Annotated in this window: 51 protein-coding genes, 1 tRNA gene and 1 pseudogene (1 of these 53 cut by a window edge); 5 read left to right on the forward strand and 48 right to left on the reverse strand. The window is 73.2% G+C overall.

Annotation, left to right across the window (positions count from 1 at the left end; genetic code table 11):
- The first annotated feature begins 35 nt into the window (after positions 1 to 35).
- Positions 36 to 671 carry a GntR family transcriptional regulator gene (locus ACP7BI_RS11005; RefSeq protein ID WP_425846154.1) on the forward strand — a complete coding sequence of 212 codons (636 nt, stop codon included), beginning with the start codon at positions 36 to 38 and terminating at the stop codon, positions 669 to 671.
- Between the two features lie 15 nt (positions 672 to 686).
- On the opposite strand, the gene uvrB is transcribed toward ACP7BI_RS11005, so the two are convergent.
- Positions 687 to 2738, reverse strand: coding sequence for an excinuclease ABC subunit UvrB (gene uvrB, locus ACP7BI_RS11010; RefSeq protein ID WP_425846157.1), 2052 nt, complete (start codon positions 2736 to 2738; stop codon positions 687 to 689).
- Positions 2739 to 2747: 9 nt separating this feature from the next.
- Entirely contained in the window at positions 2748 to 3392 is a 645-nt protein-coding gene (gene coaE / locus ACP7BI_RS11015) for a dephospho-CoA kinase (protein ID WP_425846159.1), read from the reverse strand.
- Between the two features lie 120 nt (positions 3393 to 3512).
- Here coaE and ACP7BI_RS11020 point away from each other — a divergent pair, with 120 nt between their 5' ends.
- On the forward strand, positions 3513 to 4316 hold the full coding sequence (locus tag ACP7BI_RS11020) for a response regulator transcription factor (protein ID WP_425846162.1): 804 nt from the start codon (positions 3513 to 3515) through the stop codon (positions 4314 to 4316).
- Here the strand turns inward: ACP7BI_RS11020 and ACP7BI_RS11025 are convergent.
- Together ACP7BI_RS11025 and ACP7BI_RS11030 are read right to left on the reverse strand one after the other, a co-directional pair.
- A complete protein-coding gene (locus ACP7BI_RS11025) occupies positions 4298 to 5506 on the reverse strand; it encodes a diguanylate cyclase domain-containing protein (RefSeq protein WP_425846164.1) in 1209 nt (402 codons plus the stop codon). The two genes, ACP7BI_RS11020 and ACP7BI_RS11025, sit on opposite strands and share 19 nt — an antisense overlap.
- Entirely contained in the window at positions 5503 to 7122 is a 1620-nt protein-coding gene (locus ACP7BI_RS11030) for a sensor histidine kinase (protein WP_425846166.1), read from the reverse strand. The genes ACP7BI_RS11025 and ACP7BI_RS11030 overlap by 4 nt, the downstream gene beginning before the upstream one ends.
- Positions 7123 to 7219: 97 nt before the next feature.
- Between ACP7BI_RS11030 and ACP7BI_RS11035 the strand changes: the two genes are divergently transcribed.
- On the forward strand, positions 7220 to 7843 hold the full coding sequence (locus ACP7BI_RS11035; RefSeq protein WP_425846169.1) for a DUF4126 domain-containing protein: 624 nt from the start codon (positions 7220 to 7222) through the stop codon (positions 7841 to 7843).
- On the opposite strand, the gene ACP7BI_RS11040 is transcribed toward ACP7BI_RS11035, so the two are convergent.
- The 5 genes from ACP7BI_RS11040 to polA all read right to left on the reverse strand — a co-directional run bounded on the left by ACP7BI_RS11040 (position 7840) and on the right by polA (position 16321).
- Positions 7840 to 9219: a serine hydrolase domain-containing protein gene (locus ACP7BI_RS11040; RefSeq protein ID WP_425846170.1), complete on the reverse strand. Its 1380-nt coding sequence runs from the start codon at positions 9217 to 9219 to the stop codon at positions 7840 to 7842. The two genes, ACP7BI_RS11035 and ACP7BI_RS11040, sit on opposite strands and share 4 nt — an antisense overlap.
- Before the next feature lie 97 nt (positions 9220 to 9316).
- Positions 9317 to 10777, reverse strand: coding sequence for a 30S ribosomal protein S1 (gene rpsA, locus ACP7BI_RS11045; protein WP_425846172.1), 1461 nt, complete (start codon positions 10775 to 10777; stop codon positions 9317 to 9319).
- A gap of 135 nt (positions 10778 to 10912) precedes the next feature.
- A complete protein-coding gene (locus ACP7BI_RS11050; protein ID WP_425846174.1) occupies positions 10913 to 12604 on the reverse strand; it encodes a DUF885 domain-containing protein in 1692 nt (563 codons plus the stop codon).
- Between the two features lie 16 nt (positions 12605 to 12620).
- The gene (locus ACP7BI_RS11055; protein WP_425846176.1) at positions 12621 to 13631 is read right to left on the reverse strand and encodes an LLM class F420-dependent oxidoreductase; all 1011 of its coding nucleotides are present in this window, start codon (positions 13629 to 13631) and stop codon (positions 12621 to 12623) included.
- A gap of 68 nt (positions 13632 to 13699) precedes the next feature.
- Positions 13700 to 16321 carry a DNA polymerase I gene (gene polA, locus ACP7BI_RS11060; RefSeq protein WP_425846331.1) on the reverse strand — a complete coding sequence of 874 codons (2622 nt, stop codon included), beginning with the start codon at positions 16319 to 16321 and terminating at the stop codon, positions 13700 to 13702.
- Positions 16322 to 16445: 124 nt separating this feature from the next.
- Between polA and ACP7BI_RS11065 the strand changes: the two genes are divergently transcribed.
- Complete coding sequence (locus ACP7BI_RS11065) at positions 16446 to 16838, forward strand: PaaI family thioesterase (protein ID WP_425846333.1); 393 nt, start codon at positions 16446 to 16448, stop codon at positions 16836 to 16838.
- A gap of 45 nt (positions 16839 to 16883) precedes the next feature.
- On the opposite strand, the gene ACP7BI_RS11070 is transcribed toward ACP7BI_RS11065, so the two are convergent.
- Both ACP7BI_RS11070 and ACP7BI_RS11075 read right to left on the reverse strand, forming a co-directional pair.
- Entirely contained in the window at positions 16884 to 17765 is an 882-nt protein-coding gene (locus ACP7BI_RS11070; RefSeq protein ID WP_425846179.1) for an endonuclease domain-containing protein, read from the reverse strand.
- Positions 17766 to 18081: 316 nt separating this feature from the next.
- Entirely contained in the window at positions 18082 to 18720 is a 639-nt protein-coding gene (locus tag ACP7BI_RS11075; protein WP_425846182.1) for an ANTAR domain-containing response regulator, read from the reverse strand.
- 49 nt (positions 18721 to 18769) lie between these two features.
- Between ACP7BI_RS11075 and ACP7BI_RS11080 the strand changes: the two genes are divergently transcribed.
- A tRNA-Leu gene (locus tag ACP7BI_RS11080) sits at positions 18770 to 18851 on the forward strand.
- Between the two features lie 54 nt (positions 18852 to 18905).
- Here the strand turns inward: ACP7BI_RS11080 and pyk are convergent.
- The 37 genes and pseudogenes from pyk to aroB all read right to left on the reverse strand — a co-directional run.
- Positions 18906 to 20399, reverse strand: a complete 1494-nt coding sequence (gene pyk, locus ACP7BI_RS11085) for a pyruvate kinase (RefSeq protein WP_425846184.1) — start codon at positions 20397 to 20399, stop codon at positions 18906 to 18908.
- 85 nt (positions 20400 to 20484) lie between these two features.
- Positions 20485 to 21939, reverse strand: coding sequence for a glutamate synthase subunit beta (locus tag ACP7BI_RS11090; RefSeq protein WP_425846186.1), 1455 nt, complete (start codon positions 21937 to 21939; stop codon positions 20485 to 20487).
- Positions 21932 to 26488 carry a glutamate synthase large subunit gene (gene gltB, locus ACP7BI_RS11095; protein WP_425846189.1) on the reverse strand — a complete coding sequence of 1519 codons (4557 nt, stop codon included), beginning with the start codon at positions 26486 to 26488 and terminating at the stop codon, positions 21932 to 21934. The genes ACP7BI_RS11090 and gltB overlap by 8 nt, the downstream gene beginning before the upstream one ends.
- A gap of 67 nt (positions 26489 to 26555) precedes the next feature.
- A complete protein-coding gene (gene lgt, locus ACP7BI_RS11100; protein ID WP_425846335.1) occupies positions 26556 to 27461 on the reverse strand; it encodes a prolipoprotein diacylglyceryl transferase in 906 nt (301 codons plus the stop codon).
- A gap of 260 nt (positions 27462 to 27721) precedes the next feature.
- A complete protein-coding gene (trpA, locus tag ACP7BI_RS11105) occupies positions 27722 to 28543 on the reverse strand; it encodes a tryptophan synthase subunit alpha (protein WP_425846191.1) in 822 nt (273 codons plus the stop codon).
- Complete coding sequence (gene trpB / locus ACP7BI_RS11110) at positions 28540 to 29760, reverse strand: tryptophan synthase subunit beta (protein ID WP_425846194.1); 1221 nt, start codon at positions 29758 to 29760, stop codon at positions 28540 to 28542. Before trpB ends, trpA begins: the two co-directional genes overlap by 4 nt.
- Positions 29757 to 30545, reverse strand: coding sequence for an indole-3-glycerol phosphate synthase TrpC (gene trpC, locus ACP7BI_RS11115; protein ID WP_425846195.1), 789 nt, complete (start codon positions 30543 to 30545; stop codon positions 29757 to 29759). Before trpC ends, trpB begins: the two co-directional genes overlap by 4 nt.
- Positions 30546 to 30547: 2 nt before the next feature.
- Positions 30548 to 30766: a DUF6704 family protein gene (locus ACP7BI_RS11120; RefSeq protein ID WP_425846338.1), complete on the reverse strand. Its 219-nt coding sequence runs from the start codon at positions 30764 to 30766 to the stop codon at positions 30548 to 30550.
- Between the two features lie 101 nt (positions 30767 to 30867).
- A complete protein-coding gene (locus tag ACP7BI_RS11125) occupies positions 30868 to 31413 on the reverse strand; it encodes a Trp biosynthesis-associated membrane protein (protein ID WP_425846197.1) in 546 nt (181 codons plus the stop codon).
- Positions 31410 to 32933 (reverse strand): anthranilate synthase component I, encoded by a 1524-nt coding sequence (locus ACP7BI_RS11130; protein WP_425846198.1) that lies wholly within the window; start codon positions 32931 to 32933, stop codon positions 31410 to 31412. Before ACP7BI_RS11130 ends, ACP7BI_RS11125 begins: the two co-directional genes overlap by 4 nt.
- Entirely contained in the window at positions 32930 to 33271 is a 342-nt protein-coding gene (gene hisI / locus ACP7BI_RS11135; RefSeq protein ID WP_425846200.1) for a phosphoribosyl-AMP cyclohydrolase, read from the reverse strand. Before hisI ends, ACP7BI_RS11130 begins: the two co-directional genes overlap by 4 nt.
- Positions 33272 to 33282: 11 nt before the next feature.
- The gene (gene hisF, locus ACP7BI_RS11140) at positions 33283 to 34041 is read right to left on the reverse strand and encodes an imidazole glycerol phosphate synthase subunit HisF (protein ID WP_425846202.1); all 759 of its coding nucleotides are present in this window, start codon (positions 34039 to 34041) and stop codon (positions 33283 to 33285) included.
- A 10-nt stretch (positions 34042 to 34051) separates the two neighbouring features.
- Entirely contained in the window at positions 34052 to 34906 is an 855-nt protein-coding gene (gene hisG, locus ACP7BI_RS11145; protein ID WP_425846204.1) for an ATP phosphoribosyltransferase, read from the reverse strand.
- 40 nt (positions 34907 to 34946) lie between these two features.
- Positions 34947 to 35210 (reverse strand): phosphoribosyl-ATP diphosphatase, encoded by a 264-nt coding sequence (locus tag ACP7BI_RS11150; RefSeq protein ID WP_425846206.1) that lies wholly within the window; start codon positions 35208 to 35210, stop codon positions 34947 to 34949.
- Entirely contained in the window at positions 35207 to 35863 is a 657-nt protein-coding gene (gene rpe, locus ACP7BI_RS11155; RefSeq protein ID WP_425846207.1) for a ribulose-phosphate 3-epimerase, read from the reverse strand. Before rpe ends, ACP7BI_RS11150 begins: the two co-directional genes overlap by 4 nt.
- Before the next feature lie 50 nt (positions 35864 to 35913).
- Positions 35914 to 37251 carry an RsmB/NOP family class I SAM-dependent RNA methyltransferase gene (locus ACP7BI_RS11160; protein WP_425846209.1) on the reverse strand — a complete coding sequence of 446 codons (1338 nt, stop codon included), beginning with the start codon at positions 37249 to 37251 and terminating at the stop codon, positions 35914 to 35916.
- Positions 37248 to 38180: a methionyl-tRNA formyltransferase gene (locus ACP7BI_RS11165; protein ID WP_425846212.1), complete on the reverse strand. Its 933-nt coding sequence runs from the start codon at positions 38178 to 38180 to the stop codon at positions 37248 to 37250. Before ACP7BI_RS11165 ends, ACP7BI_RS11160 begins: the two co-directional genes overlap by 4 nt.
- A 25-nt stretch (positions 38181 to 38205) precedes the next feature.
- On the reverse strand, positions 38206 to 40161 hold the full coding sequence (locus tag ACP7BI_RS11170; RefSeq protein ID WP_425846215.1) for a primosomal protein N': 1956 nt from the start codon (positions 40159 to 40161) through the stop codon (positions 38206 to 38208).
- 4 nt (positions 40162 to 40165) lie between these two features.
- Entirely contained in the window at positions 40166 to 41368 is a 1203-nt protein-coding gene (metK, locus tag ACP7BI_RS11175) for a methionine adenosyltransferase (protein ID WP_425846217.1), read from the reverse strand.
- Positions 41365 to 42573, reverse strand: coding sequence for a bifunctional phosphopantothenoylcysteine decarboxylase/phosphopantothenate--cysteine ligase CoaBC (gene coaBC, locus ACP7BI_RS11180; protein ID WP_425846219.1), 1209 nt, complete (start codon positions 42571 to 42573; stop codon positions 41365 to 41367). Before coaBC ends, metK begins: the two co-directional genes overlap by 4 nt.
- A complete protein-coding gene (rpoZ, locus tag ACP7BI_RS11185) occupies positions 42573 to 42833 on the reverse strand; it encodes a DNA-directed RNA polymerase subunit omega (protein ID WP_211449073.1) in 261 nt (86 codons plus the stop codon). Before rpoZ ends, coaBC begins: the two co-directional genes overlap by 1 nt.
- A 113-nt stretch (positions 42834 to 42946) precedes the next feature.
- A complete protein-coding gene (locus ACP7BI_RS11190; protein ID WP_425846222.1) occupies positions 42947 to 43135 on the reverse strand; it encodes a hypothetical protein in 189 nt (62 codons plus the stop codon).
- A 111-nt stretch (positions 43136 to 43246) separates the two neighbouring features.
- Complete coding sequence (locus tag ACP7BI_RS11195) at positions 43247 to 44011, reverse strand: GAF and ANTAR domain-containing protein (protein ID WP_425846224.1); 765 nt, start codon at positions 44009 to 44011, stop codon at positions 43247 to 43249.
- Positions 44012 to 44021: 10 nt separating this feature from the next.
- Positions 44022 to 44918, reverse strand: coding sequence for a guanylate kinase (gene gmk / locus ACP7BI_RS11200; RefSeq protein WP_425846341.1), 897 nt, complete (start codon positions 44916 to 44918; stop codon positions 44022 to 44024).
- A 5-nt stretch (positions 44919 to 44923) separates the two neighbouring features.
- Entirely contained in the window at positions 44924 to 45727 is an 804-nt protein-coding gene (gene pyrF, locus ACP7BI_RS11205) for an orotidine-5'-phosphate decarboxylase (protein ID WP_425846226.1), read from the reverse strand.
- Complete coding sequence (carB, locus tag ACP7BI_RS11210; RefSeq protein ID WP_425846229.1) at positions 45724 to 49011, reverse strand: carbamoyl-phosphate synthase large subunit; 3288 nt, start codon at positions 49009 to 49011, stop codon at positions 45724 to 45726. The genes pyrF and carB overlap by 4 nt, the downstream gene beginning before the upstream one ends.
- Positions 49011 to 50168 (reverse strand): glutamine-hydrolyzing carbamoyl-phosphate synthase small subunit, encoded by a 1158-nt coding sequence (gene carA / locus ACP7BI_RS11215; RefSeq protein ID WP_425846231.1) that lies wholly within the window; start codon positions 50166 to 50168, stop codon positions 49011 to 49013. The genes carB and carA overlap by 1 nt, the downstream gene beginning before the upstream one ends.
- Positions 50165 to 50647, reverse strand: a complete 483-nt coding sequence (locus ACP7BI_RS11220; protein WP_425846233.1) for a hypothetical protein — start codon at positions 50645 to 50647, stop codon at positions 50165 to 50167. Before ACP7BI_RS11220 ends, carA begins: the two co-directional genes overlap by 4 nt.
- Complete coding sequence (locus ACP7BI_RS11225; protein ID WP_425846235.1) at positions 50644 to 51984, reverse strand: dihydroorotase; 1341 nt, start codon at positions 51982 to 51984, stop codon at positions 50644 to 50646. Before ACP7BI_RS11225 ends, ACP7BI_RS11220 begins: the two co-directional genes overlap by 4 nt.
- Positions 51981 to 52961, reverse strand: a complete 981-nt coding sequence (locus tag ACP7BI_RS11230; protein ID WP_425846237.1) for an aspartate carbamoyltransferase catalytic subunit — start codon at positions 52959 to 52961, stop codon at positions 51981 to 51983. Before ACP7BI_RS11230 ends, ACP7BI_RS11225 begins: the two co-directional genes overlap by 4 nt.
- On the reverse strand, positions 52958 to 53515 hold the full coding sequence (gene pyrR / locus ACP7BI_RS11235; RefSeq protein WP_425846240.1) for a bifunctional pyr operon transcriptional regulator/uracil phosphoribosyltransferase PyrR: 558 nt from the start codon (positions 53513 to 53515) through the stop codon (positions 52958 to 52960). Before pyrR ends, ACP7BI_RS11230 begins: the two co-directional genes overlap by 4 nt.
- Before the next feature lie 69 nt (positions 53516 to 53584).
- On the reverse strand, positions 53585 to 53989 hold the full coding sequence (locus ACP7BI_RS11240; protein ID WP_425846242.1) for an FAD-dependent monooxygenase: 405 nt from the start codon (positions 53987 to 53989) through the stop codon (positions 53585 to 53587).
- A 209-nt stretch (positions 53990 to 54198) separates the two neighbouring features.
- Positions 54199 to 54552: pseudogene (locus ACP7BI_RS11245) on the reverse strand (FAD-dependent monooxygenase); the annotation flags it as partial.
- Between the two features lie 43 nt (positions 54553 to 54595).
- Positions 54596 to 55018, reverse strand: coding sequence for a transcription antitermination factor NusB (nusB, locus tag ACP7BI_RS11250; protein ID WP_211449058.1), 423 nt, complete (start codon positions 55016 to 55018; stop codon positions 54596 to 54598).
- 1 nt (position 55019) lies between these two features.
- Positions 55020 to 55580 (reverse strand): elongation factor P, encoded by a 561-nt coding sequence (gene efp / locus ACP7BI_RS11255; protein WP_425846245.1) that lies wholly within the window; start codon positions 55578 to 55580, stop codon positions 55020 to 55022.
- A gap of 53 nt (positions 55581 to 55633) precedes the next feature.
- The gene (aroQ, locus tag ACP7BI_RS11260) at positions 55634 to 56068 is read right to left on the reverse strand and encodes a type II 3-dehydroquinate dehydratase (protein ID WP_425846247.1); all 435 of its coding nucleotides are present in this window, start codon (positions 56066 to 56068) and stop codon (positions 55634 to 55636) included.
- Positions 56069 to 56453: 385 nt separating this feature from the next.
- A protein-coding gene (aroB, locus tag ACP7BI_RS11265) for a 3-dehydroquinate synthase (protein ID WP_425846249.1) crosses the window boundary here: on the reverse strand, positions 56454 to 57157 show its 3' portion. It continues 361 nt past the right edge of the window; the window shows 704 of its 1065 coding nt (coding positions 362-1065); its start codon lies beyond the right edge, outside the window — the gene reads right to left on this strand; the stop codon is at positions 56454 to 56456.

Genomic DNA, 57157 nt, shown 5'->3' on the forward strand with positions numbered 1-57157 from the left:
GACGATCCTCCGGCCGGCTCCCCTACGATCGAGCCATGAGCGACACGAGCCTCGCCGGTGACCTCCGCCGCCGGATCATCGCGGGTGAGTTCGCGCCCGGTGAGCGGCTGTCGGAGGCCGCGCTCGCGGCGCGCCTCGACGTCTCGCGCAACACGCTCCGCGAGGCGTTCCGCGCGCTCGCGCAGCACGGGCTCGTCGAGCACGTGCCGAACCGCGGCGTCTCGGTCGCCTCGCCCACCACGGCCGACGTCGTCGACATCTACCGCGCCAGACGCCAGATCGAGTGCGGCGTGCTCCGAGACGCCTCGCCGCTGCACCCGGGCGTCGCGGCCATGCGCCAGGAGGTCGAGCGGGCGGAGGCCGCGGTCGAGGAGGGCGACTGGGCGACGGTCGGCAGGGCGAACATGGCGTTCCACCGCGCGCTCGTCTCGCTCTCCGACAGCCCTCGCCTCGAGCGCGCCCACGAGCAGCTCTCGGCAGAGCTGCGCCTCGCGTTCCTCGCCATCGCCGACTTCGAGTCGCTCCACCGGCCCTTCGTCACCCGCAACCGCGCCGTGCTCGACGCGCTCGTCGACGAGGGGCCCGAGGCCGCCGCCGCCGAGCTCGAGCGCTACCTCACGGAGTCGGAGCGGCGCATCCTGGGCGCCTACGCGCGGCTCGGCAGGGCCTGAGCGGCCAGCGGGCGCTCAGCTCGCCTCGCGGATCTGCCGCAGGTCGCGCTTCAGGTCGTGCAGCTCGTCGCGGAGCCTCGCCGCGAGCTCGAACTTCAGCTCGGCGGCGGCCTCGGTCATCTGCGCCGTGAGGTCGGCGATGATCGACTCGAGCTGCGCCGGCCCGTCGAGGCTCGAGCGGTCCTTCGCGAGCCGCGGCGTCGGCGCGCCGCGCCGCCCGCCCGCGAGCAGCTCTGCCGTGTCGGCCTGCTCGCGCGCGAGCACGTCGGTGATGTCGGCGATGCGCTTGCGGAGCGGCGTCGGGTCGATGCCGTGCTCCTCGTTGTAGGCGATCTGGATCGCGCGGCGGCGCTCGGTCTCGTCGATCGCGTTCCGCATCGAGTCGGTGATGCGATCGGCGTACATGTGCACCTCGCCCGAGACGTTGCGCGCGGCGCGGCCGATCGTCTGGATGAGCGACGTCGACGAGCGCAGGAAGCCCTCCTTGTCGGCGTCGAGGATGGAGACGAGCGAGACCTCGGGCAGGTCGAGGCCCTCGCGCAGCAGGTTGATGCCCACGAGCACGTCGAAGACGCCCTGCCGCAGCTGCGTGAGCAGCTCGACGCGGCGCAGCGTGTCGACGTCGGAGTGCAGGTAGCGCACCCGCACGCCCGCCTCGGTGAAGTACTCGGTGAGCTCCTCCGCCATCTTCTTCGTGAGCGTCGTCACGAGCACGCGCTCGTCGCGCTCGGCGCGCACGCGGATCTCCTCGAGCAGGTCGTCGATCTGCCCCTTCGTCGCCTTGATGACGAGCTTCGGGTCGACGAGCCCCGTCGGGCGGATGATCTGCTCGACCACGGTGTCGGCGAGCGACATCTCGTACTTCGCGGGCGTCGCCGAGAGGTAGACCTTCTGCGGCGTGCGCTCGAGGAACTCGTCGAACTTGAGCGGCCGGTTGTCGAGCGCGCTCGGGAGCCGGAAGCCGTGCTCGACGAGCGTGCGCTTGCGGCTCGCGTCGCCCTCGTACATCGCGCCGATCTGCGGCACGGTCACGTGCGACTCGTCGATCACGACGAGGAAGTCGTCGGGGAAGTAGTCGAGCAGGCAGTGGGGCGGCTCGCCCTGCTCGCGGCCGTCGATGTGCCGGGAGTAGTTCTCGATGCCGGAGCAGAACCCGATCTGCTCCATCATCTCGAGGTCGAAGCTCGTGCGCATGCGCAGCCGCTGCGCCTCGAGCAGCTTGCCCTCGCGCTCGAGCACCTTCAGCCGCTCCTCGAGCTCGGTGCGGATGCGCTCCATGGCGTGGTGCATGCGCTCGGTGCCGGCGACGTAGTGGCTGCCGGGGAAGATCGAGACGGCGTCGTGCCGCGAGAGCACCTCGCCCGTGAGCGGGTGGAGGGTCGAGAGCGCCTCGATCTCGTCGCCGAAGAGCTCGATGCGGATCGCGTGCTCCTCGTACATCGGGATGATCTCGATCGTGTCGCCGCGCACGCGGAACGTGCCGCGCGTGAACGCGACGTCGTTGCGCTGGTACTGCATCGCGACGAACCGGCGCAGCAGCGCCTGCCGGTCGATGCGCATGCCGACCTGGAGCGCGACCATCGCCTCGAGGTACTCCTCGGGCGTGCCGAGGCCGTAGATGCACGAGACGGTCGAGACGACGACGACGTCGCGGCGCGACAGCAGCGCGTTCGTCGCCGAGTGCCGGAGCCGCTCGACCTCGGCGTTGAGCGACGAGTCCTTCTCGATGAAGGTGTCGGTCTGCGGGACGTACGCCTCTGGCTGGTAGTAGTCGTAGTACGAGACGAAGTACTCGACGGCGTTGTTCGGCATGAGCTCGCGGAACTCGTTCGCGAGCTGCGCGGCGAGGGTCTTGTTGTGCGCGAGCACGAGCGTCGGGCGCTGCACCTGCTCGACGAGCCACGCGGTCGTCGCGCTCTTGCCGGTGCCCGTCGCGCCGAGCAGCACGACATCGGTCTCGCCCCGGCCGAGGGCGGCTGCGAGCTCGCGGATGGCCTTCGGCTGATCGCCGGAGGGCTCGTACTCGCTCACGACCTCGAAGGGCCGCACGGCACGCGTGGGTTCCATGCCTCCAGCCTAGGAGCGGCCACCCACATCGGGGCTGTGGGCGCCGGCGCCGCGATCGTCGCCGCGCAGCCGCTCCCACAGGGCGTCGGCCTGCGCGAGCGTGTGCTCGAGGTCGCCCGCGGTGTCGATCACGACGTCGGCGATCGCGAGCCGCTGCTCGTCGCTCGCCTGCGACGCGACGCGAGCCCGCGCATCCGCCTCGTCCATGCCGCGGAGCGCCACGAGCCGGGCGACCCGCACGTCGGCGGGGGCGTGCGCGACGACGACGAGCTCCCACGGGTCGCTCGCGCGGGCCTCGACGAGGAGCGGCACGTCGTAGACGACGACTGCCTCGGGGTCGGCGTCGAGCGCAGCGCGGAAGCGGCGCGCGGACTCGCGGCCGACCGCCGGGTGGACGATGCCGTTGAGCTGCCGCCGCGCGGCGTCGTCGGCGAAGACGAGCGCGCCGAGCGCGGCTCGGTCGAGCGACCCGTCGGGCAGCAGGAGGTGCTCGCCGAACGCCTCCGCGATCTCGCGGAGCACCGGCTGGCCGGGGTGCTGGAGCTCGCGCACGAGCGCATCGGCGTCGACGACGACCGCTCCGCGCTCCGCGAGCCGGCCGGCGATCGTGGACTTGCCGGAGGCGATGCCGCCGGTGAGCGCGACGAGTGGCATGGCTCGAGTCTCGCACGCCCCGGGCGCCTGCTCGGCGGCGGTGCACCGGAGACGTCGGCGGTGCCCGCTAGCATGGGCGACATCGCACCGGGACGCGCGGTGCTGGATGCGGGAGAACCGATGCACGAAGACGTCGCGGTGGTCATCGAGGATGGCGAGGACATCCGTGAGCTGCTGGCGCAGGTGCTCACGCAGGGCGGCTTCACCGTGCACACGGCGGCCGACGGCCCGAGCGGCGTGGAGCTCGTCCGGCAGCACGACCCGATCGTCGTCACGATCGACGTGAACATGCCCGGCATGGACGGCTTCGAGACCGCTCGCCAGGTGCGCAGCCTCACGACCGCCTACATGGTCATGATCACGGCGCGAGGCGACGAGATCGACACGCTCGTCGGGCTGCAGGCCGGTGCCGACGACTACGTCGTCAAGCCCTTCCGGCCGCGCGAGCTGCGCGCTCGGATCGAGGCGATGATGCGCCGTCCGCGCGCGCTCGCGTCGACGCATCCGTCGGCACCGCGACCCCCGCAGACCGCTCCCGTCCCGCCTCGCGTGCCCTCGGCCCCGGGTCTGCAGCCCGCGCCGGTCGACGACGAGTCCGAGGAGTCGATGCTCGAGCACCGCGGGCTGCGGCTCGAGCCCGGGGCGCGGGTCGTCGAGCTCGACGGCCAGGAGATCGAGCTCACGCGCAGCGAGTTCGACATCCTGCGGATGCTGCTGGGCTCTGGCCGCCGGGTCGTGAGCAAGCTGCAGCTCGCGGGCATGCTGCGCGGCGAGCGCGGCGAGCCGGACCACTTCCTCAGCGAGCACGACGCTCGAGCGATCGAGGTGCACGTCGCGAACCTCCGCCGGAAGCTCGGCGAGTCGCCGTCGGAGCCGCGCTGGATCGAGACCGTCCGCGGCGTCGGCTACCGCCGCACCGCCTGACCGCGCTCGGCGTCCTCCCCCTCTCCGTCCTCCCCCGCGACGACGACCGAGACGTCGTCGCTGCGCATCGCGCGCCGCGCGGCGGAGCGCGCGGCCTCGACGAGCGCATCGCGGTCGTAGCCGATGATGCTCGTGAGCGCGACGCCCATGCCGATGGGCGGCACGACCGGCACCCCGGCGGTGCGGAGCTGGTCGAGCATCGCGCGGTGCATGCGCGCGGCGAGCTGCCGGGCGTCCGCCGGCGACGACGGCTGGAACGCGAGCAGCAGCAGGCCGCGCTCGTCGCTGCCGAGCGCGGCGGTCGTCGGCGCGAGCCGGCGGACGGCCGCGCGCGCGGCTTGCCGGACGTGCTCGGCCTCGTCGACGCCGAACGCGGTCGAGATGCGCGAGAGCGCGTCGATGCGCACCGCGAGCACCGCGAAGAGCTCGCCCCGGCGGTTCGCGCGCATGAGCCGACCGCCGAGCACGCGCGAGAACGACGGCGCGAGCAGCACGCCATCGGCCGCGATCGCCATGAGCGAGGAGTCCTCGGTGCCGCGCAGCCGCACCTGCTCTGCGCGCAGCACCGAGGTGACGACGACGACGACGATCGTGAGGGCGATCGTCGCGATGCCGGCGATCCCGGCATCCGCCCACACGCGCAGCGTGTCGCGGCCGCTCATCGTCGTCACGCCGGCGAGGAGCCGCGCGAGCTGGAAGACGGCGACCGCGGCGAGCACGCCGCCGAGCGCCACGCCCGTGCGCGTGCGCCGCAGCGACCCCCGGAGCGCCTCGGCGGCGCCGAGGCCCGAGAAGACGGCGTTCGCGGTGAACATCACCCAGCGCGCCGACCAGCCCTCCTCGCCCGTGCCGACGAGCAGCACCGCGAGGAAGGCGAGCAGCGCCGCGAGGGCGACGACGAGCGAGGCGCGGCCGCTGCGGCGGCCGTTGAAGACGCGGCACCCGATCCACAGCAGGCCCATGCTCGCGACCCACGCGCCCTGGCCGATGCCGACCGGCCACTCGCCCACGTCGATGACGGCCTCGACGACGAACGCCTCGGTCGCGATCATCGCGGCGAGGAAGCCGAGCGCCCAGACGCGGCCGGCGCGGTCGTCCTTGCGGACCATCGTCTCGAGCACGAAGAGCCCGCCGGCGACGTGGACGACGATCGCCGTGATGAGGATGACGGTGTCTGGATCGAGGGTCATGCGGTCGCTCCCGTGGTGCGGCGAGGCAGTCGGACGACGAACGTGGCGCCGCCGCCCGGCTCGCTCTGGACGGTGATCTCGCCGCCGTGCGCGCGCACGAGATCGCGGCTGATGGACAGGCCCAGGCCGGTGCCCGTCGCCCTGCCGGAGGGCTGGGCGCGATAGCGGCGCTCGAAGAGCCTCGGCAACGCGTCCTCTGCGATGCCCGGCCCGTCGTCGCGCACGACGAGCCACGCGTGCTTGTCGTCGGCCGTGACGCCGACCTCGATGAGGCCGTCGCCCGTGTGGTAGTTGACGGCATTGCCGACGAGGTTGTCGACCACCTGCCGGATGCGGTTGGGGTCGAACTCCGCCTCCGCCGGCTCGATGCCCGAGCTGTCGATGCGGATGTTGCGCTCGGCGGCGCGCGGCTCGAGTGCCTCGACCGACGCGAGCACGACGCGCGCGAGGTCCTCGCGCACGGGACGCACGTCGAAGCGGCCGGGCCCGTCGGCGGTCGCGGCGAGGATGTCGCCGATGATGACGAGCAGGCGCGACGCGTTGCGCTCGGCGATCTCGAGGCTGCGCCGCGCACCGGGCCCGACGTCGCCGGAGTCGAGGGCGAGGTCGAGGTGGCCCAGCACGCTCGTGAGCGGCGTGCGCAGCTCGTGGGAGACGGAGGCGACGAGCTCGTCGCGGATGTGCACCGCTTGCTGCTCGGCGGTCACGTCGCGGGTGACGAGGATCGCGCCCACGTCGGCGCCGTTGATGTCGAAGAGCCGGCGCGCGGTCGACACGAGCGCGCGGCGCTGGTCGCCTGGCGGCCCCTGCCAGTGCAGCAGGTTCTCGAAGGTCTCGCCTCGCCGGGCGCGCGCGACCGGCACGGCTCCCGGCTCGGTCGGCGTCACGCCGTCCGCCTGGAACAGCTGCGCGTCGTCGGCGGGCGTCATGAGCCGCGCGTGGGCGTCGTTCTCGACCGAGATGCTGCCGTCGGCGCCGATCCGCACGACGCCGAAGTCGACCGCGTCGAGCAGCTCGCTCACCGCGTCCTCCTGCCGCCTGGCGCGCTCGACCGCGTGGTCGAGGTAGTCGGCCTGCTCGTCGAGCAGCGACCGCTGCGCCGCGGAGCGGCGCGCGGCGATGAAGGCGACGACGGATGCGGTGGCGAACGCGAGCGGGCCGAGCACGTCGCGCATGCTCGCGCCGAGCTCGTCGGTGACGAGCCGCGCCGTCCAGAAGAGCACCGTCGAGCCGCCCGCGCCGAGCACGAGGCCGCGCCAGCCGAGCACGGTGGCGAGCCAGGTCGCCGGCACCGTCCACAGCAGCCACGCCTCGCCGTCCGGGTACGAGAGCTGCAGCAGCAGCACCGCGACGAGGTCGCCGACCGGCACGATCCCGATCCAGCGCACCGGGAGGCGGTTCCACGGCACGACGAGCGCGGCGATCGTGAGCGCGAACACGAGCAGCATGCCGCCGAAGAGCAGCTCGCCCTGGCGCACGTCGCCGACGACGACCATGAGCGCCCACGCCACGAGCGCGGCGCCGCTGAAGAGCAGCTGGTTGACGGCGGTCGCGCGCTCGCGGGTACGGTCAGGCCGCGCCCCGTCGGCGCGAGCAGTCGTGACCGCCGCCATCATGCTCCGACGCTACCGCGCACGGGGCGATTCCCCGCCTCGCAGTGCGGCAGCGGGCTACGATCGGCGCGAGCGGCCCCTCGCCGCGGGAGGAGGGATCGTGCTGGAGGCCCTGACGGGTGCCGGGCTCGCCGCGGCAGCGGGCATGAACGCGTACATCCCGCTGCTCGTCGTCGGGCTCGCCGACCGGCTCTTCCCCGGCCTGCTCGCGCTCCCCGAGGGCTGGGCGTGGCTCTCGAGCTGGTGGGTGATCGGCATCGTCGCGGTGCTGCTCGTCGTCGAGGTCGTCGCCGACAAGGTGCCGGCCGTCGACAGCCTGAACGACGTGCTGCAGTCGCTCGTGCGCCCGGCGGCGGGCGGCCTCGTGTTCGGCTCGTCCTCGACCGCCTCGACCGTCGCGGTCACCGACCCCGCCGAGTTCTTCGCCTCGAACCAGTGGGTGCCCATCCTCGTCGGCGCGGCCATCGCGCTCGCGGTGCACGTCGGCAAGACCGCGGTGCGCCCGGCGGCGAACGTCGCGACCGCGGGCGCGGCGGCACCGGTCATCTCGACGGTCGAGGACGTGAGCGCGATCGGGCTCTCGCTGCTCGCGATCGTCGCCCCGATCCTCGTCGTGCTCGGCCTGCTCCTGCTGTGGCTCTTCGGCTGGTCGCTGTGGCGCTCGGCCCGCCGGCGGCGGAACGCCGATCTGCGGCCGGCGACCGACAGGCACGGCGCCGGCTAAGCGGTCGTCGCCGCCTCGGCGGGCACGGGGTCGACCGCGTGCTGGTGCCACGCGCCGCGCCAGCGCACCACGCGCCCTGACTCGTCGCGCTCGGCGATCGCCTCCTCGTGACCGGAGCCCATGCCGGTCGCGGCGGCGATCACCACGCGATCGGTGCCGCGCGGCGTGAGCACGTCGACCGAGGCGAGCGGATCGGCCGCCGTCGGCGCGATGCCGAGCAGCCGTCCGCCGAGCTCGACGACGTCGAGCCGGCCCCAGATGCTCGCGAAGGACCCCTCGAACGAGCGCGCGAGCGCGAGCTCGTCGTCCGCGAGCTCGGCCGCGGGCTCGAGCGCAGCCTGCAGGATGCGGGCGACGCCGACGGCGAGCTCCTCGGCGGGCGCGTCGATCGCGTTCGCGAGCACGCTCACGACGACGTCGCGCTCCGCGTCGACGAGCGTGCGGGTCGCCTGCCCCGTCCACGCCCCGCCGTGGCCGTGCCACGTGCGCCCGTCGACCTCGCGCAGCTGGAGCCCGAGACCGTACCCCGCCACCGCGCCGTCGCGGCCCGACGTCGACCACTGGCGCTGCCGCATCCGCCGTCGTGCCGTGCCGCTCAGCAGCCGGTCGTCGGCGTCGACGACCGCGCGGAGCGCATCCGAGAGCTCCGCCGCGGTCGAGACGGCGCCCGTCGCGGCGGCGAGCGCGCGCGAGGAGGGGCTGCCGAGCGGCGCCCGCACGTCGCTCGAGTGCAGCGCGGAGTGCCCGGTCGCGAGCGGCTGCGAGGCGCCCTCGATGTCGGCGCTCGTGGCCTCGAGCCCGAGCGGCGCGAGCACGAGGCGCGCGAGCGCGTCGGCGTAGGGCTGCGCGGTCACCGCCTCGATCGCGAGGCCGAGCAGGCCGAAGCCGATGTTGGAGTACTTGAACTCGGCGGATGCGTCGAGCCGAGCGACGCCGGACGTCGCGATCGAGCGGAGCCGGTCGGCATCCGGGAAGTCGTCGGCGAGCTGCCAGAAGGCGACGTCGTCGCCATCGCGCGTCGCGCCGCTCCCGTGGGAGAGCAGCTCGCGCACCGTGAGCCCGGCGGCGTCGGTGCCGGTGAGCGCGGGCACGAGCGCGCCGAGCGGATCGTCGAGCCGGAGGACGCCGTCGTCGACGAGCCGCATCGCGGCGATCGCGGCGAGTGCCTTCGAGTGGGAGGCGATGCGGAAGCGGTGGTCGTTCGTGAGCGGCTCGCCCGTCGCCTCGTCGGCGATGCCGATCGCGCGCTCGAGCACGAGCTCGCCGCCGATGCGCACGGCGAGCTGCACGCCCGGCACCCGCAGCCGCCAGCGGCGGTAGGCGAGCCAGCGGTCGGCGTAGTCGAGGGCGTGCGTGATCGCGTCGTCGGCGGGCATGCCTCGATCCTGCCACTGGATCGCATCCCGGGCAGTCGCAACCGGGGAACGCAGCGCGGGCCGCGCCCGAAGGCACGGCCCGCACTGGTGGTGCTGACTACTCCGAGGAGCCGGTGAGCTTCTCGCGGAGCGCGGCGAGCGCCTCGTCGTCGGCGAGGGTGCCGGCGCCCGAGTCGTCGGAGCCGCCGCCGAAGGACGATGCGCCCGAGGGCACGTCGTTCGAGGTGAGCTCGGCGTCGCGGGCCGCGGCGACCTGCGCCTTGTGCGCCTCCCAGCGCGCCTGCGCGGCCGCGTACTCGGCCTCCCAGGCCTCGCGCTGCGACTCGAAGCCTTCCTTCCACTCGTTCGTCTCGGGGTCGAAGCCCTCCGGGAACTTGTAGTTGCCCTGCTCGTCGTACTCGGCGAGCATGCCGTAGAGCGCCGGGTCGAAGTCGGTGCCGTCGGGGTCGACGCCCTCGTTCGCCTGCTTGAGCGAGAGCGAGATGCGGCGGCGCTCGAGGTCGATGTCGATGATCTTCACGAAGACCTCGTCGCCGACCGCGACGACCTGGTCAGCCGTCTCGACGTGCTTCGCCGAGAGCTCCGAGATGTGCACGAGGCCCTCGATGCCGTCCGCGACGCGCACGAACGCGCCGAACGTGACGAGCTTCGTGACCTTGCCCGGTGCGACCTGGCCGATCGCGTGCGTGCGGGCGAAGATCTGCCACGGGTCCTCCTGCGTCGCCTTGAGCGACAGCGAGACGCGCTCGCGGTCGAGCTCGACGGTGAGGATCTCGACGGTGACCTCCTGGCCCACCTCCACGACCTCCGAGGCGTGCTCGATGTGCTTCCACGAGAGCTCGGAGACGTGCACGAGGCCGTCGACGCCGCCGAGGTCGACGAACGCGCCGAAGTTGACGATCGACGAGACGACGCCCTTGCGGACCTGCCCCTTCTGGAGCGACTGCAGGAACTGGCCGCGCGAGGCCGACTGCGTCTCCTCGAGGAGCGCGCGGCGCGAGAGCACGACGTTGTTGCGGTTCTTGTCGAGCTCGAGGATCTTCGCCTCGATCTCCTGGCCGAGGTACGGCGTGAGGTCGCGGACGCGGCGCAGCTCGATGAGCGAGGCCGGCAGGAAGCCGCGGAGGCCGATGTCGACGATGAGGCCGCCCTTGACCACCTCGATGACCGTGCCGGTGACGACGCCGTCCTCGTCCTTGATGCGCTCGACATCGCCCCAGGCGCGCTCGTACTGCGCGCGCTTCTTCGAGAGGATCAGGCGACCCTCCTTGTCCTCCTTCTGGAGGACGAGCGCCTCGACGGTGTCGCCGACCTCGACGACCTCGGAGGGGTCGACGTCGTGCTTGATGGAGAGCTCGCGCGAGGGGATGACGCCCTCGGTCTTGTAGCCGACGTCAAGGAGGACCTCGTCGCGGTCGATCTTGACGACGGTGCCCTCGATGAGGTCGCCGTCGTTGAAGAACTTCAGGGTCTTCTCAACGGCGGCCATGAAGTCATCGGCCGAGCCGATGTCGTTCACAGCGACCTGCTTGGGAGCCGTGGTCGTTGCAGTGGTCATAGAGTTCAAGGTGCCTTATGGGGGGATGTCGGGCTGCGGGCATGTGGATGCCCATCCAGCGGTTCGGATTGATTGGGCGCCACACGAGTGGCCCGGCAATCCTATACGCGGATGGGCATCCCGGACAACCAGCGCTCAGCTGCGGAGCACGGCCTCGCGCAGCGTGTCGAGCCCGACGCCGCCGATGTTGAGCACGCGGGTGTGGAAGCGCTTGAGGTCGAACGCGTCGCCCTCGGCCTCCTGCGCGGCATCCCGGATCTGCTCGAAGATGCGCTGGCCGATCTTGTAGGACGGCGCCTGGCCCGGCCAGCCGAAGTAGCGGTTGACCTCGAAGCGCACGAACGGCTCGTTCATGTTGACGTTCGACTTCATGAACTCGAAGGCGTAGTCGAAGTCCCACTCCCCCGTGCCGTCGAGGCGCGGCTTGCCGAGGTGCACGCCGATGTCGAGCACGACGCGCGCCGCGCGCATCCGCTGGCCGTCGAGCATCCCGAGCCGGTCGGCCGGGTCGTCGAGGTAGCCGAGCGACTCCATGAGCCGCTCTGCGTAGAGCGCCCAGCCCTCGGCGTGGCCGGAGGTGCCGGCGAACGCGCGGCGCCACAGGTTGAGCTGCGCGCGGTTGTACGTCGCCTGCGCGATCTGCAGGTGGTGGCCCGGCACCCCCTCGTGGTAGACGGTCGTGAGCTCGCGCCACGTGTCGAACTCGGTGACGCCCGCGGGCACCGACCACCACATCCGCCCCGGCCGCGAGAAGTCGTCGGCGGGACCGGTGTAGTAGATGCCGCCGGTCTGCGTCGGCGCGATCATGCACTCGAGCGCCTTGATGGGCTCGGCGATGTCGAAGTGGGTGCGGCCGAGCTCCTCGATCGCGCGATCGCTCGTCTCCTGCATCCACGCCTTGAGCGCGTCGGTGCCGTGGAGCTTGCGGCTCGCGTCCTGGTCGAGGTGCGCGATCGCCTCCTGCACGGTCGCGCCCGGCAGGATCTCGTTCGCGATCGCCTCCTGCTCGGTGCGCATCCGGTCGAGCTCCTCGATGCCCCACGCGTAGGTCTCGTCGAGGTCGACGGCGGCGCCGAGGAAGCGGCGCGACATGAGCGAGTAGAAGTCGCGGCCGACGGCGTCGACGGGGTTGGCGGATGCGGCGAGCTCGGTGCGCAGGAACTCCGCGAACCGCGCGTGCGCCTCGGTCGCCTCGCCTGCTGCCTTCGCGAGGTCGTCGCGGAGCGAGGCGGGCAGCTCCCGGTCCCCCGCCTTCGCGGAGGCGGCGAAGTCGTGGAAGAAGCCCTTGCCCGGCGCGTAGTCGGTGAACTGCTCGAGCACGTTGTCGATCTGGCGCGCCGCGGGCGTGTTGCCGGTGGCGATGCCGTTGCGAAGCGAGGCGATGTAGCCGTCGATCGCCGCGGGCACGTTGCGCATGCGCTGCGCGATCGTCGACCAGTCGTCCTCGCTGCCGGTCGACATGAGGTCGAAGATGTCGCGGATGCCCGAGGCGGGGCTCGCGAGGTTGTTGAGGTCGCGGTCGCCCCAGCCGGAGTCGTGCACGTCGAGCTCGAGCTGCAGCTCGCGCGAGAGGTCGGTCTTCGTCACCCAGTCGACGTCGTCGACGGGCTCGGCGGCCTGGAGGGCGGCGAGCACCTCGCGCGCGAGCGCGGCATCGGCGTCGCGGCCGCTCGGCGAGTAGTCGCCGTAGCCGGCCTTGTCGCCCTCGAGGCCCACGTACACGTTGATCTCGGGGTTCATGGCGGCGGCGCGGTGGACGTAGTCCTCCGCGATCCGGTCGATCTCGGTCTGCTGGCGCGACGTCGCGCCGACTCTCTCGTCAGTCATGCCGCAAGCCTACGCATCAGCGGAGGGCGGTCATGACCTCCCGCTCGAAGAGCTCGATGCCGTCCTGCTCGAACGCGACCTCCGGCATGTAGGCGATGAGCGTGCCGAGTCCCGCCTCGCGGAGCGCCCCGACGTGGTCGACGACCATCTGCGGCGTGCCGACGACGGCGCCGCGCGTCGAGAAGCCCGTGCCGGCGTGCTCGGCGGGCATCGCCGAGTCGGCGCGCGCGTTGACCGCGTCGACGACGCGGCGCGCTTCGGCCTCGCTCTCGCGCACGACGATGTTGAGGTTGGAGGTCAGCCGCACCTCGGCGGGGTCGCGCCCCTCCTTCTCGAGGTGGCGCAGCAGCACGTCGCGCTTGCGCGCGAACTGCTCGGGCGAGCCGCCGAAGTTCGTCGCGTCGGCCCACTTCGCCGCGTAGCGGAGCGTGCGCTGCTCGCCGCCGCCCGCGATCCAGGTGGGGATGCGGGGACGGCCGTCGCGCCCGGTCTGCAGCGGCTGCGGCCGGCAGATGGCGCCGTCGACCGAGAACGACTCCGACTCGAGCGTCGCGCGACCCTCGGCCCACAGCCGCTGGATGATCTGCACGCCGTCGCGGAGCGCCGAGATGCGGTCGCCGACGCCCGGGAAGCCGTAGCCGTAGGCGCGCCACTCGTGCTCGTACCAGCCGGCGCCGATGCCGAACTCGAGCCGGCCGCCGGAGATGACGTCGACGGTCGCGGCGACCTTCGCGAGGTAGGCGGGGTTCCGGTACCCCATGCACGTGCACATCTGGCCGAGCCGCACGCGGCTCGTGCTCGCGGCGAGCGCGGCCATGAGCGTCCACGCCTCGTGCGTCGCCTCGTCGGTCGGCTGCGGCGTGGTGTGGAAGTGGTCGTAGACCCACACCGAGTGCCACGGGCCGGCGTCCGCGCGCTCCGCGACCTCGAGCATCCGCCCCCACTGCTCGGCGGGCGCGATGCCGACGAGGTCGAGGCGCCATCCCTGCGGGACGAAGAGGCCGAACCGGAGCGCGGAGTCGTTCATGCCGCCAGCCTAGGCGTCGGCCCCTGGGGGTCGGATGCTGTGGGCCCGGCGGGCACGGACGTCGCGGCTCAGTGCGCGGCGGCGTCCCAGTTCGGGCCGACGCCGACCTGCACCTCGAGCGGCACCGAGAGCTCGGCCGCGCCGCCCATCTCGGCGCGGACGATCGCCTCGAGCGCCTCGCGCTCACCGGTCGCGACCTCGAAGACGAGCTCGTCGTGCACCTGCAGCAGCATGCGCGAGCCGAGCCCCTCGTCGGCGATGCGGCGGTCGATCGCGATCATCGCGCGCTTGATGATGTCGGCGGCCGAGCCCTGGATGGGCGAGTTGAGCGCCTGCCGCTCGGCGTTCTCGCGCAGCACGCGGTTCGACGACGACAGGTCGGGGAACGGGCGGCGGCGGCCGAAGATCGTGGTCGTGTAGCCGTCGTCCTTCGCCTGCATCACGACGCCGCGGAGGTAGTCGCGGATGCCGCCGAAGCGCTGGAAGTAGTCGAGCATGAGCTGCTTCGCCTCGGCTTGCGAGATGCGCAGCTGCTTCGAGAGCCCGAAGGCGCTCAGCCCGTACGCGAGGCCGTAGCTCATCGCCTTGACCTTGACGCGCTGCAGCGCCGTGACCTCGCTCGGGTCGACGCCGAAGATGCGGCTGCCGACGAAGCGGTGCAGGTCCTCGCCCGAGAGGAACGCCTCGATGAGCCCCTCGTCGCCCGAGAGGTGCGCCATGATGCGCATCTCGATCTGCGAGTAGTCGGCGGTGAGCATCGTCTCGAACTCGGGCCCGTGCGCGAACGCCGAGCGGATCTCGCGGCTCACCTCCGTGCGCACCGGGATGTTCTGCAGGTTCGGGTCGTTCGACGAGAGGCGGCCGGAGGCCGAGCCGGTCTGGTCGTAGCGGGTGCGGATGCGGCCGTCGTCCTGGATCGCGCGCAGCAGCCCCTCGATGATCTGCGCGAGCTTCGACGTCTCGCGGTGCTGCAGGAGCAGGCCGAGGAACGGGTGCGGGTTCGTCTCCTGCAGGTCGGCGAGCGCTTGGGCGTCGGTCGAGTAGCCCGTCTTCGTCGCGCGCGTCTTCGGCATGTCGAGCTCTTCGAACAGCACCGCCTGCAGCTGCTTCGGGCTGCCGAGGTTCACCTCGTGGCCGATCTCGGCGTAGGCGGCCTCGGCGTGCTCGGCCGCCTTCGCGCGCATCTCGTCGAGGATGCGCTGGAGCACGTCGCGATCCATGTGCACGCCCTGGCGCTCCATGCGCACGAGCACAGGCATGAGCGGCAGCTCGATGTCGTCGAGCACGCCGAGCGTCCCCGGGTCGAGGCGCGAGCGCTGGGCGCGCGAGAGCTCGCCCGTGAGCCACGCGACGGTGCCGAGCTGCTCGGGCTCGACCTCGGGCACGAGCTGGTTGGGGTCGGGCGCCGGGAGCGTCGCGCCGAGCAGCGCCTCGGTCTGCCAGTCGAGCTCGAACGTCTTGGGCGGCGCGGTGGGCGTCTGCAGCCACGCGGCGACGCGCGTGTCGTGCGCGGCGCCGCCGAGGCGGAGCCCCGCGCCCTCGAGGAGCTTGATGGATGCCTTGACGTCGTGGAGCGCCTTCGGGGCGTCCGACGCGAGCCACTCGACGAATCCGTCGTAGTCGGCCGTGCCGGCCTTGAACGGCACGTAGGCGCTCGCGCCCTCGGTCGCGACGCCGAAGCCCGCGATGCCGCCGGCGCCGTCGGGCGCGATCGAGACGGCGACCGTGCCCTTCGCGCGCGAGAGCCACAGGTCGAGCTCCTCATCGACGAGCTTCTGCACCGCGGGCGCCTGCACCTCGGGCTCGAGCGCGGCGGCCGGCTCGCCCGTGCCCTCCTGCTTGAGCACGCGGTCGAGCAGCGTGCGGAACTGCAGCCGCTGGAACACCTCGCGCAGCTTCGCCTCGTCGACCTGGCCGCGCGCGAGCTCGTCGAGCTCGACGCCGAGGTCGACGTCGGTGAGCAGCTGGTTGAGGCGGCGGTTGCGCTCGGCGCGCTCGCGCTGCTCCCGCAGGTTGTTGCCGACGACGCCCTTGATCTCGTCGGCGTGCGCGAGCAGGTTCTCGACCGTGCCGTACTGCGTGATCCACTTGACGGCGGTCTTCTCGCCGACCTTGTCGATGCCGATGAGGTTGTCGCTCGACTCGCCGACGAGGGCGGCGATCTCGGGGTACTGCGCGGGCTCGATGCCGTAGCGCTCGCGCACCGTCTCGGGCGTGTAGCGCTTGAGCTCGGAGACGCCGCGCACCGAGGGGTAGAGCAGCGTCACGTCGTCGTTGACGAGCTGGATCGTGTCGCGGTCGCCCGAGACGACGTAGACGTCCATGCCGGCCTTCGCGCCCTGCACCGAGAGGGTCGCGAGGATGTCGTCGGCCTCGTAGTCCTCCTTCGAGAGGGTGCGCACGCCCATCGCGTGGAGCGCCTCCTCGAGCAGCGGCACCTGGCCCTTGAACTCCTTCGGCGTCTCGTCGCGCGTGCCCTTGTACTCGGCGTACTCGCGGGTGCGGAACGAGAACCGGGAGATGTCGAACGCGACCGCGAGGTGCGTGGGCCGGTGGTCCTGCAGCAGCTTGAGCAGCATCGACAAGAAGCCGTGGATGGCGTTCGTGTGCTGCCCTTCGCTGTTGACGAAGTTCTCGAGCGGCAGGGCGAAGAACGCCCGGAACGCGAGGGAGTGGCCGTCGATGACCATGAGGGTAGGCTTCGGATCCGACACGGCAGTCAGCCTAGCCGGGGCTGCCGACACCCCAGCCGAGCGAGGAGCGCGCGTGAGCCCGGAGCCGATCGAGCACGAGGTCGACGAGGCGACGCGAGCGGTGCTCGCGCGGCTCGAGCAGCGGCCGGGCGGGGAGCTCGCCGAGCGCATGCAGATCGAGTTCCTCAAGCTCTCGGCCGAGCACTCGGTCGCGCGCATGCCCGCGGAGGGCAACCGGCAGCCGGCGGGCTTCGTGCACGGCGGTGCCTACTGCGTCATCGCCGAGACGCTCGGCTCGGTGAGCGCGAACATCCACGCGGGCGAGGGCCGCTACGCCGTCGGCACCGACATCAACGCGACCCACACGCGCTCGATCACGAGCGGATGGGTGACGGCCGAGTGCACGGCTGTCCACCTCGGGCGGTCCATGACCGTGCACGAGATCGTCTGCACCGACGACGAGGGCCGCCGAGCCTCGACCCTCCGCATCACGAACTTCATCAAGACCCGCTGACCCGCCCCCGCCGCCGACCGGTCACTTCCGCCCGCGAGCGGTCAGTCAGGCCGCGTTCCAGGAGGTGTAGCGCTCGTACGCGGCGACGATTCGCTGCAGGATCCGGACGCCCCCGTCCTGCAGATCATCCTTCGTCACGACGATGACGTGCCAGCCGAGCGCACGCAGCTTCTCGCGCCGGATGCGGTCTCGCTCCTGCTGAGCAGGGTCGGCGTGATGCTCGCCGTCGTACTCCACGGCGAGCTTGAGGTGCGGCCAGCTCGCGTCGAGCCGAGCGACGAACAGGCCGGTGGCGTCGAACACCTCGTGCTGCAGCGTCGGCTCCGGCAGCGCACCCATGATCAGGAGCCGCACCAGCGACTCGCGCGGCGACTCGGCTCCGACACGGACGAGTGCCAGCGCTCGGCGAGCCAAGTGGAGGCCGCGCGCTCCCTTGTAGCGTCGCAGCACATCCGTCAGATCTTCGACGGTCAGTGGGTCGTGTCGCTTCGTCGACACCAACCAGTCCCCCACCGCGACCAGCTCCTCGAGGGTGAGCATCGTCGCGAGGTGCACGAACGCGTCCGCTCTCGCCTCTACCCGCATCCCGTCGACCTCCACCACCTCGGACTTGAGGCGGTGACCGACGACGCCCGTGCGCCGCATCCGGGAGCCGTCGGTCGGCGAGGCGATGTGGACGGTGGCTTCCTTCTCGAGCCGAGCGGGCAGCGGCATGCCATGGATGCGTCCCGCCGTCGTGTGGCAGAAGAAGTGGTCGTCGCGGGCGAGGACGCGCACCGCCTCGAGGAGCGCCTGCGCCTCATCACCCACAGCGGCCGTGATGCGGGCGCCGCGAGCGGGCCTCGTGAAGGCCATCGATCGCAGCTCGGCTGCGGAGTACCCCCGATCGAGGCCCTGCTGGATCGTGAAGCCGTGCTGACTCTCCATGCGCTGGATGATGCGCGCGTGCGGCCACGTCGGGGGCGGCTGCGGATCAGGCTGTGGAGAGACGCCTCTGCGAGGGCCGGGTGAGTGCGCGGAGCCGACGCTCGCGGGCGGAGGCGACCGCTCACGCGCGCAGGTGACCGCTCACGCGCGCAGGTGACCGCTCACGGGCGGAGGTGACCGCTCACGCGCGCAGGTGACCGCTCACGCGCGGAGGTGACCGCTCACGCGCGGAATTGACCGCTCACGCGCGGAATTGACCGCTCACGCGCGGAGTTGACCGCTCACGCGCTGAAGTGACCGCTCAGCGAGGGGGGGGCTACTTCTTGGCGCTCAGCTGCTCGATGACGGCCTGCGCGACCTCGGCCATCGTCAGGCGGCGGTCCATCGAGGCCTTCTGGATCCAGCGGAACGCCTCCGGCTCGGCGAGGCCCATGCGCTGGTTGAGCAGGCCCTTCGCGCGGTCGACGAGCTTGCGCGTCTCGAAGCGGTCGGCGAGGTCGGCGACCTCGCTCTCGAGCGCGCGGATCTGGTCCCAGCGCGCGAGCGCGATCTCGATCGCGGGCAGCAGGTCGTTCTGCGTGAACGGCTTCACGACGTAGGCGAGCGCTCCCGCCTCGCCGGCTCGCTCGACGAGCTCCTTCTGGCTGAACGCCGTGAGCAGCACGACCGGCGCGATCTTCGCGGCACTGATCTTCTCGGCCGCGCTGATGCCGTCCATCTTCGGCATCTTGACGTCCATGACGACGAGGTCGGGCTCGAGCTCGGTCGCGAGCTCGACGGCGCGCTCGCCGTCGCCCGCCTCGCCGATGACCTCGAAGCCCGCGGCCTGCAGCGTCTCGACGATGTCGAGGCGGATGAGCGACTCGTCCTCCGCGACGAGCACGGTGCGCGCGGTCGTCGCGCGCTCGGCGGGAGCCTGGTCGATGATGGGCTCGGCGAAGAGGTCGTCGGTCATGGCCACTAGCCTAGTGTTCGCAGCGACCGGGCGATCGTCCGGGCCGTGAGCCGGTGTGGCGGAATCGGCAGACGCGGCGCACTCAAAATGCGCTTCCGCGAGGAGTGTGGGTTCGAGTCCCACCACCGGCACGAGCGAGAGCCCGGGCGATCCGAGGATCGACCGGGCTCTCGAGCGTCGCGGGCTCAGCCCTCCGCAGGGTGCGGCGCCGACTGGTGGTGCACCTCGATGCGCCGCTTGCCGTGGTAGGCGGGCGCGGCCTCGGCGTGCACGTCGCCGACGACGTGGATGCGGATGTCGTTCGTCGATCCGGAGATGCCCGGCGGCATGCCCGAGATCACGACGACCTTCTTGCCGACCGGCACGAGCTGCTTGCCGATCAGCACGTCGTCGACCTGCGCGATCATGTCGTCGGTGTGCATCACGCGGTCGACGAGGTGCGTCTGCATGCCCCAGATCATCTGCATGCGCGACTCGACCTCGGGGTCGGGCGTGAAGCCGAACGTCGGGATCGCCGTGCGCAGCCGCGCCATGCGCCGCGCGGAGTCGCCGGACTCGGTGAAGACGACGATCGCCGCCGCCTCCACGAACTCGGCGACCTCGAGCGCGGCGAGCGTGATCGCGCCGCCCTGCGTGCGCGGCTTCGTGCCGAGCGGCGGAATGCGGCCGAGGCCGTGCTCCTCCGCCGCCGTGACGATGCGGGCCATCGTCTCGATCGTGGTGATCGCGTGCTTGCCGACGCTCGTCTCGCCCGAGAGCATCACCGCATCCGCCCCGTCGAAGATCGCGTTCGCGCAGTCGCTCGCCTCGGCGCGCGTCGGGCGGGGGTTCTCGATCATCGACTCGAGCACCTGGGTCGCCACGATGACGGGCTTCGCCCAGCGGCGCGAGAGCTCGATCGCGCGCTTCTGCACGAGCGGCACCTGCTCGAGCGGCAGCTCGACGCCGAGGTCGCCGCGCGCGACCATGATCGCGTCGAACGCGTCGATGATGTCGGGCAGGTTCTGCACCGCTTGCGGCTTCTCGATCTTCGCGACGACGGGGAGCCTGCGGCCCTCCTCGTCCATGATCGCGTGCACGCGCTCGATGTCCTTCGCGTCGCGCACGAACGAGAGCGCGATGATGTCGGCGCCGAGGTTCAGCGCCCAGCGCAGGTCGTCCTCGTCCTTCTCGCTCATCGCGGGCACGTTGACGGCGACGCCGGGCAGGTTGATGCCCTTGTTGCTGCTCACCGGTCCGCCGACCTCGACCTCGGTCACGACCTCGGTGTCGGTGACCTCGACCGCGCGCAGCACGATGCGCCCATCGTCGACGAGCAGCGGGTCGCCGGGGCTCACGTCCGCCGGGAGGCCCTTGAAGGTCGTGCCGGCGCGCCGGCCGTCGCCCTCGATCTCATCGGTGGTGATGGTGAACCGCTCGCCCTCGCGGAGCTCGAACGGTCCGCCGCGGATCTTGCCGAGGCGGATCTTCGGCCCCTGGAGGTCGACCAGGATGCCGACGGGCTTGCCGAGCTCGTCGGATGCCCTCCGGATGTTCGCGTACACCTCCTCGTGGACGCTGTGGTCACCGTGGCTCAGGTTCATGCGCGCGACATCGATGCCGGCCGCGATCGCGGCCTTCGTCATCTCATAGCCGGCGAGTGCCGGCCCGAACGTCGCGACGATCTTGGCTCGTCTCAAAGGTCTCTCGCTTCCGTGGCTCGTGCCGCCTGGGTGGGATCGGCGCGGACCCCTCCATCCTCTCAGAGGCCCGCGCGCGCGAGGCTCAGGCGATGGCGAAGGGCCGGTCGCTCGCCCGCACCGGCGCCGGCAGCGACGACTCCCCCTCGAGGTGGGCGTCGACGGCCGCGGCCGCGGCGCGGCCCTCGGCGATCGCCCACACGATGAGGGATGCGCCCCGTCCCGCGTCGCCGGCCACGAACACGCCGGGCACGTCGGTCGCGAAGTCGGGTGTGCGGACGGGCAGACCGCGCTCGAACGGGACGTCGAGCGCCTCGCCGATCGACGCATCCGCCCCCGTGAAGCCGAGCGCGAGCAGCACGAGGTCGGCGGGGATCTCGCGCTCGGTGCCGGCCTTCGGTCGGCGCACGCCGTCGACGACCTCGGTGTCGGCGACCTTGAGCGCGCGCACTTCGCCAGCGGCGTTCGCGAGCAGCTCGACGGTCGAGACGAGGTAGGCGCGCTCGCCGCCCTCCTCGTGGCTCGACTGCACCTCGAACAGGCTCGGGTGCACGGGCCACGGCTGGTGCTCGGGCCGCTCGCGCGGCGGCTGCACACCGATCGCGAGGTTCGTCACCGAGAGCGCGCCCTGGCGGTGCGCCGTGCCGATGCAGTCGGCACCGGTGTCGCCGCCGCCGAGGACGACGACGTGCTTGCCGCGCGCCGAGATCTGGTTGGCGGGCACCGTGCCGGCGACGGCGCGGTTCTGCTGCACGAGGTACTCCATGGCGAGGTGCACGCCGTCGAGGCCGCGGCCGGGGATGTCGAGCTCGCGAGCGACGGGCGCGCCGGTCGCGACGAGCACCGCGTCGAAGCGCTCGCGCAGCTCCTGCCAGCCGAGCTCGCGGCCGATCTCGACGCCGGCGCGGAAGCGCGTGCCCTCGGCCTGCATCTGCGCGAGGCGTGCCTCGAGCGTGCGCTTCTCGAGCTTGAAGTCGGGGATGCCGTAGCGCAGCAGGCCGCCGATGCGGTCGTCGCGCTCGTACACGACGACCGTGTGGCCCGCGCGCGTGAGCTGCTGCGCGGCCGCGAGCCCCGCGGGACCGGAGCCGACGACCGCGACGGTCTTGCCGGTGAGGCGCGCCGGCGGGTGCGGCTCGGTCCAGCCGTTCGCGAACGCCTCGTCGGCGATCGCCTGCTCGACCGACTTGATCGTCACGGCGGGCTGGTTGATGCCGAGCACGCACGACGACTCGCACGGCGCGGGGCACAAGCGCCCGGTGAGCTCGGGGAAGTTGTTCGTCGCGTGCAGCCGGTCGCTCGCCGCGCGGCCCTCGCCGCGCCACGTGAGGTCGTTCCACTCGGGGATGAGGTTGCCGAGCGGGCAGCCCTGGTGGCAGAAGGGCACGCCGCAGTCCATGCAGCGGCCCGCCTGCCGGCGCAGCACCGCCTTGTCGCCGGGCTCGCCGATCTCGCGCCAGTCGAGGATGCGGACGGGCACGGGGCGCTTCTTCGGGAGCTCGCGCTCCGTTACCTTCAGGAAGCCGCGCGGGTCAGCCACCGGTCACCTCCAGGATCTGCCGCCAGATGTTGTCGGAGTCCGGGTCGACGCCGTGGCGCTCGGCGTCGAGTCGGATGGTGCGCACGGCCGCCCAGTCGCGCGGCACGAGCTTCGAGACGCGCGCGAGGCCGTCGCCGAGCAGCCGCTCGGCGACCGCGGAGCCGGTGAGCTCGACGTGCCGGGCGAGGATGGCCCGCAGCTCGATCTCGTCCTCCTCGACGAGCGGCTCGACGCGCAGCTCGCCCTGGTGGAACGACTCCTGGTTGAGGCGGCGCTCGTCGAGGTCGAGCACGTACGCGACGCCGCCGGACATGCCGGCGCCGAGGTTGCGGCCCGTCGGCCCGAGGATCACCGCGGTGCCGCCCGTCATGTACTCGAGCGCGTGGTCGCCGACCCCTTCGCACACCGCCGTCGCGCCGGAGTTGCGCACGAGGAAGCGCTCGCCGACCACGCCGCGGAGGTAGAGCTCGCCGCTCGTCGCGCCGTAGCCGATGACGTTGCCGGCGATGACGTTGCGCTCGGCGACGAGCGCGGCCCCGGGCTCGGGCCGGACCGTGACGAGGCCGCCGGAGAGGCCCTTCCCGACGTAGTCGTTCGCATCGCCCTCGAGGTGCAGCGCGATGCCGCGCGGCACGAACGCGCCGAGCGACTGGCCCGCCGAGCCGCGCATCCGCAGCGTCACGCTCCCGGGCTCGAGCCCGGCGGCGCCAGCGTGCATCGTCACGGCGTTGCCGAGCATCGTGCCGACCGCCCGGTCGGTGTTGGCGATCTCGAGCTCGAGCTCGAGCCGCTCCCCCGCCTCGAGCGCCCGCTCGAGCTGCTCGAGCAAGCGCGAGTCGAGCTGCTGCTCGAGCTCGTGGTCCTGCTCGCTCGTGCGGCGCGGCGCGCCCTCGAGGCCGGCGGGCGTCGCGAGCACGGGCGCGAGGTCGAGGCCGTCGGCCTTCCAGTGCAGCACGGCGCGATCGACCTCGAGCAGGTCGCTGCGCCCGACGGCCTCGTCGAGGCTGCGGAGGCCGAGCGAGGCGAGCAGCTCGCGCACCTGCTGCGCGATGAACTCGAAGAACTGCACGACGAACTCCGGCTTGCCCGTGAATCGCTCGCGCAGCACCGGGTTCTGCGTCGCGACGCCGACGGGGCACGTGTCGAGGTGGCAGACGCGCATCATGATGCACCCCGAGACGACGAGCGGCGCGGTCGCGAAGCCGAACTCCTCCGCGCCGAGCAGCGCGCCGATCACGACGTCGCGCCCCGTCTTCAGCTGCCCGTCGACCTGCACGCTCACGCGCTCGCGCAAGCCGTTGACCATGAGCGTGTGCTGCGTCTCGGCGAGCCCGATCTCCCACGGCGTGCCCGCGTGCTTGAGCGAGTTCAGCGGGCTCGCACCCGTGCCGCCGTCGTGGCCGGAGACGAGCACGACGTCGGCCTTGGCCTTCACGACGCCAGCGGCGACCGCGCCGATGCCCGATTGCGACACGAGCTTGACGTGCACGCGAGCGCGCGGGTTGGCGCGCTTGAGGTCGAAGATGAGCTGCTTGAGGTCCTCGATCGAGTAGATGTCGTGGTGGGGCGGAGGCGAGATGAGGCCGACGCCCGGCGTCGCGTGCCGCGTGCTCGCGACCCACGGGTACACCTTGCCGGGCGGCAGCTGCCCGCCCTCGCCGGGCTTCGCGCCCTGCGCCATCTTGATCTGCAGGTCGTCGGCGTGCGAGAGGTACATGCTCGTGACGCCGAAGCGGCCGGAGGCGACCTGCTTGATCGCGCTGCGCCGCTCGGGGTCGAGCAGCCGGTCGAGGTCTTCGCCGCCCTCGCCGGTGTTCGACTTGGCGCCGAGCCGGTTCATCGCGATCGCGAGCGTCTCGTGCGCCTCCTCGGAGATCGAGCCGTAGCTCATCGCTCCGGTCGAGAAGCGCTTGACGATCTCGGCGACCGGCTCGACCTCGTCGATCGGGATGGGCTCGGCGGCCGGGCGGAGGGCGAGCAGGCCGCGGAGGGTCTGGAGCTGCTCCGCCTGCTCGTCGACGAGCCGCGTGTACTGCTCGAAGACGTCGAAGCGGCCCGTGCGGGTCGAGTGCTGCAGCTTGAAGACGGCCTCCGGGCTGAACAGGTGCGGGGCGCCGTCGCGGCGCCACTGGTACTCGCCGCCCGTCGCGAGCCGCTCGTGCGCGAGCGGGGCGCGCTCGTCGGGGTAGGCCGACCGGTGTCGGAGCCGGTTCTCCTCGGCGATGACGTCGAGCCCGACGCCGCCGAGCGGCGAGTGGGTGCCGACGAAGAAGCGGTCGACGAGCTCTTGCGAGAGGCCGACGGCCTCGAACGCCTGCGCGCCGCCGTAAGCGCCGACGGTCGAGATGCCCATCTTCGACATGATCTTGATCACGCCCTTGCCGAGCGCCTTGATGAGGTTGCGCACGGCGGTGTCGACGTCGGCGCCGAGCTGGCCCGTGAGCGCGAGCTGCTCGGCCGTCTCCATCGCGAGGTAGGGGTTGACGGCGCTCGCGCCGTAGCCGATCAGGAGCGCGACGTGGTGCACCTCGCGCACGTCGCCGGCCTCGACCACGATCCCGGCGCGCATGCGAGTGGATGCGGCGATGAGGTGGTGGTGGACGGCGCTCGTCATGAGCAGGGTCGGGATGGGCGCGAGCTGGTCGGTCGAGTCGCGGTCGGAGAGCACGATGAACTGCGCGCCGTCGGCGATCGCCTCGTCGACCTCGCGGCAGAGCTCCTCGAGGCGCCGCTCCATCGCCTCGGGACCGCCGTCGACCCGGTAGAGCCCCTTCACGACGACCGTGCGGCGCGAACCGGGCGTGCGGTCGATCGAGCGGATCTTCGCGAGCTGGTCGTTGTCGATCACCGGGAAGTCGAGGATGATCTGGCTCGCGTGCGAGGGCGTCGCGGTGAGGAGGTTGCGCACCGGGCCGAGCCCCATCGAGGTGCTCGTCACGATCGACTCCCGCAGGCTGTCGAGCGGCGGGTTCGTCACTTGTGCGAAGGCCTGCGCGAAGTAGTCGAACAGCAGCCGCGGCCGCTTCGCGAGCACGGCGATGGGCGTGTCGCTGCCCATCGCGCCGAGCGGCTCGGCGCCCGTCTTCGCCATCGGCCCGATGAGCAGCCGCACCTCCTCCTCGGTGTAGCCGAAGGTGCGCTGGCGACGCGTGACCGACGCGGCCGTGTGCGCGACGTGCTCGCGCTCGGGGAGGTCGGCGAGGTGGATGCGGCTCGAGTCGAGCCACTCGCCCCACGGCTCCATCGCCGCGAGCTCGGCCTTGACCTCCTCGTCGGGCACGAAGCGGCCCGCCTCGGTGTCGACGAGGAAGAGCCGGCCCGGCTGCAGCCGGCCGCGGCGCACGACTCGCTCGGGCGCGATCGGCAGCACGCCCGTCTCGCTCGCGAGCACGAAGAGCCCGTCGTCGGTCTCGAGCCAGCGGCCCGGGCGCAGCCCGTTGCGGTCGAGGGTCGCGCCGACGAGCGAGCCGTCGGTGAAGGCGATCGCGGCCGGGCCGTCCCACGGCTCCATGAGCAGCGAGTGGTACTCGGCGAAGTCGCGCAGCTCCTGCGGCATGTCCGGCTGGTTCTCCCACGCCTGCGGCACCATCATCATGAGCGCGTGCGGGAGCGACCTGCCCGCGAGCGTCAGCAGCTCGAGCACCTCGTCGAACGAGGCGGAGTCGCTCATCCCCGGGGTGATGATGGGCCGCACGGGCCGCAGGTCGCCGAGCAGCTCGGACGCGAGCTGCGACTCGCGCGCGCGCATCCAGTTGCGGTTGCCCTCGACGGTGTTGATCTCGCCGTTGTGGGCGATCATCCGCAGCGGCTGCGCGAGCGGCCACGACGGGAAGGTGTTCGTCGAGTAGCGCGAGTGCACGATCGCGAGCCGCGTCTCGAAGCGGGGGTCGGAGAGGTCGGGGTAGAACGGCTCGAGCTGGAGCGTCGTGACCATGCCCTTGTACGTGATCGTGCGGCTCGAGAGCGACGGGAGGTACTCCCCCAGCTCGCGCTCGATGCGCTTGCGCAGCCGCCACGTGAGCCGGTCGAGCTCGATGCCCGACACCGGCGAGCCCGCCGCGGCGACGAAGAGCTGCTCGATCTTGGGGCAAGCGGCGCGCGCGAGCTTGCCGAGCGCGTCGGGCACGGTGGGCACCTCGCGCCAGCCGAGCACCGTGAGGCGCTCCTGCCCGGCGATCTCGCGGATGCCGTCCCGGACCCGGGCGCGCTCGCGCTCGTCGAGCGGGAGGAACGCGAGGCCCGCGGCATAGGTGCCCGCCTCGGGGAGCGGGAAGGGCGCGACCTCGCGCAGGAACGCATCCGGCAACTGCGTGAGGATGCCCGCGCCGTCGCCCGTGCCGGCGTCGGAGCCGACCGCGCCGCGGTGCTCGAGGTTGCGCAGCGCGTCGAGCGCGAGCGCGACGATGTCGTGCCCGGGCGTGCCGCGCGTGGTGGCGACCATGGCGAGGCCGCACGAGTCCTTCTCATGGCGCGGGTCGTACATCCCGGCCTTCGCCGGCACCGCCATGCCCTGGAAGCCCGAGGAAATGGGCTCGCTGACTGATCGCATGCTGCTCCTGCTCTCGCGATCGGGAGCGGGACGCCGTCGGCCCGCCGCGCGCTGGGAGCGCGCAGTCCTACTGGTGTGCTGCCGCGGGTTCTGCGGCTGGGGCCGCCTCGTCCTGGGTGCGGGACTCGGGGGTCTCGGTGTAGACGTCAGAATCTAGCACCTGATCGGCGCCGGGCTCGCGTCCGGGCTGCCACGGGGACGGTTCGAGGCCCGGGTGGCGGCGCGACTGCACCACCCACACGACGACGCCGACGACGATCGCGAGGAACGCCATCCAGACGTTCGTGCGGATGCCGAGGAAGAGCTCGGAGGGGTCGACGCGGATCGTCTCGAAGACCGAGCGGCCGACGCCGTACCAGATGAGGTAGAGCGCGATGAGGCGGCCCCACTGGATGTCGCGCTTGCGGTCGAGCCACAGCAGCAGCGCGGCGCCGAGCACGTTCCAGATGATCTCGTACGCGAAGGTCGGGTGGAAGAGCACGCCCTCGGGGAGCCCGACGGGGTAGGCGGGGTTCGTCGCCTCGATCTCGAGGCCCCACGGCAGCGACGTCGGCTGGCCGAAGAGCTCGTGGTTGAACCAGTTGCCGAGCCGGCCGAAGGCCTGCGCGAGCAGCAGGCCCGGCGCGAGCGCGTCGGCGAACGTCGAGAAGCGCAGGCCCGTCTGGCGGCAGCCGATCCACACGCCGATCGCGCCGCCGATGAGGGCGCCGAAGATCGCGATGCCGCCCTCCCAGATGTAGAGCGCCGAGAGCGGGTCGCGACCGGGGCCGAAGTAGTCGTCCGGATGCGTGATGACGTGGAAGGCGCGAGCGGCGACGATGCCGAGCAGCACGGCCCAGACGGCGACGTCGATGACGTAGCCCGCCTCGACGCCGCGCTGGTGCAGGCGCCAGCCGGTGAGCACCGCCGCGACGATGATGCCGGCGAGGATGCACAGCGCGTAGGTCTGGATGCCCCACGAGGGGCCGACCATGCGCAGCACCCACGAGATGAGGAGCGCGAAGGCGAGCGAGGCGACGACCGTCCACGCCGCGTCGCGACGCGTGAGGCGGCCGGTGACGAGCATCCCGACGAGCGCGAGGATCGCGAGCACGACGCCGAGCACGATGCCGAAGACGACCGCGCCGGTCATGGAGCCCTGGACGAGGCCGAGGACACCGATCGCGTCGAGCCACTGGCCCACCGGCACCTGCTGCCACTCGGGCGCGGGACTCGGGATGCTCTGGAAGACGGTCACGCGGTCGCGCCCTTTCGTTCGGTCGGTGCGAGTGTACCTTCGGCGAGCGAGGCGGCGAGCGCGCGCACGGCGGGGACGCCGCCCTCGTCGAGCGCGCGGACGAGCGCGGAGCCGACGATCGCGCCGTCGGCGTACTCGAGCACGTCCCGCACCTGCTCAGCGGTCGAGATGCCGAGGCCGACGCACCGCAGCGCCTCGCCGCCCGTCACCGCGGCGCGCTCGGCGATGCGCTCGGAGAGCGCGCGAGCTGCCCGGTCGACGTCGGTGCGCGCGCCCGTCGTGCCCATCGTCGAGACGGTGTAGACGAAGCCGCGCGAGGCCGAGATCGCGGCGTCGAGCCGCGCGTCGGACGACGAGGGCGCCGCGAGGAAGATGCGGTCGAGCCCGTGCCGCTCGGCGGCCGCGAGCCACTCCGCGGCGTTCTCGGGCGTGAGGTCGGGCGTGATGAGGCCTGCGCCGCCGGCGGCGGCGAGGCGCTCGGCGAAGCGGTCGACGCCGTAGCGCAGCACCGGGTTCCAGTACGTCATGACGAGCACGGGCGCGCTCGTGCGCGCGGTGATCGCCTCGACGCCGAAGAAGAGCTCGTCGAGCCGGAAGCCGCGGTCGAGCACGGCCTGCGTCGCCGACTGGATGACGGGGCCGTCCATCGCGGGATCGGAGTAGGGCACGCCGAGCTCGATCGCGGTGCAGCCGGCCTCGGCGATCGCGACGGCCGCCTCGACGCTCGTCGCGAGGTCGGGGAAGCCGACCGGCAGGTAGCCGATGAGCGCGCGCTCGCCGGTCGCGCGGATGGCGTCGGCGGTCGAGATCCGGGTCATGCCTGCCCCGCGTCCTCGTCGAGCAGGCCGAACCAGCGGCCCGCGGTCGCGACGTCCTTGTCGCCGCGCCCCGAGAGCGAGACGAGCAGCGTCGAGCCGGGCGACTCCTGGGCGAGCCGCATCGCGCCCGCGATCGCGTGCGCCGACTCGATGGCCGGGATGATGCCCTCGGCGCGCGTGAGCGCGAGGAACGCATCCATCGCCTCCGCATCGCTCACCGGCTGGTACTCGGCGCGGCCGAGGTCGTGGAGCCACGCGTGCTCGGGACCGACGCCGGGGTAGTCGAGACCGGCCGAGATCGAGTGCGACTCGAGCGTCTGGCCGTCGTCGTCCTGCAGCAGGTAGGTGCGCATGCCGTGCAGCAGGCCCGGCGCGCCGCGCTCGATCGAGAGCGCGTGGCGCTCGGTGGTCGGGCCGTCGCCCGCGGCCTCGAGGCCGATGAGGCGCACGCCCGGGTCGTCGAGGAAGGCGTGGAAGATGCCCATCGCGTTCGAGCCGCCCCCGACGCACGCGAGCACGGCGTCGGGCAGGGCGCCGGTGAGCGCGATCGTCTGCTCGCGCGCCTCCTCGCCGATCGCGCGGTGGAAGTCGCGCACCATCTCGGGGAACGGGTGGGGACCGGCGACGGTGCCCATGAGGTAGTGCGTCGAGTCGACGTTCGCGACCCAGTCGCGCAAGCCCTCGTTGATCGCGTCCTTGAGCGTGCGGGAGCCGGTCTTGACGGGCACGACCTGCGCGCCGAGCAGCCGCATGCGGGCGACGTTGAGCGCTTGCCGCTCGGTGTCGACCTCGCCCATGTAGACGACGCACTCCATGCCGAACAGCGCCGCGGCGGTCGCGGTCGCGACGCCGTGCTGGCCCGCGCCCGTCTCGGCGATGAGGCGCGACTTGCCGAGGCGGCGGGCGACGAGCGCCTGGCCGAGCACGTTGTTGATCTTGTGGCTGCCGGTGTGGTTGAGGTCCTCGCGCTTGAGCAGGATGCGCGCGCCGGCGATCTCGGAGAGCCGCTTCGCCTCGGTGAGCATCGAGGGGCGACCGGTGTAGCCGCGCGAGAGCGCGGCGAACTCGGCCTGGAACTCCGGGTCGCGCTTGCACTCCTCGTAGCACGCGGCGAGCTCGTCGATCGCGGCCATGAGCGGCTCGGGCATGAACACGCCCCCGAACTCGCCGAACCACGGCCCGTGCTGCTCCCGCAGCGCCGTCTGGTGCTCCGTCATGCGGCCCTCCCGAACTCTCGGACGCGCGACGCGGGGTCGCCGTCGGTGACGAGCGCCTCGCCGACGAGCACGGCATCCGCGCCGTCCTGCCGGTAGCGCGCGACGTCGGCGGCCGAGCGCACGCCCGACTCGGCGACCGCGACGGTGCCGGCCGGGATGCGCTCGCGCAGCTCGGCGAAGCGCTCGGGGTGCATCGTGAACGTCTTGAGGTCGCGCGTGTTGACCCCGAGGATGCGCGCATCGGCCTCGAGGGCGGCGTCGATCTCGCGCTCGTCGTGCACCTCGACGAGCACCGAGAGCCCGAGCCCCGTGGCGAAGCGGTGCAGCCGCACGAGCCGCGCGGGCTCGAGCGCGGCGACGATGAGCAGCGCGATGTCGGCGCCGAACGCGCGCGCCTCGAGCAGCTGGTACTCGTCGGCGATGAAGTCCTTGCGCAGCACGGGCACCGAGACGGCCTCGCGCACGGCGCGCAGGTCGTCGAGGCTGCCGAGGAAGCGCCGCTCCTCGGTGAGCACGCTGATCGCGCTCGCCCCGCCGGCCGCGTAGCTCGCGGCGAGGGCGGCGGGCTCGGGGATGTCGGCGAGCGGTCCCTTCGACGGGCTCGCGCGCTTCACCTCGGCGATGATGTGCGGTCCGGGCGAGTCGGCCTTCGGCGTGCTGAGGATGGATGCGGCGTCGAGGGGCGTGCGCGACCGCAGCGCGATCGCCTCCAGGCGATCGGCCGGCAGCTGCTCGCGCCGCCGGGCAGCGTCCTCGAGCGCGCCCGCGGTGAGCGCGTCGAGCACGCTCAGTGGTCCTTCACCCCGAAGCCGGCCTTCGCGAGGATGGGCCAGAGCAGGAAGCCGATGACGAGCAGGCCGGCGCTCGCCCACACGAGCGCGGGCATGTCGAGGAAGAAGAAGAGCGTGCCGAGCGTGACCGCGAGGATCATGACGATGACGCTCGTCCACGCGGCGCGCGAGTTGCCGTGGCCGGGGTCGACGAACGACGCCTCGTACTCCGCGATCCCGTGATCAGCTGCGTGCTGATCGCTGATGCCCTTGCGTGCGCTCACGATGCTCCTTGGTCGGTCTTCCGGGCGCGCTCGCGCGCCCGCACCCCTCGAGTCTATCGAGTCGGGTCCTCGCCGTCGTCCATGACGTCCCACGCGAGGCCCGTGCCGCGCTCGTAGCGCTCGGCGCGGCGCGCGCGCTCGGGCCAGCGGCGGGCGGTCACGAGCGCGACGAGCCCGCCGGCGATCGCGGCGAGGCCGGCCGCGGCCCCGACGATCGGCCACGGTCCCTCGGCGAGGCTCGCGATCTCGGCGGCCTGCGCCGTGCCGGCGAGGCCCGTCGCGTCGGCGACGACGGCCTCGACCGCTGCCGGGATCCCGGCTCGCGAGGCGAGCGCGTGCACCGCGGTCAGCGCGCCGAGCAGCACGGCGAGCACGCCGAGCGCGAAGCGCCAAGCGAGGCTCGAGATGGGCAGCACGAGCGCGAGCGCCACGATCGCGAGCGAGAGGATCGAGAGGCCGCCCGCGAGGTCCTGGCCCGGGACGGCGAGCTCGCGGCCGTCGACGAGCGCCGCGCTCGCCCACGGCTGCGTCGCGGCGAGCAGCCCGAGCGCGCCCGCCGCGAGCAGCGCGAGCACCGCGACGAGCCGGCCGCGCCTCACGCGCCGAGCCCTCGCATCGTGCTCGCGACCGCCACGGCGCGCAGCGGCGCGGCCGCCTTGCTCCGCACCTCCTGGAGCTCGCTCTCCGGGTCGCTGTCGGCGACGAGCCCGGCGCCCGACTGCACGTGCGCGACGCCGTCGCGCATCGTCACCGTGCGGATCGCGATCGCGAGGTCGGCGTCGCCGGCGAAGTCGAGCCAGCCGACCACGCCGCCGTACACGCCGCGCTGCGCGGGCTCGAGCTCGTCGATGATCTCGAGCGCGCGCGGCTTCGGCGCTCCCGAGAGCGTGCCGGCGGGGAAGGTCGCGCGGAACGCGTCGAGCGCGCTCGCGTCGTCGCGCATCCGCCCCTCGACCGTCGAGACGATGTGCATGATGTGGCTGAAGCGCTCGATCGCCATGAGCTCGGTGACCGCGACGGTGCCGGGCACGCACACCTTCGCGAGGTCGTTGCGCGCGAGGTCGACGAGCATGACGTGCTCGCTGCGCTCCTTCGGGTCGGCGAGCAGCTCGTCGCCGAGGTCGCGGTCGGCGGCGGCGTCGGCGCCGCGCGGGCGGCTGCCGGCGATCGGATGCATCGTCGCGCGCCCCTCGTGGACGGTCACGAGGGCCTCGGGGCTCGACCCGACGACGGCGTACGAGCCGCCATCGGCGTCCTCGAGCGCGAGCAGGTAGAGGTAGGGCGAGGGGTTGAGCATGCGCAGCACGCGGTAGACCTCGAGCGGGTCGGCCGAGGTCTCCAGGTCGAAGCGCGCCGAGAGCACGACCTGGAAGACGTCGCCGTCGACGATGTGGCGCTTCGAGCGCTCGACCATCGCGCGGAACGCCTCGGCGTCGACGCGCGCGCTCGGGGCCGGCTCGGCGTCCCGGTCGATCGCGGCGACCGAGCCGGGCTCGACGCGGGCGAGGGCGGCCTCGAGCGCGTCGAGCCGGGACTGCGCGTCGAGCCACAGCGCATCCGGCCCGTCCACCCCGTCGTTGACGACGTTCGCGACGAGGTGGGCGGCGCCGGTGCGGTGGTCGAGCACGACGAGCGTCGCCGTGAGCGCCATCGCGATCGCGGGCACGTCGACGTCGCGCTCCGGGGCGTCGGGGAGGTGCTCGAGCTCGCGCACGGCCTCCCAGCCGATGTGGCCGATCATGCCGCTCGTGAGGCGAGGGAGCCCCTCGATGCGGGGCGTCGCCCAGCGGCGCAGCACGTGCTCGATCGTGTCGAGGCCGCTGCGCTCCACGTCGTCGCCGAGCAGCCGCTCGGCGCTCAGCGAGGCGGAGCGCCACTCGACGCGGCCGCGATCGGAGGTCAGGAGGCCGAACGCCTCGACGCCGACGAACGAGTAGCGGTTCCAGACGCCCTGCTCGGCCGACTCGAGCAGGAACGAGCCGGGTCGTCCGGCGGCGACGCGGCGGTAGACGCCGACCGGCGTCTCGGCGTCGAGGAAGACCTCGCGCACGACCGGCACGATGCGGTGGTCGGGCAGGAGCGCGTCGAACGCCTCGCGGGTCGTGGAGCCGAGGGTCACGACTGCGCCTCGACGGTCACGGGCACCGGCGTGAAGAAGCACGACCGCTCGCCCGTGTGGCACGCGGGGCCCGACTGGTCGACGCGGATGAGGAGCGCGTCGCCGTCGCAGTCGATCGCGATCGAGCGCGGCACCTGGATGTTGCCGGAGGTGTCGCCCTTCCGCCAGTACTCCTGCCGGGAGCGCGACCAGAACGTCACGCGGCCCTCGGTCGCCGTGCGGCGGAGCGCCTCGTCGTCCATGTAGCCGACCATGAGCACGTCGCCCGTCGCGTCGTCCTGGACGACGGCTGCGACGAGCCCGTCGGCGTCCTTCTTGAGCTCCGGCAGCTCGCTCATCGCACCGCTGTTCATCGCACCGTCACCCCTGCCTCTCGCATCGCGGCCTTGACCTCGCCGATCGAGCACTGGCCGCTGTGGAAGATGCTCGCGGCGAGCACGGCGTCGGCACCCGCGGCGACGGCGGGCGCGAAGTCGGCCGGCTCCCCCGCGCCGCCGGACGCGATGATCGGGCACGTCGCGACGCGCCGCACGGCGCGCGTGAGCTCGAGGTCGAAGCCGTCCTTCGTGCCGTCGGCGTCGATCGAGTTGACGAGCAGCTCGCCGACGCCGCGGCGCACGCCTTCTGCGGCCCACTCGAGCGCGTCGAGGCCCGCGCCGCGCGAGCCGCCGTGCGTCGTGACCTCGAAGCCGGAGGGAGTCGAGGTCGAGCGGCGGACGTCGAGCGAGAGCACGAGCACCTGGGAGCCGAAGTCGGCGACGATGCGGTCGATCAGCTCGGGGTCGCGGATCGCGGCGGAGTTGACGCCGACCTTGTCGGCGCCGTGCGCGAGCAGCCGCGCGACGTCGTCGCGGCTGCGCACGCCGCCGCCCACGGTGAGGGGGATGAAGACCTGCTCCGCGCACCGCTCGACGACCTCGAGCATCGTGCCCGCGTCCTCGACGGTCGCCTTGACGTCGAGGAACGTCAGCTCGTCGGCCCCCTGCTCGGCGTAGCGGGCGGCGAGCTCGACCGGGTCGCCCTGGTCGGTGAGCCCCTGGAAGCGCACGCCCTTGACGACGCGCCCGTGGGCGACGTCGAGGCACGGGATGACGCGGGTGGCGAGCACGGCGGTCCTCCTAGATGCGGGCGGCTTGGATGTTCGTGACGATGATCGCGCGCGCGCCGACGTCGGCGAGGGCGTCCATGATCTGGTTCGTCTCCTGACTGCGCACCATGACGCGCACGGCGACCCAGTCCGGGTCGTGCAGCGGGCTCACGGTCGCGCTCTCGAAGCCGCTCGCGATGCCGATCGCCGCGTCGAGGCGCGAGCGCTGGACGTCGTAGTCGACGAGCACGAAGTCGCGCGCGACGATGACGCCGTCGAGACGCCGCTTGAGCGTCGAGAGCCCGGGCTTGTCGGTGCCGTGCTCCCCCTCGTCGTTCGTGATGAGCACGGCCTCGCTCACGAGGATCGGCTCGCCGAAGACCTCGAGGCCCTGGGCCCGCAGGGTCGCACCGGTCTCGACGACGTCGGCCACCGCATCCGCGACGCCGAGCCGCACGGCCGACTCGACCGCGCCGTCGAGCCGCACGAGCTCGGCGGTGACGCCGTGCTGGGCGAGGTGCCGCTCGACGAGGCCCGTGTAGGAGGATGCGACGCGCATGCCCGCGAGGTCGCGGGCGTCGCCGAAGCGGCCGGCGGGACCCGCGAAGCGGAACGTCGAGCGCGCGAAGCCGAGGCCCTCGACCTCGAGCGCGGGCGAGCCGGAGTCGAGCAGCAGGTCGCGACCCGTGATGCCGACGTCGAGCGCGCCCGAGCCGACGTAGGTCGCGATGTCGCGCGGGCGGAGGAAGAAGAACTCCACCTCGTTGCGCGCGTCGACGACGATGAGCTCCTTGCCGTCGCGGCGGCCGCGGTAGCCGGCTTCGTCGAGCATCTGGGCGGCCGTCTCGGCCAGCGAGCCCTTGTTGGGCACGGCGATCTTGAGCATGGGGGTTCCTTGCATCGTCTGACGGTCGGCGGACGGCGCGTCAGAGATGTCGGTACACGTCCTGCAGCGAGATGCCCTTCGCGAGCATGAGCACCTGGAGGTGGTAGAGCAGCTGCGAGATCTCGAGCGCCGCGTCGTCGTCGCTCTCGTGCTCGGCCGCCATCCAGACCTCGGCCGCCTCCTCGACGATCTTCTTGCCGATCTCGTGGACGCCGGCGTCGACCGCCGCGACCGTGCCGGAGCCCGGTCGTCGCTCGGCGAGCGTCTGCTCGAGCTCGGCGTACAGCTCGTCGAAGGTCTTCACGCCTCCAGGCTACCGGCGTCGCGGAGCGCGCCGATGCGCGCGGCCACGTCGTCGTGCCCGTAGACGGCCGATCCGGCCACGAAGACGTCGGCGCCGGCGGCCGCCGCGATCGGCAGCGTGTCGGCGGTGATGCCGCCGTCGACCTGCAGCGCGAGCTCGATGCCGGCCTCGTCGGCGCGAGCTCGCAGCTCGACGAGCTTCGGCATCATGTCGGCCATGAACGACTGACCGCCGAAGCCGGGCTCGACGGTCATGACGAGCACCATGTCGAACTCACGCAAGTGCTCGAGCACCGCGTCGACCGCGGTGCCGGGCTTGAGGGCGATCGCCGCGCGCGTGCCGCGGGCGCGGAGCTCGCGCGCGAGCGCGACGCCGTCGTTCGTCGCCTCGGCGTGGAACGTGACCGACTCGACGCCGCGGATCGCGTACTCGGGCGCCCACGTGTCGGGGTCGTCGATCATGAGGTGCACGTCGATCGGCAGCTCCGTCACCTCGGTGATGCGCTGGACCATCGGCAGCCCGAACGTGAGGTTGGGCACGAAGTGCGCGTCCATGACGTCGACGTGCACGCCGTCGGCGTCCCGGATGCGATCGAGGTCGCGCTCGAGGTTGACGAAGTCGGCCGACAGGATGCTGGGGTGGATCCTGACCATGCCCGCCACCCTATCCGCCCCGCGAGCGGCGAGGCGGGCGCCCTCTAGCGCTAGCGCGAGGGCGTCAGCAGCTGGATGAACATCGCGTCGGTGCCGTTCCGGTGCGGCCAGAGCTGCACGGCGTCGCCGGTCTCGCCGAGCGCGATGCCGGGCGAGAGCGTCGCGACGACCTCGCGCGTCGGCACCGGCTCGAGGCCGAGGGCGGATGCGCGCTCGACGACCGCGCGCGTCTCGGCGAGGTGCGGCGAGCACGTGACGTAGGCGACGAGCCCGCCGGGGCGCACGGCGCGCGCGGCGGCCTCGAGCAGCTCGACCTGGAGGGCGGCGAGCTCCGGCACGTCGGTCGGCTGCTTGCGCCACCGCGCCTCGGGGCGTCGGCGCAGCGCACCGAGGCCCGTGCACGGGGCGTCGAGCAGCACGCGGTCGAAGGCTCCCTCGGTCTCCCCGCGGCCGTAGCGGCGGCCGTCGCCGACGACGACGTCGGGGCGCGGGCCGATCGACCGGACCGCGTCGCGCACGAGCTTCGCGCGATGCGGCGCGACCTCGTTCGCCTCGAGCCGCGCGCCGTGCACCGCGGCCTCGGCCGCGAGCAGCGCCGCCTTGCCACCGGGTCCCGCGCACAGGTCGAGCCAGCGCTCCCCCGCCGCGACGGGCCGCGCGCGCGTGAGCGCGAGCGCGGCGAGCTGGCTGCCCGCGTCCTGCACGCGCCACGAGCCGTCGGCGACCTGCGGCACTCGCGCGGGGTCGCCGCCGGGCGCGACGCGGCCGAGCGGGCTCGCGGTCGGCGCGAGGTCGAGGTCGGCAGGGTCGGCGAGCCCGGGGAGCGCGACGAGCTGCACGGCCGGCGGCTCGTTGTCGGCCTCGAGGAGCGACTCGAGCTCGCCCGCGGCGCCCTCCCGGTCGAGCGAGCGCCGCAGCGCGCGCAGCACCCACGCGGGGTGCGACGACTCGAGCGCGAGCCGCTCGTCGGCTCCGAGCCGCTCGGCGATGCGGGCGAGCCGCTGCTCCCACGGCTCGTCCGAGAGGCGACGCAGCACCGCGTTCGCGAAGCCGAGCCGCCCCTTGTTGCGGCGACCGAGCAAGGCGACCGTCTCGTGCACGGCGGCGTGCGCCGGCACGCGCATGCGGCTGAGCTGGTGGGAGCCGATGCGGAGCGTCGCGAGCGTCTCTGCGTCGATCTCGTCGACCGGCCGGGCCGCCGCGTCGGCGATGAGCGCGTCGTGCTGCCCCTGCCAGCGGAGCGTGCCGTAGGCGAGCTCGGTCGCGAAGCCCGCGTCGGCGGGGCTCAGCCCGGCCTCGCGGATGCGCGCGGGCAGCAGCAGGTTGGCGTACGCGTCGTCGCGGTCGACCGCGAGCACGACGTCGCGCGCCACGAGCCGAGCGCTCATCGGCCGGCCCCCGCGGGCGAGAGCTCGAAGGCGGCCGTGCCGCCGCGGCCGCGCAGCCAGTCGACGCCGGGCATGGGGCGCTTCCCCGCCGGCTGCACCTCGACGAGCTCGAGCGGCGTGCTCCCGGTGCCGACGACCGCGGCGCGGCCGGCGATCGCGGCGTGCCCGGGCGGCACCGGCTCGGCGCCCGAGCGCGCGAGCGCGAGCAGCTTCACCCGCTGGCCGTCGACGGTGCCGTGCGCGCCCGGCTCTGGCGTGACGCCGCGCCAGCGGCTCAGCACCGCAGGCGCCGGGCCCGTCAGGTCGAGCGCGCCGTCGGCGAGCGCGAGCTTGGGCGCGAGCGTCGGCGAGCCGACCTGCTCGGCGAAGCTCGCGGTGCCGGCCGCGATCTCGCGCACGGCCTCGGTGAGCTCGGTGGCGCCGAGCACCGCGAGCTCGGCGAGCAGCTCGCCCGCCGTCGCGCCGTCGGGGATGCCGACCTCGCGCACGCGCACGAGCGGCCCGGCGTCGAGCTCCTCGACGAGCCGGAACACGCTCACGCCCGTGGAGCTCCGGCCGTCGATGAGCGCGCGCTGCACGGGAGCGGCGCCGCGGTAGTCGGGCAGCACCGAGAAGTGCAGGTTGATCCAGCCGTGGCGCGGCAGCGACAGCAGCGGCTCGCGCACGAGGCCGCCGTACGCGACGACCGCGGCGAGCTCGGGCTCGAGCACCGCGATCCGCTCGGTCGCACCCGCGTCGAGCCGGTTCGCCTCGATGACGTCGAGGCCGAGCTCGGCGGCACGCGCCGCGACCGGCGTCGGCGTGAGCACGCGCTTCCTGCCTTGCGGCGACGCTGCGCGCGTGACGACCGCTGCGATCTCGTGCTCGGCCGCGAGGGCCTCGAGGCTGGGCACGGCGGCGGCGGGGCTGCCGGCGAAGACGATGCGCATGACGTTCCTCACTCGGATGACGGCGCTACAGGCCGTCGAAGGGCTCGTGATCATCCAACCGGATGCGGAGCCTCGCGGGCGCGCCGGGGCGGGCCGGGCGGCGGGCGGCGGCGAGCACGCGGGCCCGCACGACGCTCGCGACGCGTGCCCCGTCGGCGTAGGCGAAGCGCGCGATCGCACGCTCGAGCTGCTCCCCGGGTCGCGCATCCGCAGCGGGCACGGGGCCCAGCACGTCGAGGTGCTCGATGCCGCCCAGCGCCTCGAGCGCCTCGGCGACCGCGTCGGGGTGCCCGACGACGGATGCGGTGCGCACGGCGGGCGGGAACCGCAGCGCCCGGCGCTCGGCGAGCTCCGCCTTCGCGAACGGCACGGTCGTCGCTCCCGTGATCGCGGCGGCCGCCGGCCCCATGACCCCCGCGAGCACGACGCTCGCGCCGTCGGCGGCGAGCGCGCGCGCCGTCGCCCACTGCCGGACGGCCTCCTCGGCGACGCGGAGGCCCTCCCGCGCCAGCAGCGAGTCGCCGTCGAGCAGCAGCACCGCGCGGTAGCCGCCCTCGGCGATCGGCTCGGCGCCGCGCGTCGCGACGACGATGCGCGGTCGCGCGTCGACCGAGAGCCGCTCGTGCTCCCCGTCGGCGACCGCGACCGGGATCCCCGGCACCGCGCGACCGAGCTCCTCGGCGACGCGGCTCGAGCCGCGGCCCACTTCCCGCATCCGCGTGCCGCTGCACGACGGGCACGACCACGCGGCCGCGAGCCGCCCGCAGAGCCGGCACGCGGGCGCGGAGCCGCGCGAGCGCACGCCCAGCGGGCCGCCGCACGCGCGGCAGCGGGCGCGCGCGCCGCAATCGCCGCACGCGAGGCCCGGCGCGTGCCCGGGCCGCGCGACCTGCACGAGCACCGGCCCGTGCTGCAGCCCCTCGCGCGCGGCCGCGAACGCCGCGGCGGGCACGCGGCGGCCGTCGTCGGCGAGCGCGGCGGGCAGCACGCGCACGCGGTGCTCCCCCACGCGCTCGTGCTCGAGGAAGCCGACCTCGACGAGCCGCTCGGCATCGGTCGAGCGCGCGTGGCCCGCGAGCACGAGCGCGCAGCCCGATTGCGCCTGCCGCACGAGCGCTGCGTCGCGCGCGTGGACACCGGGCGCGAGCGGCTCGGCGAGCAGCGGGTCGCCGTCCTCCCACACCGCGAGGAGCCCGAGCCGCTTCGCGGGCGCGTAGACGGCCGAGCGCGGGCCGATGATCGCGACCGGCTCGTCGTCGAGGCAGCGGAGGAACGCGCGGTACCGCTCGGGGTTCTTCTGCCGCGCGTCGAGCTCGACGACCCGCTCCTCGCCGACCGCCGCGGCGAGCGCGAGCCGCAGCTGCCGCTGCTCGCGGTGGTCGGGCACGACGAGGATCGCCTGCTCGCCCCGCTCGAGCGCCTGCCGGGCGAGCGCGGCGAGCGCGACCGCCCACCGGCCGATCCACGCGGTGCCGTCGCCGTCGCCCTCGGCGACCTCGGCGACGCCGCCCGCGCACTCGAGCGCGACGCGCCGGCGACCCTCGACGAGTCCCGGCAGCACGACGGATGCGTCGGCGAGCGCGGGCAGCGCCGGGAGCACCGGGCGGGCCTCCGGGTCGCGCGCGAGCCACGCCTTCTCGACGCGCGCCTGGCGGCCGGGGATCGCGACGCGCAGCACGTCGGCCGCTCCCCCGGCGGCGCGGTCGGCGACCGCGCGCGCGAGCGCCCACACCTCGGGCTGCAGCACCGGCACGGTCGAGACGACGTGCGCGACGTCGGCGACCTCACCCTCCCAGTCGCGCGCATCCGTCACCTCGACGACGTAGCCCGACGCCTCGCGCTCGTTCCGGAGCGGCACGCGCACGCGCACGCCCGGCGCGACGCCCGCGAGGCCGGGCGGCACGCGGTACTCGAAGAGCCGGTCGAGCTGCGGCAGCCGCGAGTCGACGACGACCCGCGCGAAGGCGGGCGCGGGGCTCAAGGCCTCACAGCCCCGCGGCGGCGCGCAGCGCGTCGACGCGGTCGAGCCGCTCCCACGTGAACTCGGGCAGCTCGCGCCCGAAGTGGCCGTAGGCGGCGGTCTGGCGGTACTTGGGCCGCCGGAGGTCGAGGTCGCGCACGATCGCGCCGGGCCGGAGGTCGAAGACCCGCTGGATCGCCTCGCCGATCGCGAGGTCGTCGATGACGCCCGTGCCGAACGACTCGACGTAGAGGCCGACGGGCTGCGCCATGCCGATCGCGTAGGCAGCCTGCACCTCGAGCCGCTTCGCGAGCCCCGCCGCGACGGCGTTCTTCGCGACCCAGCGCAGCGCGTAGGCGGCCGAGCGGTCGACCTTCGACGGGTCCTTGCCGCTGAACGCGCCGCCGCCGTGGCGCGCGGCCCCGCCGTAGGTGTCGACGATGATCTTCCGGCCCGTGAGGCCCGCGTCGCCCTTCGGCCCGCCGGTGAGGAACGAGCCGGATGGGTTGACGATCGCGCGCATGCCGCTCGCGTCGAGGCCGAGCTCGGCCACGACGGGGTCGATGACGTGCTCGACGACGGCGTCGCGGATCTCGTCGTTCGTGACCCCGGGCTCGTGCTGGGTGGAGACGAGCACGGTGTCGACCGAGACGGGCGTGAAGCCGTCGTAGCCGATCGTCACCTGCGTCTTGCCGTCGGGGCGGAGGAACGGGATCGAGGCGTCGCGGCGCGCGCGCGCGAGCCGCTCGGCGAGCCGGTGCGCGGCCCACGCCGTCGCCGGCATGAGCGTGGGCGTCTCGTCGGTCGCGAAGCCGAACATGATGCCCTGGTCGCCGGCGCCGTCGCGGTCGAGCGGGTCGACCGAGCCGCCGCGCGCCTCGACCGCCGTGTCGACGCCCGTGGCGATCTCGGGGCTCTGCTCGCCGATCGAGACCGTCACGCCGCACGAGTTGCCGTCGAACGAGACCTCGCTCGAGTCGTAGCCGATGTCGACGATGACCTTGCGCACGACCGAGGCGATGTCGACGTAGCCCGTCGTGCGCACCTCGCCCGCGACGTGCACGAGGCCGGTCGTGACGAGCGTCTCGACCGCGACGCGCGCCTCCGGGTCCTGCGCGAGCATCGCGTCGAGGATCGCGTCGGAGATCTGGTCCGAGATCTTGTCGGGGTGGCCCTCGGTCACCGACTCCGACGTGAACAGCCGAAGGCTGCCTGGACTGCTGCTCACTCGTGCTCCTTGCTCGATCCGCTCGCGAGGCGCTCCGCGACGCAGTCCATGATCGCCCGGGCCACTGACGCCTTCTGCCCCGACGCATCCGCCACGACGCCGTCGGCGTCGAGCACGCGCACGCGCGTCTCGACCGCGCCGAAGCCCTCGTCGTGGCCGACGCGGTTGAGCACGAGCAGGTCGGCACCCTTCCGCGCGAGCTTCGCGCGGCCGCGCTCGAGGAGCGCGGCGTCGTCGGCCTCGGTCTCGGCGCCGAAGCCGACGAGCAGGCTCTCGCGCGGCAGGCTCGCGAGCTCGGCGAGGATGTCGGGGTTCAGCTCGAGCTCGATCGTGGGCGCGTCGCCCCACGACTCCTTCGAGCGCTTCTCGTCGGAGGCGCCGCGCACGCGGTAGTCGGCGACGGCCGCGGCCATCACGACGACGTCGGCGCTCGCGCGCTCGAGCATCGCCGCGCGCAGCTGCGCCGTCGTCTCGACCTCGACGACCTCGATGCCCGCGGGCACCGGCACGTGCAGGTTCGCGCCCACGAGCGTCACGGTCGCGCCCGCCGCGCGCGCTGCGCTCGCGAGGGCGACGCCCATCGCGCCGCTCGAGCGGTTGCCGAGGAAGCGCACGGGATCGATCGGCTCGCGCGTGCCGCCGGCGGAGACGACGACGGAGCGGCCGGCGAGCGCGGCGGAGCGCCCCGCGACCTCGAGCGCCGCGGCGACGACGTCGGCGGGCTCGGCCATGCGGCCGAAGCCCTCGTCGCGGCCGGTGAGCGCACCGGCGACGGGGCCGACGATCGTCGCGCCGCGCTCGGCGAGCGTGCGCACGTTCGCCTGGACCGCGGGCTGCTCCCACATCTCGGTGTGCATCGCGGGGGCGATCACGAGCGGCGCGCGCGAGGCGAGCACCGTCGTGCCGAGCAGGTCGTCGGCGAGCCCGGTCGCGAGCTTCGCGAGCGTGTTCGCGGTCGCCGGCAGGATGACGATGAGGTCGGCGGACTGGCCGAGCGCGACGTGCCGCACGGCGGCGACGTCGTCGAAGACCTCGTCGGTGACGGGGTTGCGGCTGAGCGCCTCGAGCGTCGGGCGCCCGATGAAGCGCAGCGCCGACGCGGTCGGCACGACGTGCACGTCGTGGCCCGCCTTCACGAGCTCGCGGATGGCGAGCGCGGCCTTGTAGGCGGCGATGCCGCCGGAGATCCCGACGACGACGCGCATCAGCCCTGCGCGGTCTCGTCCTTGGTCAGGACGAGCTTGTCCTGGTGGATCTCGTGCAGCGCGACCGAGAGCGGCTTGTCCTCGATCGTCGAGTCGACGAGCGGCCCGACGTTGTCGAACATCGAGCCCTCGTGGATGTCGGTGTAGTAGTCGTTGATCTGACGAGCGCGCTTCGCCGCGAAGATCACGAGCTGGTACTTCGAGTCGACCTTGTCGAGCACTTCGTCGATCGGCGGGTTGATGATGCCCTGCGTGGCCATGCGTGCCTCCTGCGGCTGTGGACGGTGACGGATGCGCGGGGTCGCCCCCGCGAAGCTCGTGGCGCCGGTGGGCGCAAGCGACCATCCTATCGCGCCGTCGTCCCGTGCGCTCGTCAGGCTGCCGGTCGCCGTGGATCCCGCTTCGCGCTCCCAGGCGCGCGGGAGCGGCGCGTCGCGCGCAGGATCGACCAGGCGACGAGCCCGAGCGCCTGCGCGAGCACCACCCCGAGTCCGACGGCGATCACGAGCACCACCACGGTCGGCACGCCCAACGAGCTCAGCTCCGCGAGCACCGCTTCCACCCGTCACCCCAACGCATCCGGTCGTCCGCCGATGCGCCCCGGGGTCTGGAGGGCACGATCTCGTGTCGTCCACTGTGCGCGAGCCGAGCACCAGCTGTCAAGCCGCGCGGGTCAGCTCGAGCGCGTGCCAGCACTCCCGGTGATCGAGAGCGAGCGATCGACGACCCGCTCCGCGACCGCGCGCAGGTTGAGGTTGTGGTTCCGCGCGTGCTGCCGCAGCAGGCGGAACGCCTCCTCCACGTCGACGCCCGCGGACTCCGCCAGCACGCCCTTCGCCTGCTCGATCACGATCCGGCTCTCGAGCGCCCGCTGCAGCTGCTCGGCGAGGATCGTGCTCTCCCGGGTCGCCCGCTCCTGCACGATCGCGATCGTCGCGAGCGCGGCGAGGGCCTGCCCGACCGCGGCGTCGGCACCGTGCAGCTCGCCCACACGGCGGCGGAACAGCCCGAGGCTGCCGATCGCCTCGCCGCGCAGCCGCAGCGGCACGGCGTAGGCCGAGGCGAAGCCGCGCTGCGCTGCGGCGAGCCGGAAGTGCGCCCAGTCGGTCCCGACCGCCCGCACGTCCGGCACCGAGATGATGCTCCCGGTGCGGAAGGAGCGGATGCACGGGCCGTCTCCGGCGTTGAGCTGCATCACCTCGACGAAGTCGACGCCCTCGCTCGTCGAGGCGACGAGCTCGAGCTCGCCGCGGGCGTCGACGAGCAGCAGCCCCGCCGCGTCGACCGCCAGCAGCTCCACGCACTCGAGCGCGATCGCGTGCAGCAGCTCGATCACGTCGTAGTCGGTCGTGAGCAGCTCGGCGAAGCGGATGAAGGCCGCGCTGAGGGCCCCCTCGCGCTCCGCACCGCTCATGGCCGTCTCCTGCTCGTGCGCCATGCGCCGCAGACTACTCCCGCGCGTCCGCCTCCGCCGCGAGGATGCGCTCCACCACTTCGCGCGCCGCCTCGGCGACGTCGGAGTTCACGATCGTCGCGTCGAACTCGGGCTGGCTCGCGAGCTCGACCTTCGCGGTCTCGAGCCGCTTCGCGCGCTCGGCGGGTGTCTCGGTGCCCCGCCCGATCAGCCGGCGCACGAGCTCGTCCCACGACGGCGGTGCGAGGAAGAGCAGCACGGCGTCGGGGAACGACTCCCGCACCTGCCGAGCGCCCTGCAGGTCGATCTCGAGCAGCACCGACGAGCCCTCGTCGAGCGCGGCCTGCACGCTCGAGCGCGGCGTGCCGTAGCGCGAGAGGTTGTGCACGGTCGCCCACTCGAGGAACTCGCCGTCCTCGACCATCCGGTCGAACTCGGCGTCGGAGACGAAGGCGTAGTGCACGCCGTCGATCTCGCCCGGCCGGGGCGCCCTCGTGGTGGCGCTCACCGAGTGGCGGATCTGCGGGAAGTGCTCGCGCACGTACTGCGCGACCGTGCCCTTGCCGACCGCCGTCGGTCCCGCGAGCACGATGAGGCGAGGGCGACGCGAGGGATCCACGAGGTCAAGCCAAGCGCGAACGCGCTCGCGCTGCAAACCGCCGAGCCCGCCGAGGTGCTTCGACGGCGCGATCGCGAGCTCGCGCATGAGCGCCTCGACGCGCTTGGGACCCATGCCGCGGAGGCTCCCGAGGTACTCCGGCACGCGCAGCCGCGCCTCGACGCCGCCGGGCTCCTGCCACGCGCGCTCGGCGACGTCCCGGGGCCCGCGCTCCCCCGCGGCGAGCGCGCGCTTGACGGCGGCGCGGGCGCGGCGCGCCTCGATCGCCGCGCGGCCGGCCGCGCCGGGGTCGGGGATCCTCCGGTCGGGGATGCCGGTCACGGCAGCTCCGCGACGGCCGCATCGATCGCCGCCGCGAGCCCGTCGGGCCCGGCCTGCAGGATGCTCCGGCTCGCGCTCGCGAGCACGAGCTCGTCGGCGGGGAAGAGCCGGTGCAGGTCGGCGAGGCGCGCGCCCTGCGCGCCGAAGCCCGGCGCGAGGACGGGGGTGGATGCGTCGGGTGCGAGCCCGTAGGCGGCTCGGTCGATCGTCGCGCCGATGACGAGGCCGTGGCCCGCGCCCGTGCCGGCATTGCGGGCCGCGACGGCGTCGGCGACCGCGGCGGCGACCGTGCGGCCGTCGTCGAGCCGCGCGAGCTGGATCGCCGCCCCCTCGGGGTTCGAGGTGGCGGCGAGCACGAAGACGCCCTTGCCGCTGCGCTCGGCGGCCTCGAAGAGGCCCTCGAGCGCGCCGACGCCGAGGTAGGGGCTCGCGGTGAGCGCGTCCGCCTCGAGCGGCGCGCCGGGCTCGAGCCACGCGGCCGCGTAGCCGAGCGTCGTCGAGCCGATGTCGCCGCGCTTCGCGTCGGCGATCGTGACGAGGCCGGCGGCGCGGGCGTCGGCGAGCACGCGCTCGAGCGCGCCGAGCCCCGCGGGCCCGATCGCCTCGAAGAGCGCCACTTGCGGCTTGACGACGCCGACGCGCCCCGCGGCCGCCTCGACGACCGCGCGCCCGAAGCGCTCGAGGCCCGACGCATCCGTCCCGAGGCCCCAACGCTCGAGCAGCGCCGGGTGCGGGTCGATGCCGACGCACAGCGCGCCGCGCTGGCGCACGGCGTCGCCGAGCCGCTCGAGGAAGGTCACGCCGACCGCCGCGCGTGGTACTCCTGCAGGCTCGTCACCTCGAAGCTCTCGCGAGCCGCCTCGATCGCCGCGACCGCGGCGCCGAGCTGTGCGACGGTCGTGAAGAGCGCCTTGTCGCCCGCGACGGTCGCGGCGCGGATCTCGTAGCCGTCGGCGCGCGCGATGCCGCCCGTGGGGGTGTTGATGATGATGTCGATCTCCCCCGCGTCGATGAGGTCGACGATCGACGGCTCGTCTCCCGCCTCCGAGTGCTTGCGCACCGTGCGCACGGCGATGCCGTTGCGGGCGAGCACCTCGGCCGTGCCGGTCGTCGCGACGATGTCGAAGCCGAGCTGCTGGAGCCGGTGCATCGGCAGCACCGCTTGGCGCTTGTCGCGGTCGGAGAGCGAGACGAAGACGGTGCCGGAGGTCGGCAGCCCTCCGTAGGCGGCGGCCTGGCTCTTCGCGAACGCGGTCGGGAAGTCGCGGTCGATGCCCATCACCTCGCCGGTCGAGCGCATCTCGGGCCCGAGCAGCGAGTCGACCATGCGGCCGTCGGCGGTGCGGAAGCGGCGGAAGGGCAGCACGGCCTCCTTGACCGCGACCGGCGCGTCGATCGGCATCACGGTGCCGTCGCGCTCGGGCAGCAGCCCCTCGGCGCGGAGCTCCGCGATCGTCGCGCCCGCGAGCACGCGCGCGTTGGCCTTCGCGATCGGCGTGCCGATCGCCTTCGCGACGAACGGCACCGTGCGGCTCGCGCGCGGGTTCGCCTCGATGACGTGCAGCACGCCGGCGCCGTACGCGAACTGCACGTTGATCGGGCCGCGCACGTCGAGCCCCGCGGCGATGCGCAGCGTCGCGTCGCGGATCTCCTCGAGCTGCGCGCGCCCGAGGCCGACGGGCGGCAGCGTGCACGACGAGTCGCCCGAGTGGATGCCCGCCTCCTCGATGTGCTCGAGGATGCCCCCGACGTAGAGCTCGTCGCCGTCGAAGATGGCGTCGACGTCGATCTCGATCGCGTCGTCGAGGAAGTGGTCGACGAGCAGCGGCGCCTGCGGACCCACGATGCCGTGCGAGGCGATGCGGTCGAAGTAGCCGCGCAGGCTCGCGGTGTCGTAGACGATCTCCATGCCGCGGCCGCCGAGCACGAACGAGGGACGCACGAGCACGGGGTAGCCGATCCCCTCGGCGATCTCGATCGCCTCCTGCTCATTCGTCGCGATGCCGTTGCGGGGGGCGACGAGGCCCGCCTCGTCGAGGATGCGCTGGAACAGGCCGCGCTCCTCCGCCGCGTCGATCGCGTCGGGCGCCGTGCCGAGGATCGGCACGCCCGCAGCCTCGAGGCCGCGCGCGAGCCCGAGCGGGGTCTGGCCGCCGAGCTGCACGATGACGCCGACGAGCTCGCCCGCCGCCTGCTCGACGTGCACGATCTCGAGCACGTCCTCGAGCGTGAGCGGCTCGAAGTAGAGCCGGTCGCTCGTGTCGTAGTCGGTCGAGACCGTCTCGGGGTTGCAGTTGACCATGATGGTCTCGAAGCCCGCGTCGGAGAGCGCGAACGACGCGTGCACGCACGAGTAGTCGAACTCGATGCCCTGCCCGATGCGGTTGGGGCCCGAGCCGAGGATGATGACCTTCCGGCGGTCGGAGGGCTCGACCTCCGTCTCGAGGTCGTAGCTCGAGTAGTGGTACGGCGTCTCGGCCGGGAACTCCCCCGCGCACGTGTCGACGGTCTTGAAGACCGGGCGCACGCCGGCCGCCCAGCGCGCCTCGCGCACCTCCGCCTCGGCGATGCCGCGCAGCTGCGCGATCTGCGCGTCGGAGAAGCCGTGCTCCTTCGCGAGCCGCAAGTGCTCCTCGTCGAGCGCACCGGTGCCGCCCGAGAACGTGCGGATGGCGTCGGCGACCTCGTTGATGAGCACGAGCTGGTCGAGGAACCACGGGTCGATGCCGGTCGCCTCGTGCGCCTGCTCGATCGTCGCGCCCGCGCGCAGCGCCTGCTGCAGCGTCACGATGCGGCCGTCGGTCGGCACGCTCGCGGTCTCGAGCAGCGCCGCCGCGTCGCCGGGCTCGCCCTCCCAGTGGAACGACGAGCCGCGCTTCTCGAGCGAGCGGAGCGCCTTCTGCAGGGCCTGCGCGTAGGTGCGCCCGATCGCCATGGCCTCGCCGACCGACTTCATGGTCGTCGTGAGGGTCGCATCCGCCGCCGGGAACTTCTCGAAGTTGAACCGCGGCACCTTGACGACGACGTAGTCGAGCGCCGGCTCGAACGACGCGGGCGTCACCTTGGTGATGTCGTTCGGGATCTCGTCGAGGCGGTAGCCGAGCGCGAGCTTCGCGGCGATCTTCGCGATCGGGAAGCCCGTCGCCTTCGACGCGAGCGCCGAGGAGCGCGAGACGCGCGGGTTCATCTCGATCACGATGATGCGGCCCGTCGCGGGGTCGACGGCGAACTGGATGTTGCAGCCGCCCGTGTCGACGCCGACGCGCCGGATGATGTCGATGCCGATGTCGCGCAGGCGCTGGAACTCGCGGTCGGTGAGGGTGAGCGCGGGGGCGACGGTGATCGAGTCGCCCGTGTGCACGCCGACGGCGTCGACGTTCTCGATCGAGCAGACGACGACCGTGTTGTCGGCCTGGTCGCGCATGAGCTCGAGCTCGTACTCCTTCCACCCGAGGATCGACTCCTCGAGCAGCACCTCGCCGATCGTCGACGAGTGGATGCCGTCGCCGACGAAGCGGCGCAGCTCGGCCTCGTCGTGCGCGAAGCCCGAGCCGAGGCCGCCCATCGTGAACGAGGGGCGCACGACGACCGGGTAGCCGTACTCCTCGGCGAACGCGATCGCGTCGTCGACCGAGCGCGCGATCGCGCTCGAGGCGACGTCGGCGCCGGCCTCGAGCACGAGCTCCTTGAAGAGCTGGCGGTCCTCGCCGCGCTGGATCGCGTCGACCTTCGCGCCGATGAGCTCGACGCCGTGGCGCGCGAGGATGCCCTGCTCGTGCAGCGCGATCGCGGCGTTGAGCGCCGTCTGGCCGCCGAGCGTCGGCAGGATCGCGTCGGGGCGCTCCTTGACGAGGATCGTCTCGATGACCTCCGGCGTGATCGGCTCGATGTAGGTCGCGTCGGCGAAGTCGGGGTCGGTCATGATCGTCGCCGGGTTGGAGTTGACGAGGATGACGCGCACGCCCTCCTCGCGCAGCACGCGGCACGCCTGGGTGCCGGAGTAGTCGAACTCGGCCGCCTGGCCGATGACGATCGGCCCGGAGCCGATGACGAGGACGGAGCGGATGTCGTCGCGCTTGGGCACTAGGCGTCCTTCTGCTGGTCGTTGGCGGCTGCGCGGTGCTCGAGCACGAGCTCGCGGAAGCGGCCGAAGAGGTGGTGGGCATCGTTGGGGCCGGCGGCGGCCTCGGGGTGGTACTGCACGCTGAAGGCGGGGATGTCGAGCGCCCGCAGGCCCTCGACGACCTCGTCGTTGAGTGAGAAGTGGCTCACCTCGACGCGGCCGAAGCCCGCGGGGCTCTCGAGCTGCTGGCGCAGCGGCGCGTCGACGGCGAAGCCGTGGTTCTGGCTCGTGATCTCGACCCGGCCGGTCGCGGTGTCGAGCACGGGCTGGTTGATGCCGCGGTGGCCGAAGGGCAGCTTGTAGGTGCCGAAGCCGAGCGCGCGGCCGAGCAGCTGGTTGCCGAAGCAGATGCCGAAGAACGGCAGGTCCTCGCGCAGCAGCCCCTGGAGGAGCGAGACCTGCGCGTCGCTCGCCGCGGGGTCGCCCGGGCCGTTCGAGTAGAACGCGGCGATCGGCTCGTGCTCGAGCACCTGCTCGAGCGTCGCGTCCTGCGGCAGCACGACGAGGTCGAAGCCCTGCTGCTGCAGGTAGCGGAGCGTGGATGCCTTGACCCCGAGGTCGAGGACGGCGAGCGTGCCGATCGACTCGCCGATCGCGGGCAGCCGGTACGCCTCGGGCGTCGAGACGAGCTCGGCGAGGCTGCGGCCGGTCATCTCGGGGCTCGCCCGCACCGCCTCGAGCATCGCGTCATCGGTGCCGAGCGCGTCGCCCGAGAAGACGCCGGCGCGCATGGCGCCCGCGTCGCGCAGGCGGCGCGTGACGGCGCGCGTGTCGATGCCCGCGATGCCGACGATGCCGTCGTCGGCGAGCTGCGCCTCGAGCGAGCCGTCGGCGCGCCAGTTGGAGACGACGCGGCTCGCGGCGCGCACGACGTAGCCGGCGGGCCATGCGCGGCGCGACTCGGCGTCCTCGTCGTTGACGCCGGTGTTGCCGATGTGCGGCGCCGTCTGCACGACGATCTGGCCCGCGTAGGAGGGGTCGGTGAGCGTCTCCTGGTAGCCGGTCATGCCGGTCGCGAAGACGGCCTCGCCGAGCGCTCGGCCGGTGGCGCCGTAGGCGGTGCCGCGGTAGATCGTGCCGTCCTCGAGCACGAGGGCAGCGGGTGCGGGGGTGGTCATGAGGGTGCTCCTTCCCGGGCGAGGGCGCGCAGCGCCTCGAACGCCTCGGTGTCGTCGCCGATGATGCGGAGGTAGGTGTCGACGTCGGCGCCGAGCGAGTGGGCGATCACGATGATCCCCCCGGGCTCGACGACGCGATCGATGGTCCAGGTGGCCCGCTCGACCGCGCGGATGCGGTCGGCGGGGATGCGCACCTCGCGCCGGTCGGCGACGAGCTGCACGCCGGCCGCGTCGATCGCGACTTGCGTGCGGCCGCGGAAGCCGAGGCCGTGGGCGAAGATGCGCTGGTAGGGCTCGCCGGCGCGCGTCGTCGCGACGTAGAGCGCTTCGGCGACGAGGGTCGGCGCGGCGTCGATCCACGGCAGCGGCGGCTCGACGTCGCGCTGGCGTCGTCGGTGCGCGAACACGCCGAGCACCGCGAGCAGCGCGACGAGCGCCACGAAGCCCGCGCTCAGCAGCGCGAACATCTCCTTCGTCATCGCCCGACCTCCCCGGTCACGATCTGCCCGGTCACGACCTGCCCGGTCGCGATCTCCCCGGTCACCTCGCCCGCCGCGAGCGTGCGGCGGCCGGCGTGCCACACGTGTAGCACGCGGCCCGGCAGCTCGCGGCCGAGGTACGGCGAGTTCGTCGAGCGGCCCTTGAGGTGCCGCTCCTCGACGACCGCGCGCGCGGCGGGGTCGACGAGCACGACGTGCGCGGGCGAGCCGACCTCGAGCGGCGCGTCGTAGCCCGGCTCGCGGCCGATCGCGGCGGGCGTCGTCGACATGACTCGCGCGACGCCGGCCCAGTCCAGCAGCCCCGTCTCGACCATCGCCTGCTGCACCACCGACAGCGCCGTCTCGAGCCCGACCATGCCGAACGAGGCATCCGCGAACGCCGAGAGCTTCGCCTCGGGCGCGTGCGGCGCGTGATCGGTCGCGACGATGTCGATCGTGCCGTCGGCGAGCGCCTCGCGGAGCGCCTGCACATCGGCGTCGGGGCGCAGCGGCGGGTTGACCTTGAAGCGCGCGTCGTAGGAGCGCACGAGCTCCTCGGTCAGCAGCAGGTGGTGCGGCGCGACCTCGGCGGTGATGCGCACGCCGCGCGCCTTCGCGGCGCGCACGACCTCGACGGTCTCGGCGGTCGAGACGTGGCACACGTGCAGGCGAGCGCCGGCGAGCTCGGCGAGCATCGCGTCGCGCGCGACGATCGACGCCTCGGCGACCGATGGCCAGCCGCCGAGCCCGAGCTCGGCCGAGAGCGGCCCTTCGTGCATGACGGCGCCGCGCGTGAGCGCCGGGTCCTGCGCGTGCTGCGCGACGACCGCGTCGAGCGCCGCCGCGTGCTCGAGCGCGCGCCGCATGAGCTCGGCGTCGTGCACGCAGTGGCCGTCGTCGCTGAAGACGGTGACGCGGGCGGCGCTGCGGGCGAGCATCGTCATGTCGGCGAGCCGCTGCCCCGCGAGGCCGACGGTGACGGCGCCGATGGGGCGCACGGTCGCGAGCCCGGCCTCGAGGCCGAGCCGGTGCACTTGCTCGACGACCGCGGGGGTGTCGGCGACGGGGTTGGTGTTCGCCATCGCGAAGACGCACGTGAAGCCGCCCGCGGCGGCGGCCCGCACGCCGCTCGCGACCGTCTCGGCCTGCTCGCCACCGGGCTGGCGGAGGTGCGCGTGGAGGTCGACGAGGCCCGGGAGGGCGACGAGGCCGGTTGCGTCGACCACCTCGGCGCGGTCACGGTCGATCGCGCTCGGGTCGACGAGCACGCCGTCCTCGATCGCGAGGTCGCGCCGCTCACCGCCGAGCACGGCGGCGCCGGTGAGCAGGGTCGTCATCGGGTGCCTCCGTGGTCTGAGGATGCGTGGTCGGGGGCCGGGAGGTCGGATGCCAGGAGCGAGTACAGCACGGCCATGCGCACCGAGACGCCGGCGGTGACCTGCTCGAGGATCGCGGAGCGGTCGGAGTCGGCCGCGCGGCTCGAGAGCTCGAGGCCGCGGTTCATGGGGCCGGGGTGCAGCAGGTGCGCGTCGCCGAGGCGAGCGAGCCGCTCGTCGGTGAGCGACCAGCCGGTGATGTACTCCGCGGCGCTCGGCGCGACCTTCCCCGCCTGCCGCTCGAGCTGCACGCGCAGCAGCATGATCGCGTCGGGCCGCTCGTCGATGACGCGGTCGAGGCTCGGCTCGGCGCGCACGCCGAGCCGCGTGCCGTCGCTCGCGGCGGGCGGCAGCAGCGGCGGCGGGCCGACGAGCGTCACCTCGGCGCCGAGCGCGGGCAGCAGGAGCGCGTTCGAGCGCGCGACGCGCGAGTGGGCGATGTCGCCGACGATCGCGATGCGCAGGCCGTCGAGCGCCTTGCCGCGAGCCGCGTCGCCGTGCACGCAGCGGCGGAGGGCGAAGGCGTCGAGCAGCGCTTGGGTGGGGTGCTCGTGCGTGCCGTCGCCCGCGTTGATGACCGGCTTGCCGATCCAGTCGGCGAGCAGGGCGGGCGCGCCGGAGGCGCCGGAGCGCACGACGACGCCGTCGACGCCCATCGCCGCGATCGTGAGGCCCGTGTCGCGCAGCGACTCGCCCTTCGAGACGCTCGAGCCCTTGCCCGACACGTTGATGACGTCGGCCGAGAGCCACTTGCCGGCGATCTCGAACGACGAGCGGGTGCGCGTCGAGTCCTCGAAGAAGAGGTTCACGACCGTGCGACCGCGCAGGGCCGGCAGCTTCTTGAGCTCGCGGTCCTGGATCTGGTGCATGTCCTCGGCGAGGTCGAGGAGGGCGATCGCCTCGTCGCGCGGCATCGATGCGGTGAGCAGCTGCCTCATGCGACATCGTCCTCGATCGTCACGGCGTCGGCGCCGTCGACCTCCTCGAGCAGGATGCGGACGTGCTCGCTGCGGGCGCTCGGCAGGTTCTTGCCGACGAAGTCGGCGCGGATGGGCAGCTCGCGGTGGCCGCGGTCGACGAGCGCGGCGAGCCGCACGACGCGCGGGCGGCCGAGGTCGGCGAGCGCGTCGAGGGCGGCGCGGATCGTGCGGCCCGAGTAGAGCACGTCGTCGACGAGCACGACGACCCGGTCGTCGATGCCGGCGGCCGGCACGCGCGTCGGGTGCGGGGCGCGCGTCGGCCGGCCGCGCAGGTCGTCGCGATGCATCGTGACGTCGAGGGCGCCGACCCGGTCGGCGAAGCCGATGCCGGTGATGTCGGCGAGCCGGTCGGCGAGCCGCTGGGCGAGGTGCACGCCGCGGGTCGGGATGCCGAGCAGCACGAGGTCGTCGGCGCCATGGTTCGCCTCGAGGATCTCGTGGGCGATGCGCGTGAGGGCCCGGCCGATCTCGTCGGGCCCGAGCACGGTGCGCGCTCCTGCACGCTGAGTCACAGCGACTCCCTTCTCCGCCTCTCGGGACGGGCTTCAAGGTGTCTGATGGCTCCACTCTACCGGGTCGCGCTACCGCGTCGCGTGCTCCGGCCGGAGGCCGAGCCCGATGAACCTCCCCATGAGGTGCCGGAGCGCCGGCACGCGCTGCAGCACGCGCAGCGGCAGCGGCACGGGCACGGCGGCGCCAGGCTCGGCGACCCGCGCGAGCACGGTCTCGAGCCGGCGCTGCACCGCTTGCACAGCGCGGGCGGAGGGCTCCCGCCGCCGCTGGGTGCGGTGCAGCAGCGCCTCGTTCGGCCGCCCGGTCCGCAGCCCCGACGCGAGCGCGTTCGCCGCCGCGACCGCATCCTGGATCGCGAGGTTGATGCCGACGCCGCCCGCCGGCGACATCGCGTGCGCCGCGTCGCCGATCGCGAGCAGCCCGTCGCGGTGCCGGCGCGCCAGCCGGTCGATCCGCACGCGCAGCACCCGCACGTCGTCGAACCGCAGGTGGTCGAGCCGAGCTCGGAACGACGGCGTCCGACCGCAGCCGCGAGTCGCGGCCGTCGGCGAGCACGACGAGCCTCGCGCGCAGCTCGACGGGACCCTCCGGAGTGTCGGCGAGGACGCCGACGATCCGCTCGCCGTCGCGCCAGCAGTGCGGTCGCGTCGCAGCGCATCCGCAGGTCGAACGCGGGAAGCGACCTGCCCGCATCCGCGAGCACGTCGAGGAAGTCCCACTGCGGCAGGAAGGCGATGCACTTCCGCACCGTCGGGAGCCGGGTGAAGTCGGCGACCACGAGCCGGCGCCCCGAGAAGCGCATCGACACGTGCGGCATGTCGGCGTGCGTCAGGGCGAGGAAGCGCTCGAGCAGCCCGAGCTCGTGCAGCACCTCCTGCGTCGACGGGTGGATCGAGTCGCCGCGGAAGTCGCGCAGGAAGTCGCCGTGGCGCTCGAGCACGGCCGTGCGCACGTCCGCGCGGGCGAGCAGCAGGCCGAGCATGAGGCCGGCGGGCACGCCGCCCACCACGATGCAGTCGTGCGTGCGCTCGGCCATGCAGCCATCGTCCGCGCCCGCGCGGTTGCGCGCGAGCGGCGCTTCAGGCGCGCTGCGCCGCGATCCGACCCAGCACGCCGTTGATGAACGCGCCCGAGCGGTCGGTCGAGAGCTCGTTCGCGAGGTGCACGGCCTCCGAGACCACGACGCTCGCGGGGGCCGTCTCGTGCTCGAGCTCCCATGCGCCGACCCGCAGGATCGCGAGGTCGGTGCGCGGCATCCGGTCGAGCGTCCAGTGCTCGCTCGACGAGGCGATGAGCTCGTCGAGCCCCTCGACCTCGTCGGCGACGCCCGCGACGATCTCGCGCGCGAAGGCGAACCACGGGTGCTTCGCCCAGCCGAGGCGGGCAGCGGTGTCGCGCAGCACCGTCTCGGGCGCCTCGTCGCGCGCTTGCGCGGAGTAGAGCACCTCGACGGCGTGCTTGCGCGCCTTGCGGCGCGAGGGGTAGGTCTCCTGGCCGCTCACGTCAGCTGACGCGGCCGAGGTAGCTGCCGTCGCGCGTGTCGACCTTGATGCGCGTGCCCTGCTCGACGAAGAGCGGCACCTGGATCTCGGCGCCCGTCTCGACGGTCGCCGACTTCGTGCCGGCGCTCGAGCGGTCGCCCTGGAGGCCCGGCTCGGTGTAGGTGATCTCGAGCACGACGGATGCCGGCAGCTCGACCTGCAGCGCCTCGCCCTCGTGCATCGAGATGGTCGCGGTGCCGTTCTCGAGCAGGTACTTCGAGGCGTCGCCGACGATGTCGGCGGGGATCGGCAGCTGCTCGTACGTGTCGTTGTCCATGAACACGAAGTCGGTGCCGTCGTTGTAGAGGAACTGGTAGTCGCGGCGGTCGACGGTCGCGAAGTCGATCTTCGTGCCGGCGTTGAAGGTCTTGTCGACGACCTTCTGGCTGCGCGCGTTGCGGAGCTTCGTGCGCACGAAGGCGCCGCCCTTGCCCGGCTTGACGTGCTGGAACTCGATGACGCTCCAGAGCTGACCGTCGAGGTTGAGGACCGCGCCGTTCTTGATGTCGTTCGTGGTTGCCATGGGGTTCCGTTCCGTGGTGCGTGCTAGGACCCCCGCGGGGCCGACGAACGAGTCTAGCGGCCGACGATCGCGGCCGCGGCCAGGCGGTAGCCGTCGAGCCCGAAGCCGGCGATGACGCCGGTCGCGACGCCCGAGATGACCGAGGTGTGCCGGAAGGCCTCGCGCGCGTGCGGGTTCGAGATGTGCACCTCGACGAGCGGGGCGACGCCCTGCAGCTGCGCGCACGCGTCGCGGAGCGCGTAGGAGTAGTGCGTGAACGCCGCCGGGTTCAGGATCACCGGGGTGCGCGCATCCACCGCTTCGTGGATCCAGCCCACGAGCTCGGCCTCGTCGTCGGTCTGGCGCACGTCGGCCTCGACGCGCTGCTCGAGCGAGCCGGCCGCCTCGACGAGCGGCGCGATGTCGTCGATCGTCGCGGTGCCGTACACCTCGGGCTCGCGAGTGCCGAGCCGGCCGAGGTTCGGGCCGTTGAGGACGAGGATGCGCATGCCCCCATCCTGCCCGACCAGCGCTCGCCCGCGTGCGCGTGACCGGTCACTTCCGCGTCTGAGCGGTCACTTCCGCGCGTGAGCGGTCACTTCCGCGTTTGAGCGGTCACTTCCGCGTGTGAGCGGTCAATCAAGGCGGATGCGTCGGGAGATGACCGCTCACGCCCCAGACCGACCGGTCACAGTCGGAACTGACCGGTCACAGTCGGAACTGACCGGTCACAGTCGGAACTGACCGGTCACAGTCGGAACTGACCGGTCACAGTCGGAACTGACCGGTCACAGGCGGAACTGACCGGTCACAGGCGGAAGTGGCCGCTCAGAGGCGGAAGTGACCGCTCGGAGGCGGAACTGACCGCTCGGAGGCGGAAGTGACCGGTCGCGGTCAGTCGGCGAGCGACTGGTAGGCCATGAACAGCAGGCTGTCGTCGGGGCCCTCGAGGATGCGGGGCTTCGCGACGTCGTCGAGCACGACGAAGCGCAGCATCGAGCCGCGCGCCTTCTTGTCCTTGCGCATCGTGCCGAGCAGCGTCTGCCAGCGCCCGATGGGGTACGTCGTCGGCAGCTCGAGCGACTGCAGGATCGCCCGGTGGCGGTCGACGACGCCCTCCGGCAGCCGACCGGCGAGTCGCGAGAGCTCCGCGGCGAACACGAGGCCGATCGACACCGCGGCGCCGTGGCGCCAGCGGTAGCGCTCGGTGTGCTCGATCGCGTGGCCGAGCGTGTGGCCGTAGTTGAGGAACTCGCGCTCGCCGCGCTCGCGGAAGTCGTTCGCGACGACGCGCGCCTTCACCTCGATCGACCGCGCGACGACCTCCTGGAACTCCGGCGTCGCCGGGTCGGTCGCCGCGTCGAACGAGCCCTCGAGCAGCTCGAGGATGCGCGGGTCGGCGATGAAGCCCGTCTTCACGATCTCGGCGAAGCCCGTCAGGAGCTCGTTGCGCGGCAGCGAGTCGACGAGCTCGAGGTCGGCGACGACGACCGCGGGGTGGTGGAAGGCGCCGACGAGGTTCTTCCCCTGCTCCGTGTTGATGCCCGTCTTGCCGCCCACCGCCGCGTCGACGATGCCGAGCACGCTCGTGGGCGCCT

Source organism: Agrococcus sp. TSP3-2-1, from assembly GCF_049897585.1.
In the GTDB taxonomy this organism is placed as follows: Bacteria; Actinomycetota; Actinomycetes; order Actinomycetales; family Microbacteriaceae; genus Agrococcus.

Coding starts and splice junctions, on each gene's coding strand:
- ACP7BI_RS11005 (WP_425846154.1), top strand. CDS start 36: ATGAGCGACACGAGCCTCGCCGGTGACCTCCGCCGCCGGATCATCGCG.
- uvrB (WP_425846157.1), bottom strand. CDS start 2,738: ATGGAACCCACGCGTGCCGTGCGGCCCTTCGAGGTCGTGAGCGAGTAC.
- coaE (WP_425846159.1), bottom strand. CDS start 3,392: ATGCCACTCGTCGCGCTCACCGGCGGCATCGCCTCCGGCAAGTCCACG.
- ACP7BI_RS11020 (WP_425846162.1), top strand. CDS start 3,513: ATGCACGAAGACGTCGCGGTGGTCATCGAGGATGGCGAGGACATCCGT.
- ACP7BI_RS11025 (WP_425846164.1), bottom strand. CDS start 5,506: ATGACCCTCGATCCAGACACCGTCATCCTCATCACGGCGATCGTCGTC.
- ACP7BI_RS11030 (WP_425846166.1), bottom strand. CDS start 7,122: ATGATGGCGGCGGTCACGACTGCTCGCGCCGACGGGGCGCGGCCTGAC.
- ACP7BI_RS11040 (WP_425846170.1), bottom strand. CDS start 9,219: ATGCCCGCCGACGACGCGATCACGCACGCCCTCGACTACGCCGACCGC.
- rpsA (WP_425846172.1), bottom strand. CDS start 10,777: ATGACCACTGCAACGACCACGGCTCCCAAGCAGGTCGCTGTGAACGAC.
- ACP7BI_RS11050 (WP_425846174.1), bottom strand. CDS start 12,604: ATGACTGACGAGAGAGTCGGCGCGACGTCGCGCCAGCAGACCGAGATC.
- ACP7BI_RS11055 (WP_425846176.1), bottom strand. CDS start 13,631: ATGAACGACTCCGCGCTCCGGTTCGGCCTCTTCGTCCCGCAGGGATGG.
- polA (WP_425846331.1), bottom strand. CDS start 16,321: ATGGTCATCGACGGCCACTCCCTCGCGTTCCGGGCGTTCTTCGCCCTG.
- ACP7BI_RS11070 (WP_425846179.1), bottom strand. CDS start 17,765: ATGGAGAGTCAGCACGGCTTCACGATCCAGCAGGGCCTCGATCGGGGG.
- ACP7BI_RS11075 (WP_425846182.1), bottom strand. CDS start 18,720: ATGACCGACGACCTCTTCGCCGAGCCCATCATCGACCAGGCTCCCGCC.
- gltB (WP_425846189.1), bottom strand. CDS start 26,488: ATGCGATCAGTCAGCGAGCCCATTTCCTCGGGCTTCCAGGGCATGGCG.
- lgt (WP_425846335.1), bottom strand. CDS start 27,461: ATGGTCGGCCCCTCGTGGGGCATCCAGACCTACGCGCTGTGCATCCTC.
- trpA (WP_425846191.1), bottom strand. CDS start 28,543: ATGACCCGGATCTCGACCGCCGACGCCATCCGCGCGACCGGCGAGCGC.
- trpB (WP_425846194.1), bottom strand. CDS start 29,760: ATGACGGAGCACCAGACGGCGCTGCGGGAGCAGCACGGGCCGTGGTTC.
- hisI (WP_425846200.1), bottom strand. CDS start 33,271: ATGAGCGAGCTGCCGGAGCTCAAGAAGGACGCCGACGGGCTCGTCGCA.
- hisG (WP_425846204.1), bottom strand. CDS start 34,906: ATGCTCAAGATCGCCGTGCCCAACAAGGGCTCGCTGGCCGAGACGGCC.
- rpe (WP_425846207.1), bottom strand. CDS start 35,863: ATGGTCAGGATCCACCCCAGCATCCTGTCGGCCGACTTCGTCAACCTC.
- ACP7BI_RS11160 (WP_425846209.1), bottom strand. CDS start 37,251: ATGAGCGCTCGGCTCGTGGCGCGCGACGTCGTGCTCGCGGTCGACCGC.
- ACP7BI_RS11165 (WP_425846212.1), bottom strand. CDS start 38,180: ATGCGCATCGTCTTCGCCGGCAGCCCCGCCGCCGCCGTGCCCAGCCTC.
- coaBC (WP_425846219.1), bottom strand. CDS start 42,573: ATGCGCGTCGTCGTCGGGATCTCCGGCGGCATCGCCGCCTACAAGGCC.
- rpoZ (WP_211449073.1), bottom strand. CDS start 42,833: ATGGCCACGCAGGGCATCATCAACCCGCCGATCGACGAAGTGCTCGAC.
- ACP7BI_RS11195 (WP_425846224.1), bottom strand. CDS start 44,011: ATGGCGCACGAGCAGGAGACGGCCATGAGCGGTGCGGAGCGCGAGGGG.
- carA (WP_425846231.1), bottom strand. CDS start 50,168: ATGACCACCCCCGCACCCGCTGCCCTCGTGCTCGAGGACGGCACGATC.
- ACP7BI_RS11220 (WP_425846233.1), bottom strand. CDS start 50,647: ATGACGAAGGAGATGTTCGCGCTGCTGAGCGCGGGCTTCGTGGCGCTC.
- ACP7BI_RS11225 (WP_425846235.1), bottom strand. CDS start 51,984: ATGACGACCCTGCTCACCGGCGCCGCCGTGCTCGGCGGTGAGCGGCGC.
- ACP7BI_RS11230 (WP_425846237.1), bottom strand. CDS start 52,961: ATGAGGCAGCTGCTCACCGCATCGATGCCGCGCGACGAGGCGATCGCC.
- efp (WP_425846245.1), bottom strand. CDS start 55,580: ATGGCAACCACGAACGACATCAAGAACGGCGCGGTCCTCAACCTCGAC.
- aroQ (WP_425846247.1), bottom strand. CDS start 56,068: ATGCGCATCCTCGTCCTCAACGGCCCGAACCTCGGCCGGCTCGGCACT.